Origin of the sequence: Autumnicola lenta (assembly GCF_031846515.1) — a bacterium.
GTDB classification, from domain to species: Bacteria; Bacteroidota; Bacteroidia; order Flavobacteriales; family Flavobacteriaceae; genus Autumnicola; species Autumnicola lenta.
On record NZ_JAVRHO010000011.1, the window covers coordinates 1 to 57,671 of the forward strand.

Genomic DNA, 57,671 nt, shown 5'->3' on the forward strand with positions numbered 1-57,671 from the left:
AAAACGGTTTAAAGAATTTTTTTAAGATCTTTAAAGAGCTGGTTGATGACTGGATGTTTATAGATAATTCTGGAGCTCCACATGAGGTAATTGCAGAAGGTGCGAAAACTGAAGAAGAAGTCGGAAATCCTGAAATATGGAAAAATTTATTAAAAAAATACAATGGATAGAGAAGCAATTATTACTGAAAGAAGGAAAAAAATTATAGAAGGACTGGAAATATCTTACCAAAAACTGGTTGAATTCAAACGTTATAAGAACAGTCCTTTAATTATTGGTAAAGATGAAGAAGTAATAGAAGTCCCGCCGGAGAAAATCTTACCAACAACACGATATATTCGAAGGATGGATTCGAAGCTTAAAAAGTGATTTCCTGAATGTTTTCTTATGCAAAAAAGAAATCATTGTACATCTGTCTAGCCAGGGAATCGATCTTTTAGAAATCAAAAGAACAGTACAATTGCTTATCTTTACAGGATGCGCTTTTTTCTATTCATAATCCTTTTTCTTTGTACCAATTTCTCACTGTTTGCACAGTCGGAACAATTGGCCAGGAATTTTTTTGATCAGGGGGAATATGAAAAGGCTCTTAAGACTTACCAGCAGCTCTTAAAACAAAATCCTGCTAATCCCATGCTTTTCGAGGGGGTGGTATCCTCTTATCAGCAACTGGAGAATTTTGAGGCAGCAGAACAGCTTTTGTATGAGAAGCTTAATAACTCAGCCAATAATCCAAATATTTTAATAGAACTGGGGCATAATTTTGAGCTGAAGGAAAACAACGCCAGGGCCAAACAGTTTTATGAAGAAGCCCTGGATGCAATTGAAGGCAGGCCAAATTATGCCTATTCTATAGCCCGTGGATTCGAAAAATATAACCTGCTGGATTTTGCTTCCCAGGCTTATGAGAGAGCTATGGAGCTTAGTGCAGATATGAATTTTAGTCTCCAGCTTGCCCGTATTTACGGGGAGCAGGGAAAGACTGAAGAGATGTTTCAGAATTACCTGGACCTTATCGATGCCGATCCTAAATTCTTTCCGATTGCCAACAGGGAATTTAATCGCTATATTTCTGAAGATGCTTCTTCAGAAGCTAATATGATCTTTAGAAAGTTAGTGCTGAAGAAGCTTCAGGAGAATCCGGCTTTAATTTATAATAAGATCCTTAGCTGGCTGTTTGTTCAGCAAAAACAATATGATCGTGCTTTTCTTCAGGAAAAGGCCATGTACCGCCGCGGAGAATCCGGTTTACAGGGTGTGATAAATTTGGCAATTATCGCCCGTGATAATAAAGATCTGGAGACGGCGAAGGAGATTATTGAATATGTAATAGAAGAGTCGCCTTCAGAGAATATAGTTCTGCAAGGAAGTCAGCTGTTATTAGCCTTAAAACAGGAAAGCGCGAACCCGGAGGAATATGATTCCCTGGATAAGGAATTTCAGCAGTTGTTATCACAATATGGCTATGGTATAAATACGCTTTCACTTCAGATCGATTATGCTACATTTTTGGCTTTTAAAAGAAATAAAACTACAGAAGCCGTAGACTTACTAAAAAATCTGTCTGAAAACGTGACCAGTAACTTTGACAAAGCTCAGGTGAAACTAACACTTGCCGATGTTCTCGTTTTAGAAGAAAAATTTAATGAAGCATTGATTTATTATTCCCAGGTGCAGAAACTGGTGAAAAATGATGAATTTTCTCAGAATGCGCGCTTCAAAGTGGCAAAAACCAGTTACTATAAAGGTGATTTCGATTGGGCCAAAAACCAGCTGGATGTCTTAAAATCTTCAACTTCACAGCTAATTGCCAACGATGCCATGGAACTGAGTCTGCTTATCGAGGACAATTCCATTGAAGATTCTACGCAGGCTGCATTAAAGCAATATGCGAGAGCAGATTTACTGGCCTTTCAGCAAAAAGATTCCGAAGCTATAAGTGTTCTGGATAGTGTTCTGGAGTTTCATAAAGGGGAAAAAATTGAAGACGAGGCGCTGCTGAAGCAGGCAGGATTGTATGAGAAGAGTGCAGAATATAAAAAGGCGGAAGCTAATTATCTTCAGATTATAGAGCTTTACAACGAAGATATTTTGGCCGATAATGCCAATTTTTACCTGGCGGAGTTATATGCCAATCATCTTAATGAGCCGGAAAAGGCAATGACTTTTTATGAAAATATAATTTTTAATTTTGCCGACAGTATCTTTTTTGTGGAAGCCAGGAAAAATTTCCGCACTTTACGGGGAGATCAAATTGAATAGTCCGTTTCTATACTTCAAAAAAAATTTTTATGTACATATATAATGTCACTGTTAATGTCCAGGAAGAAATTCATGTTAAATGGGTAGCCTGGATGAAAAAAGAACATATTCCGGATATGTTAAAAACAGGAAAGTTCTCAAAGGCTTTAATGACCAAAGTGATGGTTGAGGAGCCAATGGGAGGAATTACTTATTCTGTTCAATACACCGCTGAAAGCAAGGAGTTACTTCAAAAATATTACGATGAAAATGCAGAGGAACTTAGAGCAAAGACAAAACCTTTTGAAGGAAAATTTGTGGCTTTTAGAACAGAACTCGAAGTAATTTCTGAACAATAATCTTTCCCGGACTGCCATAAAGGAGCAGATAAAACCACAGTTATGAAAAAGCAGAAAAAATTTAAAGCCTCCTTTGGGGCTGGGGAAGATAACGGAGCTGTAAGGGCAAAAAAGCATCTTGGCCAGCATTTCCTAAAAGATGAAACTATAGCAGAAAATATTGCTGATACCTTAAGTTATTCCGGATACACGAAAGTGCTGGAAATTGGTCCGGGAATGGGCGTTTTGACTAAGTATCTGCTTCAGAAAGATGCAGAAGTGCATGTAATAGAAATTGACACTGAAAGTGTTGCCTACCTTCATGAAAATTATCCGGCACTACACGGCAGGATACATGAGCAGGATTTTTTAAAATACGATCTGTCACAGGTTTTCCAGCAGGAGTCCTATGCTATAATTGGCAATTTTCCATATAATATTTCTACACAAATTGTTTTTAAAGTACTGGAGAACCGTGACCTGGTTCCGGAATTTTCAGGAATGTTTCAGAAGGAAGTGGCAAAGCGTATTTGTGAGAAAGAAGGTAATAAAACCTACGGAATTTTATCTGTACTTACGCAGGCTTTTTATGAAGCCGAGTATCTTTTTACCGTGCCGCCTTCAGTATTTAATCCGCCGCCGAAGGTAGACAGTGGTGTGCTGCGGTTAAGGCGTAAGGAAGATTATTCCCTTCCCTGCGACGAGCGATTGTTTTTCCGGGTGGTAAAAGCAGCATTTAATCAGCGTCGTAAAACGTTAAGGAATAGTTTAAAAAGCTTTGATCTGCCCGATAGTCTAAGGGAAGATACTATCTTTGGGCAGCGTCCGGAGCAGCTAAGTACAGAGGCTTTTATGGATCTGACTTTAAAAATTCAGCCCTATGCAATTTCAGGTTAGTGATGAACTTATAGAAAGAATAGAATTTCTCATCGAAAATCAAAAGGATGAGGAATTGCTGGATCTTCTGGAGGAAATCCATCACGCTGATATTGCAGAAATTATAACAGAGTTAGAACTCGAACAGGCCACGTACCTGGTTAAATTGCTGGATAGCCAGAAAACGGCCGAGGCTTTAATGGAGCTGGATATCGGGGTTAGGGAACGTATCCTGGAAACCCTTTCTTCAAAAGAAATTGCTGAAGAGCTGGAAGAAATGGATACCGATGATGCTGCAGATATCATTTCTGAGCTTTCTCTCGAGCGTCAGCAAACGGTAATCGCCGAAATTCAGGATGAACAGCATGCTGGTGATATTGTTGAACTTTTACGTTATGACGAGAATTCTGCCGGAGGTTTAATGGCAAAAGAGCTGGTAAAAGTAAACGAAAACTGGAGTGTAACAGGTTGTATGACCGAGATGCGTGCCCAGGCCGAAAATGTGACCCGGGTGCATTCCATTTATGTGGTAGATAACAAAGACAAACTAAAAGGACGACTTTCACTTAAAGATCTTCTTACGGCTTCCAGTAAAGCGAATATCAGCGATATTTATATTCCCACTGTAGATTATGTAAACGTACATACCGAGGGGGAAGAGGTTGCCAGGGTGATGCAGAAGTACGACCTGGAAGCAATTCCCGTGGTAGATGAAATGGGCCGGCTGGTTGGCCGTGTAACGATAGATGATATTGTTGATTTTATAAGGGAAGAGGCCGAAAGGGATTATCAAATGGCGGCCGGTATTTCTGAAGGTGTAGAAGCAGATGCCAGTATCTGGAAGTTAACGCGGGCACGTTTGCCATGGTTGATTCTTGCTCTTTTTGGCGGATTTGTTAGTGTTACGGTGCTTGGAACATTTGATGCCGCCATGCAGGAGCACGCTGCACTCTTTTTCTTTGTGCCGCTTATTGCCGCTATGGCGGGTAACGTGGGGGTGCAATCTTCAGCAATTGTTTTGCAGGGTCTGGCGAATCAGAGCTTAAGGGGTTCGCTTTTGCAAAGGCTAATTAAAGAGGTGTTATTGAGCCTTTTAAACGGAGTTGTATTGGCAACGCTGCTGCTTGTAGGCGGAATTCTTCTTTTAGGTTTTGATTTTCTTTTTGGTCTCACAATTGGGATTTCTCTTATTTCGGTAATCATTATAGCTTCTCTTATAGGAACCTTTGTGCCAATCATCCTGGATAAATTCGGAATAGATCCAGCCATGGCGACAGGACCTTTTATAACCACCAGTAATGATATTTTCGGGATTATTATCTTCTTTTCCATTGCCAAGTCTATATTGGAATTTTAAGAGACTCCTGAAAAATGCCAATTATCGACCTATAGTTTTTTCATTAATGCTGAAGCTGTTCCAGTCGTCTTCAAAATGTCAGGTTGAGCCTGTCGAAACCTATTTTTTTGAAACTTTTTAAAACTATCTCTAAAACTATCTCTAAAACTTCTCCTGAAGGCGACACCTCGAAAAGGACAATTATCGGCTATCATCAATTGAGAATTCATAGTAAAATTTGAAGTGAGGCCGGATTTCTTTTTCATCTAAGGAAAAAGAAAGAGCCTTTTCGGAGTCACACAGAGCCTGTCGAAGTCAAACAGAGCCTGTCGAAGTCACACAGAGCCTGTCGAAGTCACACAGAGCCTGTCGAAGTGTGAACGAAGTTCTTCTAAACAAATTCCGGAAATTGTTTTTTTGCTCTGGCCCATTTTTATTCCGAAGAAAAAACGAGGGACACTTCAAAAACGGCAATTATCGGCTTTTAGAGTCGCAAAAGTTTCTCCGTACTACTTGCAGAATCTTCAGCGCTTTTGATCGAAAATTTTTTTGATCTGCTTATCTCTGATTTTCTTAATTAAAATCATTCTTTACCTTTGTAAGTTATGATCTGAAAACGGGAAATCGTTTCATTTCAGGTTATAAACCAGTTAACCAATAGATTAAATCGAAAACTACTACAAATGATTATTCTACACTCCGATACCAATCATCCAATCTTACTCAAGAAACTTGCTGAAGCAGGACATCACAATGTCGAAGCATATGATCAAAGCCGGGAAGAAACCCTGCAAAATCAGCATTTATATGACGGGATTGTAATAAGGAGCCGGTATACGATAGATAAAGAATTTATAGACGCCGCACCAAATTTGAAATTCATTGCAAGAGTAGGCGCCGGACTAGAGAATATTGACGTTCCCTATGCTGAAGAAAACGGAATAACGCTTTTTTCTGCACCCGAAGGTAATATGAATGCAGTGGGAGAGCATACGCTGGGAATGCTACTTTCCCTCTTTAATAAATTAAATAAGGCCGATAAAGAAGTAAAAGAAGGGCTATGGCACCGGGAGGAAAACCGCGGGATAGAACTGGATGGTAGAACAGTGGGGATTATAGGTTACGGAAATATGGGAAAGGCCTTTGCCAAAAAACTGCGCGGGTTTGATGCTGAGGTGCTTTGCTATGATATTAAAAAAGATGTGGGCGATAAAAATGTGCGGCAGGTAGATCTTGATGAATTTTATGAAAAGGTAGATGTAGTAAGCCTGCATACACCCTGGACAGAAGAAACCCACCAAATGGTTAACAATGAATTTATTGGGAAATTTAAAAAGCCTTTTTGGTTTATTAATACTGCGAGGGGAAAAAATGTGGTGACTGAAGATTTGGTGGCCGCTATAAAAGATGGCCGCGTTCTTGGTGCCGGCCTGGATGTGCTGGAATATGAAAAAGCATCTTTTGAAAGTCTTTTTGCCAATAAAAAGAACGTTGCGATAAGCGCGGCAGAACCATTACCGGAAGCCATGCGCGAATTAATGTTTCTTCCTAACGTGATCCTTAGTCCGCATGTGGCCGGATGGACGGTGGAATCCCACAAACGACTGGCTAGTGTAATTGCCTCTAAAATTACTTCTAAATTCGGACTGGGGGATGAGCAGAAGGAGGCTCCTCTTCGCACAGATTTTTAAAAGGTTCATATGAAAAACAGGGTTACAGGAATAGGTGGTGTGTTCTTTAAATCTAAAGATCCCAATGCAATAAAGGATTGGTATAATAAACATCTTGGCCTAAATACAGATCAATGGGGATGTACTTTTTGGTGGAAAGATGCTGAAGGTAACGACTGTTCTACACAGTGGAGCCCTTTTAAAGAAGATACAAGTCATTTTAAACCTTCGGAAAAGGATTTTATGATGAACTACCGGGTAGAAAACCTGGAAGAGCTGTTGAAGGTGCTAAAAGAAGAGGGAGTTGAGGTATTTGATAAGATTGAGAATGCCGAAGAAGGAAAATTCGGCTGGATTATGGATCCTGAAGGAAATAAAATTGAGCTTTGGGAGCCTAACGATAAAGCTTTTCTTTAATTGAAGAAAGTTGCCCGAAAATTGCCATTTTCGGCATTGGAGCTGAAGCTGGCCAAACTTTTATGTAAACAAAAAGCTGCCTCAATCTATTAAGTTGAGACAGCTTCCTCTCTAACAAAAAACACCTTTTTTTAATTAGTACCAAAGCTTTCTTTAAGCCGGTCGGCGGCAAATTTTTGTGCTTCTACAGCCTGTTCCAATATGGCTGCCATTCCGAAGAATTCATGTGTTACTCCCTGGTAAACTTCACGTTCTACGTCTATACCGGCTTGGTCCATTTTTTCAGCAAGTTCGCCTCCTTCATGCTCCAAAGGATCAAGTTGTGCATTTATAATAGTAGTTGTTGGTAGTCCCGCTAAATCGGCGTCAATAAGGCTTATAAGAGGATCGCTTTTTGATTCCTGATTAGGAGAATATTTTTTGAAAAACCACTCCATAAAAGGTCGGTTAAGGGGTGAAGCATTTTCATATTCATCATAAGATGGAGATTGTACGTCGCCGTCTGCAATGGGATAAACCGATAAAATATGGACGGGTAATTTAACATTTTGTTCTCTAGCCATAATAGGAATGGCCACCGCCAAATTTCCTCCCGCGCTTTCTCCGGCAGTTGCGATATTATTTTCATCTCCTCCAATTTCCGAAGTATTTTCCACTACCCATTTATAGGCAGCAAAAGCATCATCATGAGCAGTTGGGAATGTAAATTGAGGTGCCTGTCTGTAGGCCACAGAAACTACGATAGCACCGGCCTTTGCAGCAAGGGCTTTTGCAGATGGTTCGTAGGTGTCAAGATCGGCTATCACCCAGCCACCACCGTGATAATATACAATTACGGGTAGTTCTTCTCCGGGATTCATTTCCACCGGCTTATAGATGCGTACTAGTATACCTTCTTCCGGGCCAACATTAAGAATTTTGTGGGAAATATCAACTTTAGGTTCCTTGGCAGGTATTCCTGACTTAGCGAGAAGAGCCATGACAGCTTCTGCCGGTAGCTTTGCATTTCTAAGTTGAAATGCACTCATTTCAACAGGTTTCGGCATCTCAAAAGCTTTAAACTGCTCTATTACGGCCAACATTTGCGGATCAATGTTTGGAGCCCAGTCCGGAGCCTCTCCCTTTGGCATAATTTCCATAGGATTTGATGTAGTCACTTCAGGTCCTGTCATCATTTTCTCCTGTGCTGTTAATCCTGTAAAATTCAGGAGTACAACTGGCAATAAAAAACTCATTGAGGTTCTTAAAATGTTTTTTTGAAGAGCAATAGGTAACAATCTTTTCATTTTTCAAATAATTTAGTTTTACAATTTTTATTTAATGTACAACTAAATGTAAATGAGTGATATACGCTTAACAGAGTTTATGAGGATTGTAACTTTTTTTAAGGAAAAAGAAAATGTGTGCTTCTTTGCTTCAAGAACCTTATAAATATTGGTGTAGATAAAAAAGAAGGCTGCCCACTTGAGCAGCCTTAAATTATAAATTTAGGATATTTTTATCCTAGTTTGCTCAATTCAATCATTGCAGATTTAATAGATTCCTGCCCTTCAATGGCTTCAAAAGACATATTTTTCATCAAAGGATCTGCAAGGCTCATTACCAGTAAAAAAGCGACATCATCCCGGGAAATCTCTCCCTGCTCATTAAGCTTTTCAGCAAGTTTTACTTTTGCAAGGCCCATGTCATCTGTAAGCGCTCCCGGCTGAACAATAGTAAAGGGAATTCCGCTTTCCCTTAAATGATCATCTGCGGTTTTTTTTGCTTTCAGATAATGTTCCAGGTCTCCAAATTTTTCAGGAGTATCAGTGCCCATCGCGCTTAGCATGATAAACTTCTTAACGTTGGCGTTTTTGGCGGCATCAATAAGTTTTATTGCTCCATTTTGGTCTACTGCCGTGGTTTTATCTGGACCTGTATGTCCACCAGATCCTGCGGCAAAGATCACTTTGTCTATTCCCTGCATGGTGTGGTCTACATCTCCTTCAAGATCTGCAAGTATACTTTCTACTTCCATATCTTCAAAAATCTGCTTTTGTTCCTCTTTTCTAATTAATGCCACAGGGGAAAAATTCTCTGTATTATTAAGAATTTCCACAACTCTTTTTCCTGTTTGGCCGTTAGCTCCGGCTATAAGTATATTCTCCATTTTTGTTTAAATTTTTGTGTCTGTTAAGGTAATAATGAAAAAGGGGCTCTCCTAAGTAGAAGCTTAGAATAACATGAAATTAACAAGCATGGAGTTGCTACCTCTTATTTCAATTTTTTCCCTGTTCCCGGGATCCTGAAGTTACCCAGCCGGGGGAAGTGCCGGGAATCTGAAATTTTTCGAAGCTCATAACCGTGGCCACTCCTTTTAAGTTTACAACCTTCATATCAAGGCGAATTACTTCGCTAAATATAAACCTTTTAGATGCCCTCTTCTATTCTGCAGTAACAAGCTGTACCGTGTTCTGAGCCACCTGCTTTAAAAGCACTTTCTTATCTTTTTCCAGGGTTTTTACGGCAGCGTCTGTAAAATGCCGAATGGTGTACAGGGAAACGCCGGTAGTAAAATTAACTTTATACCGGGCCTTTAAATGCTGAATAAGTTTTTCCAGGTTATTGAATTTATTATCAACACAAACCGAAAAACTAATAGCAGAATTCTGAATAAGATCTACTTTAATCTGATATTGGTGAAAAAGCCTGAAGATTTCGCTGATGTTTTCTTCTACCATAAATGAAAAATCCAGCGAAGAAAGGGAGATCAACACCTGATTTTTCTTTACTATAAAGCATGGGATAGACGGGATTATATGTTGCCCTTTGCTTACCGCAGTTCCCGGATCATCCGGATTTAAAAAGGATTTTACATACAGCGGAATTTCCTTTCGCTGTAGCGGCTGTAAGGTTTTTGGATGAATTACCGAAGCGCCGTAAAACGCCAATTCAATAGCTTCTTCATAAGAAATTTGTTCCAGCAACTGCGTTTTTTTAAAAATCCTTGGATCGCCATTTAAAACTCCCGGGACATCTTTCCAAATTGTAACACTCTCGGCATTTAAGCAATAGGCGAAAATGGCAGCAGTATAATCGCTTCCTTCCCTTCCTAAAGTAGTGGTGAAATTGTTGGGATCTGAAGCTATAAAGCCTTGCGTTAAATTAAGCTCATCTCTCTTTATTTTCTTCGGAATTTCCTCCTGCGTTTCTTCCCAGTTTACCTGTGCGTCCCGGTAAGTAGCATCGGTTTTTATTAGGTTGCGGGCATCCAGCCAGTTATTCGCAAGTCCTGAAAGTTTTAAAAATTCACTTACAATCTTGGTAGAAATCAATTCCCCATAACTCACCACCTGGTCGTAAACAAAATCGTATTTGGTAGATTTATTATGGGCCAGGAAGTTTTCCAGATCGGTAAAAAAAGTTTCAATTTTATCAAATACCGAAGCAGTTGGATTCTGAAATAGTTCACTTAAGATTTGCTGGTGGTATTCCTTAACAACAGACAATGGAGCACGAAAATTGCCATTTTTGAGGTATGCGGCTACCACCTCTTCCAGGGAATTTGTTGTTTTTCCCATTGCAGAAATTACCACAAGTTGGTTTTTACTTCCTGATTTTTGCAGGACCCGGAGTACGTTTTTAACCCCTTCAGCATCTTTTACAGAAGCGCCGCCAAACTTGAAGACCTTCATCTTCTCTTTTTGAGGTTTTTCTTTATTGCGGTTTCCCCCATATGCACGGTATACCAGTTTTTCTTGATGTCGGCACCTGTATTTTCGTAGAATTCTATAGCGTTGCGATTACCTTCAGAAACCACCCATTCTACTCTTTTTACACCATTTTCGTGACCATATTCTACCACTTTTTGATAAAGTGCACCACCAAGTCCGGTTCCTCTCATAGATTCCCGTACGATAAGATCTTCCAGATGAACTGTTCTGCCCTTCCAGGTAGAAAATCTGAAATAGACCAATGCCATTCCTTCAATTTTTCCATCTACATCTGCGACAAAACATTTGAAATTGCCTTCTTCAAACCCTTCCTTTTCAAGATCCTCTATCTCTATTTCTACTTCACCTGAAGAATTTTCGTAAGCGGCAAGTTCCTTAATTAATTCAAGAACGGCTGCCATATCTTCTTTTCGTGCTTCGCGTATTTTATAATCCATAGTATTGGCGGTTTTATACAAAAATAGGAATAGATTTTTACAGAAGACAGATATTGAGCTTAGTTTCCGGTGGTTTTACTCAAAAACTTCTTCATTCCGCCTTCATCCATTTGCACGGTCCACCAATCCCGAAAAACAGTCGCCCCGCTGCGTTCATAAAAATCCACGGCATTTTTGTTCCAGTCCAGCACCACCCATTCAGTACGTTTCACACCTTCTTCTTGCGCAAAAGCAATTACTTTACTGTAAAGGGCACTTCCCAGTCCTTTACCGCGATATTCTTCCCTCACAATAAGGTCTTCCAGATGAACCGTCTTCCCTTTCCAGGTAGAATATCTAAAATAGAGGAGTGCCATTCCTTCAACTTTACCTTTCACTTCGGCAACAAAACAGGTAAATAAAGGATTTTTACCAAAGCCATCGCGTTTAAGATCTTCAACATCTATAACTACAGCTTCGGGTTCTTTTTCGAAAACTGCCAGTTCGTTTATTAACTCCAGCACTTGTGGCATATCTTCTTCGGTGGCCTCACGGACTAACAATTCCATAAAATATTATTTTGAACAATATAACAAAGTCTGATGAGAGTTTACTGAACCAGACGATTTCACCTCCTGCAAGTTTTTAAAAACCTTGTGGAGTTGTTTGAACAGCAGGTCGAAAATTGCCGTTTTTCAGGCATGACTGTTTTTTCTTTAAGAGGTGATATTTTCTGAAAGGCAAAAGAAGTTCTGTCCTCTCCTTCTTCGGAAGAAAAAGATGATAAAAAGCTAAATTCAGCTGAAATTGATACGTTTTACTTCTTATTCAATAGATAGCGGTAGTCGTCAAAGTCTAATTGCCCGCTAAAAATCTGGATGGATCTTTTTATTATCCCTTCAGAATCTTCGCTCGAAAATCCTAGTCCAATGGCGTACTTTTTTATTAAAATAGTTTCCTCTTCATCCATTTCGTGGTCTGCGTAGATAATCTTGAAGAGATCATGCAGCCGCTCCAGCCTTTTCTCCACACTGTTGTAGCCATTTATAGGGAAAGAAGTAGGGTTTTCTATCACTTTCTCATATTCATTAGGTGCGATATCCAGTTTTCTGGCGAAACGTTTCAGCATAGTTTCTTCTTCCTGGTTAATTTCTCCGTCGCTGGCCGCTAAATTCACAATAGCTGCGAAATGACTTAAGTTACGTAAATGCTCTCCCGAGCCGAACAAATCTGAAAATGACATCTGTAAGTTTTTAAGCAAATATAACCAAAGACATAATTCTTTTACCTCAAAATACTTTAAAAGCCGCCTGGAACATTCGCTAATGTTTTCTTAATCGCTTTTTTTAAGATTTCAATTTAATTAATTTCATCTGTAACCCATGGGAAATTCAGCTACACCTCTACTTGCGTTCAACAAAAAAGGAATTTACTGCGCCGCGGCAGATGTTTATTTGGATCCCTGGAAACCGGTGGATAAAGCAATTATTTCCCACGGCCATGCAGACCATTCCCGCTGGGGCCACAAAAAATACATTACCCATCACACCAATGTGCCAATTATTAAGCATCGGCTGGGAGATATAGAAGTTTTAGGTAAAGATTGGAACGAGACATTTACAATAAATAATGTAAAATTTTCCCTGCACCCGGCAGGGCATATCATTGGCTCTTCCCAGATAAGGGTAGAGCATAAAGGGGAAATTTGGGTTTTTACGGGGGATTATAAAGTAGAAGATGACGGCGTTGCAGTTCCTTATGAATTGGTGAAATGTGACACTTTTATTACCGAATGCACTTTTGGATTGCCTGCTTTTAAATGGCAGCCACAGCAGGAAGTTTTTGAAGAAATCAACAGTTGGTGGGAGCAGAATCGTAGTGAAGGCAGAACCTCGGTTTTATTCGGATATTCCCTCGGAAAAGCTCAAAGGCTACTGAAACATCTTAATCCCGAAATTGGTAAAATTTACACCCACGGCGCGATAGAGAATATGACTGAAGTAGTGCGCCCCCTTTGCGATTTTCCTGAAACTACCAGGATTACCCGCGAGATCAAAAAAGAAGAAATTAAAGGAAGTATGGTCCTTGCCCCACCCAGCGCTCATGGTTCCCCCTGGATTAAAAAAATGGTTCCCTACGTTACAGGATCGGCCAGTGGCTGGATGACCTTTAGAGGTGCGCGCAGGAGAAGAGCAATAGATAAAGGCTTTGTATTATCAGATCATTGCGACTGGCAGGGTTTGCTGTCTTCTATTGAAGCAACAGGATGTGAGAAAGTGATTTGCACACACGGGTACACCGATATTTTTTCCCGCTATCTCAGGGAAAAAGGTTATGATGCGAGGACCGAAGAAACGCAGTACGAAGGCGAAGCGGGAGAACAGGAAGCTAAAAAAGAACAGGAAGATTAAGTCTGGAGAACAACAATGAAATTATTTGCTGAACTTATAAAAAAGCTGGATAGCACCAATAAAACCAGTCTCAAGGTCGCAGCGTTAGCAGATTATCTTAAGGCGGCCCCAGATAAAGACAAGGTTTGGGCAATCGCTATTTTATCCCATCGCCGTCCGCCACGGCCGGTGAATACTACACTTATGCGCAATTGGGCATCAGAATTGGCAAATATCCCGCTCTGGCTTTTCGAGGAGTCCTATCATATTGTAGGGGACCTGGCAGAAACTATTGCCCTTGTGATTCCTCCGGCAGAGGCATCTTCAGAAAAAAGTCTGAATCAATATCTACAGGAAATTATAGATTTAAAACCAAAGTCTGAGATTGAAAAAAAGGAATATCTTTTTACAAATTGGCTCGCTCTCAATTATTACGAACGCTTTGTTTTTACCAAGTTAATAACTGGCAGTTTCAGGATTGGAGTAAGCCAGAAGCTGATGACGCGGGCGTTATCCAAAGCCACAGAAATTGATGAAGATATTCTCGCCTATAAATTAATGGGGAATTGGGAACCGGCCAATATCTCTTTTACAAAATTAATTCTTGAAGAAAATGAGGAAGATTACCTTTCAAAACCTTATCCGTTTTACCTAGCTTATGCCATAGAAGGCGAGCCTGGGGATTTGGGCGATGTCTCACAATGGAGTGCAGAGCATAAATGGGATGGCATCCGTTCTCAGGCCATTGTTAGAAATGGGGAATTGTTTGTTTGGAGCCGGGGCGAAGAATTGGTTACCGATAAGTACCCGGAATTTCAGGCATTGGTAGGAAAAATTCCGGATGGAACTGTTATAGATGCTGAAATTCTACCTTATCCTGAAGGTGACATCGGAACTTTTAATGATCTGCAAACCCGAATTGGCCGAAAGACTGTTTCCAAAAATCTGCTGAAGAAGACTCCGGTGATCCTGAAGGCTTACGATATTTTGGAGTGGGAGGGAAAAGATATACGAAAATTGCCATTTTCGGCACGTCGCCTTATTTTAGAAAAACTCTATGCTGAAGTTGCTGCGGAAGATTTCCCGTTGCATTTATCAAAAACTATAAACTTTAATACCTGGAAAGAAGCCGCGGCCGAAAGGGAAAGGGCCCGGGAAGAAAAATCTGAAGGATTAATGCTGAAGCGACTCGATTCTCCCTATTTGGTGGGCAGAAAAAAAGGAGATTGGTGGAAATGGAAGGTCGATCCACTTACGATAGATGCCGTGCTTACTTACGCCATGCGTGGTCACGGCCGCAGGAGCAATCTTTTTACAGATTATACTTTTGCTCTTTGGGATAGTGAAAAGGAAGAACTGGTAACTTTTGCAAAAGCATATTCCGGGTTAACAGACGCCGAATTCAGAAAACTGGATGCGTGGATTAAGAAAAACACGCTGGAGCGTTTTGGGCCGGTGCGAAGTGTTACTCCGCATCATGTTTTCGAAATTGCTTTTGAAGGGATAGCAGAATCCAAAAGACATAAAAGCGGAGTTGCAACCAGATTCCCAAGAATGCTGAGATGGCGAACCGATAAAAAGATTGAAGAAGCGAATACTTTGGAAGATCTAAAAGCTTTAATTCCGAATTAACCACCCCGGCCTTCGGCCACCCCTCCTTTTTAAGGAGGGGAGCTGAAAAAAGCTGCTTCTTTTTGAAGGTAAAGTAGAATTATCAGCTAAAAGCTGATTTAGAAAAACAATCAATAAAAGCTCCTTCCCTTCAAGAAGGGAAAATGGACTGATTAGCTGATTGCCAATTTAGAAAAACAACCAAAAAAAGTTCCTTCCCTTTTTTCAAGGGAAGGTGGCTTAATCAGCGGGAGCAGATTAAGACGGAAGGGTTAAAACCAGAATTATGAAACAACCAATTCACAACAAAAAGCACCTCGAAAATTTCAGAAAAGATTTGAGAAATAACTCAACTCCTGCTGAGTCATTCTTGTGGAAGCAGTTACAAAACAGGAAGCTGGATGGCAGAAAATTCCGGAGGCAACACAGTATTCAGAATTTTATTGTTGATTTTTACTGTGCAGAAGAAAAATTAATAATTGAATTGGATGGAGAAATTCATAATAACGCCGCTGCAGAAGAAAAGGACATAAAAAGAACCGAAGTTTTAGAAAGTCTGGGATTTATTGTCATTCGGTTTGAAAATAAGATGGTGTTTGATTTTCTGCCTTCGGTATTGCAGGAGATAAAAGATAATTTTAGAAAAAAATAAAGACCACCCCGACCTTCGGTCACCCCTCCTTAAAAAGGAGGGGAGCTTTTAAAAGGTTCTTCCTGTTTTTCAAGGGAAGTTAAAACTATCTGAAAGCTGATTTGAATGGAAGATTTTGAAGAAAATTCTGAAAAGAAATAACTATCACCTATTTTCGGTCACTCTCCTTTAAAAGGAGGGGAGCTTTTACAGGGTGCTCAAAAACTTAATTTTGAAATAAAATTTTATGTAAATCAAAACAAATTGCTCCTTCCATTTTTTAAGGGTAAAGTGGAATTATCAGCGGATAGCTAATTAGGAAAACAACCAAAAAAAACTCCTTCCCTTATTTTAAGGGAAGGTGGATTAATCAGCGGGAGCTGATTAAGACGGAAGGGTAAAAAACATGAATAAAACTCAACTCATAAAATTAGCAGAATCATGGTTCTCTAAGCAGAACTGGAAAGCCTTTCCATTTCAGAAGCAAATTTGGAATGCATATCTCAAGGGCGAAAATGGCCTTTTAAATGCACCCACCGGGAGCGGAAAAACTTATGCGCTCTGGATCCCTATAGTTCTTGAATACATCAAAAACAATCCCGACTATAAAGAGAAGCACAAAAAAGGGCTAAAAGCGATCTGGATAACTCCGCTACGTGCCCTTTCTGTAGAAATAGAGCAGTCGGCGCTGCGTTTTGCTGAAGAAATGGGGACAAATTTTACCGTGGGGATAAGAACCGGTGATACTCCTCAAAAGATTAGGGCAGCCCAGAAAAGGTCGATGCCAGATTTGCTCATTACAACGCCTGAGAGTTTGCAGTTGCTCCTTTCCTCCAAAAATTATGGCAAAACTTTTAAAAATTTAAATGCCGTAGTCGTAGACGAGTGGCACGAGTTACTCGGCACAAAAAGAGGCGTGCAGGTAGAGTTGGCCTTGTCACGCTTAAAAACAATTTCAGGGAAACTTAAGATTTGGGGTATTTCAGCGACTATAGGAAACCTTCAGCAGGCAAGAGAAGTTTTTTTGGGACCGGAATCTGAGGCTTTTAAAAATTCAGTATTAATAAAAGCGAACCTGGATAAAAAGATAACAGTACGATCTGTAATTCCGGAGGAAATGGAAAAATTTCCGTGGCGCGGGCACCTGGGACTGCATCTAATTGATGAGGTTGTGCCGATCATAAAAAACTCACGTACCACGCTGCTTTTTACAAATACCCGGTCGCAATGTGAGATATGGTTTCAGAAATTAATCAATAAATATCCGGAATTTGCCGGCGATGTGGCCATGCACCATGGAAGTATTAACAGGGAAACCAGGTTGTGGGTCGAGCAGGCGATTAGAAACGAAAGTTTAAAGGCTGTGGTTTGTACTTCCAGCCTGGATTTGGGAGTAGATTTTGCGCCGGTGGAGACCATCATTCAAATTGGTGGACCCAAGGGAGTGGCAAGGTTCCTGCAAAGGGCGGGAAGGAGTGGCCACCAGCCGGGAAAGGAGAGCGTGATTTACTTTTTGCCTACACATGCGATAGAACTTATTGAAGCTTCTGCTTTGCAAAAGGCAGCAAAGAAAACCGCGGTAGAAGACCGTATCCCGTACCTGCTTAGTTTTGATGTGCTGGTGCAGTACCTTACCACCCTGGCCGTTTCTGATGGATTTTTTCCGAAGGAAATTTATCCGGAAATAAAATCAACTTTTTGCTTTAACTCCATAACAGAAGACGAATGGCGCTGGATCCTCAATTTTGTTACCAAAGGAAGTCAGAGCCTGCAGGCTTATGATGAGTACAAAAAAATTGAAATTGAAGAGGATGGGAAGTTTAAAGTAAACGATCGCGGCGTCGCAATGCGGCATCGTTTGCAAATTGGGACCATAGTTAGCGACGCAATGTTGAGCGTGAAATACGTGACGGGTGGTTATATAGGAACGATTGAAGAATATTTTATTTCTAAACTCAATCCCGGAGATGTTTTTACGTTTGCTGGGAGAAACCTGGAACTGGTGCGTATTAAAAGCATGCAGGTACAGGTGAAGAGGTCCAGCAAGAAAACTTCAAAAGTTCCGAGTTGGATGGGCGGCAGGATGACATTTTCTGCACAAATGAGTGAATTGCTCAGGCAGGAAATGTATGAAGCCGCGGCTTCAGTTTCAAAAGGGACAGATTCTGCAGAGCTTAAGGCATTAAAACCCATTTTGAAAAGGCAGCAAAAAGAATCTATTGTGCCCGATAATAGCCAATTTTTAATAGAGACTTTTAAAACGAGAGAGGGTTATCACGCCATTTTTTATCCATTTGAAGGGCGGTTTGTTCATGAAGCACTTGCCAGCCTGCTGGCGTACAGGATAAGCCTTCTCTCCCCCATTTCCTTTTCTATTGCTTATAATGATTACGGGTTTGAGCTTCTTTCAGATCAGGAAATAAACATGCAGCAGGTACTGGATAACAATCTCTTTTCTGCGGAATATCTTATGGATGATCTTTATAAAAGTTTAAATGCTACTGAAATGGCACGAAGAAAATTCCGTGACATTGCTGTGATTGCAGGCTTGGTATTTACCGGTTATCCTAATAAGATGATCAAAAACAAGCATCTTCAGTCAAGTTCCCAGCTTTTATTTAGTGTTTTCAGAGATTATGAGGATGATAATTTACTTTATCAGCAGTCATTTAGAGAAACTTTTGAACATCAATTGGAAGAAGGCAGGTTAAGAATAGCTTTGGAGCGGATTGCTTCCCAGGAAATTATCTGGAAAAATTGTGAAAAACCCACTCCGTTCTCATTTCCTATTATTACCGACAGGCTTCGGGAGAAATTGTCTTCAGAAAAAGTAGAAGACAGGATAAAAAAAATGTTGAAGCAGCTGGAGAAATAATTACTCCTTAAGTCTTCGGTTTACATAATCTCTAACCAATTCTGTAGTTACACCGAACATTACATATGCAAAAAGTTCATTCATCTGTAAACCAATAGGGATGTCTTTAGGACTTTCCTTCAGGCCCATTAAGGGGAGGGAAGTCTCGTGCGTAGATGCCCAGGTAGAGCTTCCTAAAATAACCCCGTCCCTGAAATTCAGTTTATCCTTCTTCTTTTTTCCATAACCGTAAGCCGCACCAATGCTTATTCCCACAGGGAAATTCACCAGTTGTTCTGCCAAAGCTTCGTTATGTACACTTATTGGACTTCCTGTAATTTTTGTGGAAAGATCATCCAAAATTTTTATTTGCGCAGATCGCTGCTCAACCTTCCTTACCTTGAGAAATTTTTCGACGAGGCTTTTTACTGCTGTTCCTGCAAGCCCTCCAACGGCCCCTGCTATAAGGCTGCGGCTCGTGCTGGAAGTGAAGGTGTCTCTTTGAAAAAATGAAGTAACGTCTTGACTGGATTTCATAAGCTGAGGTTTTTTAGACAAATAAAGCTATTTAATAGCATGCTTCTTTGCAATGATTTAACAACGAATTGGGAGCAATTTTTTAAAATTTAATAACTTTACGTATGGCTCAAAATCTAAACATAGCAATGCTTCAGGTTAATTTAAATTGGGAGCATCCGGAAAATAATCGTAGTCTCTTCAGTAAAGAAATCAAGGCACTTTCAGGAAATGTTGACCTGGTGATCCTGCCGGAAATGTTTACTACGGGATTTAGCATGAATGCTGAAAAGCTTGCTGAAGAAACAAAGGGGCCAACTTTGCTTTGGATGCAGGAAATGGCTGAACGGCAAAACCTGGCCATAACCGGGAGTGTGATAATCACCGAAAATGGCAATTTTTACAACAGGTTATTCTTTGTATATCCCGATGGCTCATATAAAGTATACGACAAGAGGCACACCTTTACCTTGGCGAAGGAGGATAAAACGTATACTGCAGGGGAAGAGCGGCTTATAGTAGAATATAAAGGCTGGAAAATTTGTCCGCTGGTGTGTTATGATCTAAGATTTCCGGTTTTTTCGAGGAATACTGTAGATTACGATTTGTTGATTTATGTAGCCAACTGGCCGGAAAAACGGGTAGCAGCATGGGATGCACTCTTAAAGGCACGTGCTATAGAAAACATGAGTTTTTGTATAGGTTTAAACAGGACCGGAATTGATGGTGAAGGTCACCGGTACAATGGTCACAGCACTGTTTATGATTGCCTTGGACAAAACCTTACGGAGCTGGACGTGGAAGAACCATTCTCTAAAGAGGTTGAGTTGGATTATAATCATCTTACCAAAACAAGAGAAAAGATGAGATTTTTGCTCGACAGGGATGAATTTATTCTAACCTGAAACTATAAGGCTGATCCCAGTTTGCCCTTACCTCTAAAGTGTCAGAAAAATATTCGATACGTTCCGGCTGGCGTTTTTTGAGATAATTGCCGGTATCCCATTTGTGGTTTTTATTGCTGTCAAAAACCAGGCGCATAAAAAATAGCCCGGGTTCCAAATTTCCAAAATCAATCACATTTTCTCCTTCGGAATATTTTTCAACCTGCACTTCGCCTTTCAGGTTGGTAAGTTGGGCAATAACGGGAAACTGTTGTACATTTTGCAGCCTGAAGGTGAGCGTTCCATATTCTGAAAGTGATTTTGTGGACACACGTTGAGTCAATGTATCGTTTGTAGCTTCAAACATGTCTACTACTGTTCCAGGTAAAACTTGTATAGAATACTGGCTGCTTTCCTCTTTTTCAAATGAAATACGCAGTTCGTTTTCCAGTAATCTTAATTCCGTAGAAAAAGGAATAAAGATCGAATCCTGATTCATAATAGAAATGAGGCTGTCATTACTTTCTACAAGAGGTGTATTTGCCCTTAGAAACACTTCCTGGTCAAAACCAATATTTCCGTTAGGTGTAACGCTTACGTTCAGGGAATCCCGTTCCATCTCTGTAATCCTGGCAACGAGCGTGTCCCGGCGTTCGGGGCTAAAAACTTCAAAGGTGAGACTATCTGTCTCCAGCGTGGGCCTGTACCAGTAATAGAGAGAATCTGTTTCCCTGTCTTGCACAATGCGGGAAGTGAAACCTTCCGGCTTTGGATTAAGCAGCTCTATGCTTACACTATCCAGATCTGTAACGCCCTCGTATCCAAACAAAATTTGCTGTCCTTTTAGTTGCTTTGGGCGCTGTATTTCAAACTCCAGCTCTTCCTGGAACAGTGTAATTTCATATGTAGAATCGGTAGGAATGGTAATAAAATCCTCTACAAATCCAATTTTTTCGTTCCTGGGATTAAAAAGATAATTATCATTTTCGTCCATTATGGCGATCATCTGATAAGTGCCGGCTTTTAAGTTTTCAAGCTGAAAAATATTTGTGCTATCCCGAGTATAGGTCACATAGCGCGGAGTTTGTTGGTAAACCACAGAGTCTGAAAAGGTAGAATCTACCTCATACAGAAAAACGGAAATGAAATCTGCAGGTTTTTTCAGGTAAGCATCTTCCACTGTTCCACCAACTTCAAGTGAATCAATGTAATCCCCGGTGGAAAAAACGTATTTAAAATAGTTTAAAGGATTACTTTCATTGTTGTCTATAATACTCTTTCCGAAGTTAATGGTATAGGTGGTGTTTTCCTGCAGTGTGTCAAAAATTTCTATCTGGACATCCCTTCTTGCCGTGCCCAGAGGTAAGATGGATGGCCTGGGACTCATAGGCGGAGAGATGATGACCTGTTGCTGCGGATTTTTTAGCTTAACATATTCATCAAAAAATATTCTTATTTCCTCTTTGCTAAAATTCGTTGTATAATTCTCTGGATTTGCTCTTATAAACTCGGGTGGCTCCTCATCTCTAGGGCCACCTTCAGGCATTCCTTTTTTTGCACATTGCACCAGTGTTAAAAGGAGAACAATAACAATTAAAAAGCCCGGAATTCTATTTCTCATTTATTGGAAGCTAATTTTAAAGCAAAGAAACAATTATTTTAAGTTTTAACGCAAAATTCAATTTGTAATTGCCATTGTGGCGATACTCACCTTTACGCCTTCAATTTGCTGAATTTTTTCTATACAAGCTTCCAGTGTTGCACCTGTTGTAATTATATCATCCACAAGCAGTACGTGTTTGTTCCTGATTTTAGCTGAATTTTCTAAAAGAAATGTACCTTCCATATTGCCCCACCTCGAGAGTCTGTTCCGAAGCGCTTGCGTTTGACCCGCAGACTTTTTAACCAGCACATCGTCTACGTATCGCGCATCTAATTTTTCAGCAATTTCCCTGGCAAAACCTTCAACCTGGTTAAAGCCCCGCGCTTTAAGTTTGTTTTTGTGCAGGGGCACAGGAATAACAAAATCGACGCTCTGATAATTTTCAAGTTCAGATAATTCTGTGCCTATCCATTCTCCAAGGAAAGTACTTATTTCTTCATGACCCCGATATTTGAGATTATGGATTAAAGTTTGAACTATCCCTTTTTTTCTGAAGAAAAGAAGTGAAGTGGCATTTTCTATCTCTGCGCGCCCATGAAATACTTTTTTTGCAGGATTTTCGTTGTAAATGTGGTAATTTGTTACAGGTAACTCATGCAAACACGTAGTGCAAACGATTTTTTCATTTTTGGCCAATTCTATGTTGCAGCAATTACAGGCTCTGGGGTAGAAGAGGGAGACTAAATCGTGAAACATTTGTTAATGCATTGTGTTTTAATTTGTTAAAACATAAATTTACGAACTAAATTCATAAGTATGATGACCGAAAAGAAAAACAATACAGCATTAAAAATATTAACAGGGGTGCTGGCTGTGGCCTTAATCGCGTTGAGCATTTACACTATTAAATTTTATAATGAAGAGAAGGAGAATAAAGAAATCCTTCAGAATGAAAAGGCTGTTATAGAAAATGAACTTAATGACCTAATCATTAAGTATGATGAAGCCATTGAAGAAAATGAAATAATGGACCAGAATATGGTGGAAGCGCGGGAACGAATAAACAGGTTACTGGATTCTGTTCAAGACAACGAAGCGAATCTTGCCCTTATTTCCCGATACAGGAGAGAAATTGGAAACTTAAGAGCTGAAAAGGACAGGCTTTTCAGAGTGGTGGACAGTTTAAGTTCCCAAAATCAGCGCTTAACTACTGCAATGGATAGTACAAATATAGTGCTTCAGGAGCGCACCAGGTTATCTGATTCTTTGCAGGACACCAATCAAAACCTTTCTTCTAAAGTTGACCGTGCATCGAGATTGCAAATCACGGGATTAACAGGAGAGGGTGTAATTGTGAGAAATAGCGGTAAGATTGTGGAGAACGACAGGACAAGGAGAATAGACCAGATAAGAACCTGCTTTACAATTTCTTCTAACGAACTGGCTGAAGCGGGAGAGAAAACCATAAATGTGCAGGTTTATAATCCCGAAAATGAACTTGTGGGAGATCAAATTGCTGTTCAGCATGAGGGCGGAGTAATGGTCTACAGCGCGAATTCCAAGGTGTATTACGAGAATGAAGAACTTGATGTTTGCGTTTTGGCTAATGCCAGTGAAGAAAGGCTAATCGAAGGAGAATATAAAGTCTATGTGTATTCTGATGCTTACCTGATTGGGACTTCTACTTTTAGCCTGAGATAATTTAAAACAAAAAAGAGACCGTCTTGGTGTATATCAGGGCGGTTTTTTTATTTTTGTTCCATGGCAAAAAACGAAGATTTATTCAAGAATGTAATATCCCATGCTAAAGAGTATGGGTATATTTTTGCATCTAGCGAAATATATGATGGTCTAAGCGCTGTTTATGACTACGGTCAAAATGGTGCCGAATTAAAGAAAAACATCAAGGAGTACTGGTGGAAAAGCATGGTGCAGATGCACCAGAACATAGTGGGAATAGACGCTGCAATTTTAATGCATCCCACGACCTGGAAGGCTTCTGGGCACGTAGATGCCTTTAATGATCCCTTAATTGATAATAAAGATTCTAAGCGTCGCTACCGTGCAGATGTACTTGTAGAAGATTACGCTGAAAAGCTACTGCAAAAGGCACAAAAAGAAATAGACAAGGCAAAGAAACGCTTTGGGGAAGAATTTGATGAAGAACAGTATAAAGCTACCAATCCGCGCGTAAAGAGATACTTAGGTGATCGCAAAGAGATTCTGGAGCGTCTGGGGAGATCTTTAACAAATGAAGACCTTGCCGACGTAAAGTCGTTAATAGAAGAGCTTGAAATTGCAGATCCTGAAACCGGTTCTAAAAACTGGACAGATGTGAGGCAGTTTAACCTGATGTTTGGGACCAAACTGGGAGCTTCAGCAGATTCTGCAACACAATTATACCTTCGGCCGGAGACTGCTCAGGGTATTTTTGTAAACTTTTCCAATGTGCAGAAAACCGGAAGGATGAAAATTCCTTTTGGAATTGCACAGATAGGAAAAGCTTTCAGAAATGAAATTGTTGCGAGACAATTCATTTTTAGAATGCGGGAATTTGAACAAATGGAGATGCAGTTCTTTGTGCGCCCGGGAGAAGAATTAAAATGGTATGAGCACTGGAAAGAGGTGCGGTTAAAATGGCATTTATCGCTTGGTCTGGGTGAGAAGAATTATCGTTTTCACGATCACGACAAACTTGCACATTACGCCAATGCAGCGGCAGATATAGAATTTGATTTTCCATTTGGCTTTAAGGAACTGGAAGGTGTTCATTCCAGAACCGACTTCGATTTAAAAGCTCACGAAGAACATTCTGGTAAAAAACTACGGTTTTATGATCCGGAACTTAAGGAAAATTACGTGCCTTACGTAATTGAAACTTCTATTGGTCTGGACAGGATGTTCCTTTCTGTGCTTGCAGCCTCTCTAAAAGAAGAAGAGCTGGAAGATGGGAGTAGCAGGACAGTTTTAAAACTTCCGGCGGTGCTTGCACCTACAAAAGCAGCAATTTTGCCTTTAGTGAAGAAGGATGGATTGCCTGAACTTGCCCAGGAAATTTTTAATGAGTTAAAATGGGATTATAATATTCAGTTTGACGAAAAAGATGCGATTGGCCGTAGATACCGGCGCCAGGATGCTGCAGGAACGCCTCTTTGTATTACTATAGATCACGATTCCCTTGAAGATAAAATGGTGACAGTCAGGTTTAGGGATACCATGGAACAGAAGAGGGTCGAAATTTCACAATTATCGGCAATTATAAAAGAAGAAACTAATTTTAGAAGCTGGATGGAAAGCTGATATGCTTTTTAGCCTGCATCGGTACAATTTAAACCGATGATTTAAAGCCTTAGCCGTTTTAGGAGTTTCTGGTAGAAGGGAATAAGAAGTGAGCAGGAAATTTCAGGATTATATTATTAACTTTAGAGCTTTTTCTTTCGTTTGAAACGGTACACTATTATCTATTTTTGAAGAAGCTATATTACTTATCATGAAAAACCTTCTATACCTTTTATTATTTGCTGTATTTCTTTTTCATTTTGATGCAGAAGCACAAACCAATGAAACTTCCGGTCCTGTTTACGTAGATTCGGCCCTTGCTGTGCCTTCAGGGGCACTTTCAAAAGGTAAACTGGTTGCTCCTTCTTCAGAATTTAAAATTTACAATCCGCGTAACCGGGGTATTAATAAGGTGGTGCCGGGAAAAGGGCTGCCAAAAACCACAGATCCTGCATTGCAGAGTAAAATGGGAGAGGTACCTTCAAAAGCACCAATATTGTCCTATGAGGCTGTAAGTTCTCGCTCGACACCTACAGATCCTACGGGTTTTGTGGGTCCGAATCACTATATAAACGCCTGGAATTCGGCATTTTCAATTTGGGATAAGGAAGGAAATCAATTAATGCCACCCGCTTCTTTGGCGAGCATAGGAGGGGAATTTACCGGCGAAAACCTTGGTGATCCTATTGTAGTTTACGATGAGTTTGCAGATCGTTATTTAATAAGTCAGTTTAGTGATACCCCTGAAAGTTTTCTTATAGCCGTTTCACGTGGTCCGGATCCGTTAAACGATGGTTGGTTTACATACAGGTTTACCACAAATGGAGTGTTGCCCGATTACCCGAAGATTTCTGTTTGGGGTGATGGTTATTATATTACTACTAACAAAAACGCGAATACTGCAGGTCAAAGCCAGGTGATTTACGTAGTGGAGCGGGATAAAATGCTTCAGGGAGAAACAGCCGGAATTTTGGCTTTTCCTTTACCTGGAATCCGGACTAACGGATTTTACAGCCCTGCAGGATTTCATGCAATAGGGGATATTGCACCTCCCCGGGGTAATTCTCCAATTGTTTTTATGCAGGATGATGCCTGGGCAGGTGTTATAGAGGATCATTTAAAGATTTGGCTGATAAATGTCGATTGGAACAACCCTGCTTCCTCGGTTATTTCAGAATCACAGCGACTTGGGCAGGCAGATGGAGTTTCACCCTTTATGGCGACTTTTGATGGTGGTTCCTTCAGCAACCTTTCGCAGCCAGGTGATGCGCCGGAAATTGATGCCCTCCAGGCGACGATGATGTATATGACGCAGTATCGGCGCTTCGAAACCCACAATTCTGTTGTAATGAATTTTGTTGTAGATGTAGATCCTACTGCTGCAGAGCATGCCGGTATAAGGTGGTATGAGCTTAGGCAAATGGCTAATCAGGAATCATGGACAGTTTATCAGGAAGGAACTTATGCACCGGATAAAAGTGACAGGTTTAGCGGAAGTATAGGTATAGACAACCAGGGAAATATTGGTCTGGGATTTACGATTTTAGATGATAGCCCTGAGACGCCAATTTTCCCATCAATAAGATACACAGGAAGGTATGCAGGTGATGATTTAGGAATAATGACTTTTGAGGAGCAGACGATAGTAGAAGGAGAAGATCCCGACCCTAACAGCAGGTATGGAGATTATGCCCATCTTTCTGTAGATCCGGCAGATGATCTCACGTTTTGGCATAATGCTGAATATTTTGAAGGATTAAATCGTAAAAACAGGGTAGGTGTTTTTAGAATAGCAGCCGATAATGAGAATGATGTAGGCGCCATTGCACGTGTAACACCACAGGATGCCACGTTGGGTACTGCTGAAGAAATTACGGTAAGGATAAGGAATTTTGGTTCTAATGCACAATCTGGCTTTCCTGTTAGTTATACAGTAAATGGAGGGGAAACAGTTACCGAAATTTTTACTGAAAGTATACCTGCAACCCAGTCTGTCAATTTCACCTTCTCGCAGCCTGCAGATTTCTCTGAAATAGGAGAGACCTATGAAGTGGTTTTTACCACCGGGCTTAATAATGATCAGAATTCAGAAAATGACACTTTTGTTGCTCAAATTAAAAACCTGCCGCCCCGGGATGTGGGTGTGACGTCTATAGACGTTCCTGTGACAGGGCAAAATTTAACACCTACAGAAGTTGTTACCGTTACAATTGAGAATTTTGGTGGTGAGCCACAATCCAACTTTCCTGTTTCCTACCAGGTTGGTGATAATTTTATTGTGAGAGAAACTTTTTCTGGAACTGTGGGAGTTGGAGAAAATACAGTTTATACTTTTAGTCGAAGAGCAGATCTTAGCCCTTCGGGAAGTTATAGGGTGACCGCAAGAACTCATCTTGAGGAAGATTTTAACCCTACCAATGATTCTACGGTGAAATCTATTGCAAATCTGAATTGTATTCCTGAAGGTTCAGATTGTTCTTTTGGTGACGGAATTTTTTACTTTGAGCTGGAAGAAATTTTAAATGAACGCATACCTTGTGGAGATGGCTACATAGACTTTATTGGTTCCTCTGCCACTCTGGATAGATCCAGGGGTACTTTTACGGTAACCGTAAAATCTGTATTTGCAGAGGAAGAAAAGGAACAGTTCTCCATGTGGATAGACCTGGATGATGATGCAGTATTTGATAATGACGAGCGGTTTGTAAGTTCACAAGTAATCCCGAGTCCCAATACACCTGTTTCTGTAGATTTTACCATACCTGACGATGCACCACTAGGTCAGCACCTTTTAAGGATAAGAGCAGGGGACACAAGTTTTGAAGGAGAATTGAACGATCCCTGTGATGTGATGGATTATGGGACCACGCACGATTATTCTGTAAGCGTAACCGACAGTTCACTTAACATTGAAGACTTTATACTTAATGAAGCTGAATTAATGATTATAAGTGAAAGACCAAAAGAAGAAGATAGCAAAATCTACAGGGCTCGTCTTTTATCTAATATAGAAGCACCCCTGCGCATTACTGTTCATGATATGCTTGGCCAGAAACTGCTTGAGAATAAAATGAATTTTAATGGAGAGGCATATACTTATACTTTTGATATGTCTTATGCCGCAAGAGGTGTTTACCTTGTAAGAGTGGGAACAAGGGAGTTCGGAAAAGTAAAGCGCTTTATAGTTAAGTAGAGGAAAGTAGCAATGTGCTTTTTTATGGCCAGATTTTGGAGAAATCCAAATTAAGTGCTGCTTCGAAACGACAAATCTGGAATATGTAGATATTTCAGATGGATCTAATTTAAAAAATCACAACAACATAAATGCGAATAATTTCTTATAATGTTAATGGTATCAGGGCGGCAATTAGGAAAGGATTTCTGGAATGGCTGCAGCAGGCTAATCCAGATGTTGTTTGTCTTCAGGAAATAAAAGCCTCTCCGGATCAATTAAATTTGCAGGATTTTGAAGAGGCGGGTTATCCTTATCACTATTGGTATCCTGCGCAAAAAAAGGGCTATAGCGGAGTAGCTGTCATTAGTAAAATAAAACCGATTCATGTAGAATATGGGACGGGTGTGGATTATATGGATTTTGAAGGGCGCAACCTTCGGGTTGACTTTGAAGATTTTTCAGTAATGAGTCTTTACCTCCCTTCGGGAACAAATATTAAGAGGCTTGAGCATAAATTTCAGTATATGGAAGATTTTCAGCAGTATGTAGACAAGCTAAAGCTGGAAATACCAAACCTTATTATTTGCGGTGATTATAATATTTGCCATGAAGCCATAGATATCCATGATCCTGTTCGATTAAAGAATGTTTCAGGATTTCTTCCGGAAGAAAGGGAATGGATCAACAATTTTATGAAAAGCGGGTTCATCGATTCTTTCCGGTACTTTAACGAAGAAGGAGATAATTATTCCTGGTGGAGTTATCGTGCAAATGCCAGGAACAACAACAAAGGCTGGCGTATAGATTATAATCTTGTTTCAAAATCCTTACAAGAAAAAATGAAACGTGCCGTTATATTACCAGAGGCATATCACAGCGATCACTGCCCGGTTTTAATTGAATTGGAATAAATTTCTATAGAAATGATAAGGAAAATTTTCTTTTTTGCAGCTGTAATGGCTTTAACTTTAAGCTCGTGCGTTTCTTCTAAAAAATATGGAGAACTGGAAAACCAGCATGCCGACCTAAAACGTGAAAACCGTGAAATGTCTGCTGACCTGGAGTGGTATAGAAAAATGGAAGCAGAATATAATGCACTGCAGGAGGCGCATGAAAATTTAACAGCAGAGCGCAATAATTTAGCTGAAAATCTCTCCTCACTCCAATCGAAGTACGAAAACTTGAAAAATTCGTATGACGCTTTGGAGCAGAACAGTTCTGCTGCTATAGCCGAAAATTCGAGGCAAAACCGAGAATTACTGGCCCAGCTGGAAGAAAAAGAAAACGCCCTGGCAGCAGAACAGATACGTCTGGAAAAGCTTCAGAAGGATTTGGAGGCAAGGTCTAATCGCATAAATGAACTGGAAGGTCTAATTGCTGCAAAAGATGCCAAAATGAATGCTTTAAAGGAAGCTATTTCCAAGGCCCTCACCAATTTTGAAGGAAAGGGGCTTACCGTAGAGCAGCGCGATGGAAAAGTCTATGTTTCTATGGAAAATAAGTTACTTTTTGGTTCCGGAAGTTGGGCAGTAAACTCTGAAGGAAGAAAAGCTGTACAACAATTGGGAGAAGTACTGGCTCAAAATCCTGATATTGCCGTGCTAATAGAAGGACATACCGATAATGTGCCCTATGGGGGCAGCGGTCCTTTAACCGACAACTGGGATCTTTCTACCAAGCGTGCAACGTCTATTGTGCAGATCTTGAAGGAGAATAGTAATATTGATCCGCAAAACCTAACCGCGGCCGGAAGGGGAGAATATGCGCCGGTTGCGAGCAATGATACTGCTGAAGGAAGGGCTAAAAACCGCAGGATTGAAGTTATCCTTACTCCTAAACTGGATGAGGTAACACGTTTGCTAAATGAAACTGAATAAGGAAACTCCTTAAGAAAAAGAATAATTGAAAATCCGTTATAATTTTTTCTGAAGCAGCAAAACTTCCGAAGAAATTAGAGCTGTACAGCTGGATTTAAAATATCTGGGGTACAGAGTAAATCATTTTCAGAAAAATAATCAATGAAATATACAATCTTACCAAATACTGATATTAAAGTCAGTAAAATATGCCTGGGCACTATGACCTGGGGAGAGCAGAATACAGAAGCTGAAGGCCACGAACAAATAGAGTATGCCTTGGGGAAGGGAGTAAATTTTCTTGATGCTGCAGAAATGTATCCGGTTCCTGCAAATTCTGAAACCCAGGGGAGAACTGAAGAAATTATTGGAAGCTGGCTTAAAGAGTCCGGTAGGAGAGAGGATGTAGTGCTTACTTCAAAAGTAGCGGGCCCTGCTGAAATGGTTGCTCATATCCGTCCCAAATTAGGTTACCACAAGGAAGCTGTGGAAGAGGCGGTGAATAAAAGTCTACAACGATTGCAGACAGATTATATAGACCTCTATCAGTTACACTGGCCGGAACGGCAATCTAATTTTTTCGGGAAGAAGGGTTATACGCATGAAGAGGAGGAGTGGGAGGATAATTTTCGGGAAGTCCTGGAAATTCTGGATAGTATGATCAAAGCCGGAAAAATCAGGCATATTGGGCTGTCCAATGAGACGCCCTTCGGATTGATGCGATTTTTGGAGGAAAGCAAAAGTGGTTTACCAAAGATGGTGAGTGTCCAAAACCCTTATAATCTTCTGAACCGGAAGGATGAAATTGGACTTACCGAAATTCTTCATCGCGAAAATGTTGGATACCTGCCTTACTCTCCATTGGGAATGGGGGTGCTGTCTGGAAAGCATCTTGGCGGAATTAAAGAAAACACAAGGCTAAGCCTGTTTCCGCAGTACAAGAGGTACACCGGGGAAGAGGCGGTAAAAGCTACAGGCGCGTATAGTGATATCGCTAAAAGGCACAATATCAGCCTTACGCATTTAGCTTTGGCATTCATCAATCAGCAGCCGTTTGTTACCAGTAATATTATTGGTGCGACAACTCTAGATCAGTTAAATGAAAATATAGAAAGTATCAACGTAAACCTTTCAGAAGAAATCCTAAAGGAGATAGAAGAGGTTCATAAAACGATACCAAATCCTGCACCTTAAATTAAATAGGTTTCACAAGACTTTGATGAATAAAGGAAGCCTTATTTTCTCGTGTTCTTATGTGGTACCAGTCTCTTGACTTTCCTAAAATCTGAAGGGTGTCCTGAGCTTTAGAAGAACCTATAATCTTTGAACCCGAAGTTGTTGGTTTGTTTCTAAGGTTTGCCGTAACTGCTTTAGTAAGTATTTTATGCGGAATATCGTCCTCCACATCGTCCAGGTTTAATGGCTCTGGCATAAATACGAAATTCAGAGGGTTTATAGCACCCTGAAAATTCTTATAAATTCCGAAATGGAGGTGTGGGGGAGTAGTTCTCGCATTTCCGGTATTTCCTACAAATCCTAAAGTGTCTCCCACATTTACCCTTCCGGAAACAGGATTAATACTATCAAGATGTGCATAATATAGAGACTGACCCCTGCGGCTGTCCCTTAACCAAACCTGTTTTCCGCCAAGGCCTTTTTCTCCGGTATAAGTAATGCGACCAGAAGTGGCTGCCACAACAGGAGTTCCTCGTTCTGCAAAGATATCAATCCCTTCATGACTTCTTGCGCCTCCATCCCGCTGGGCTCCCCAGAAGCTTTGTACAGCTGAGTTATTATATGATGCGACGGGGAAAAGGTAAACCGGACTCTTTATCATCTTCAGTAAAAAAGGAGAATTTCCCTCGATAGCGGGTTGAATTACAACTTTATATTTCCCTTCTTTTTCAGCTTCAAAAGTAAAGTGTTTTGCGCCAAATTCTGCACTTTCAACTTTGGTGAAGGGATTTAAAGAATCTTCGGTTCTCTTGAAAACATCGATAAAAACCAGTTCCTTTAGAGAATCGGTTTCAATTTCAAGATTAAAAAGCTCCCCTGGATTTAATTCTATTTCATAGGAGTACACAGGAAAAGTACGAGGCAGAAATTTGCCTTTTTCGGCATATGGCAGTTCTACCTGGATACTATCATTTAAGGCGATTTCCACCTGATTTTTCCATTTAGTAAAAAGACTATCAGAAAGATTAAAATCCCTCTTGTATACCTCTTTTGCTGTAGGATTTGTGATGTAATCTGAAGCTTTATTCAGCTGAGAGCAGCCTGAAAGAATTACTGCCGATAATATTAATAATAACCTTGTTATTCGCATATAATTATTTTTCAGCAGCTTAACTTCATTAACTGTGCCATTTTTATTCAAATAAATGACTTACAACATCTTCAATTTTTGCTAATTTAATAATTTGAATATTATAATTATTCTTTGGAACCTTACTTTGTTTCGAAATTAAGATTTTTCCAAATCCTAATTTTTCGGCTTCTGTTATTCTCTGTTCAATGCGGGTTACCGGCCGTATTTCTCCTGCCAGCCCTACTTCTGCAGCAAAACAGACATCTTTTTCCACAGGAATATCTTCATTGGAAGATAATATAGCTGCCACCACAGCAAGATCTATGGCAGGATCATCCACGGAAATTCCTCCGGTAATATTTAAGAATACATCTTTGGCACCCAGTTTAAATCCTGCACGTTTTTCCAGTACTGCAAGGATCATATTGAGTCTTTTGGCATTATAACCCGTAGTAGAACGTTGGGGCGTTCCATAAACGGCGGTGCTCACCAGCGCCTGAATTTCTATCATTAAAGGTCGCATTCCCTCGAGAGTTGCGGCAATGGCGGTACCGCTAAGATCCTCGTCATTTTTAGAAATAAGTATTTCCGATGGATTGCTTACTTCTCTTAGTCCGCTGCCCTGCATTTCATAAATGCCGAGCTCGTGCGTAGAGCCAAACCGGTTTTTATGCGCCCTTAAAATTCTGTAAACATGATTGCGATCTCCTTCAAACTGAAGGACCGTATCTACCATATGCTCCAGTACTTTTGGACCGGCAATACTTCCTTCTTTGGTAATATGACCAATTAAAATAACCGGAACTCCGCTTTCCTTGGCAAATTTAATAAGTTCAGCAGTGCATTCCCTAATTTGAGAAATACTGCCGGGAGAACTTTCAATGTAATCACTGTGAAGGGTTTGTATAGAGTCAATAATAACCACTTCAGGAGATATAGCTTCGATTTGCCGGAATATGTTCTGCGTTTTAGTCTCGGTAAGAATGTAGCAGTTGGCAGGATTTGGATCTATACGTTCTGCCCGCATTTTTATTTGCTGCTGACTTTCTTCTCCGGAAACGTATAACACTTTATACTTTAACTGAAGCGATATTTGCAATAAGAGCGTACTCTTTCCAATCCCGGGCTCGCCTCCCAAAAGTGTAAGTGATCCGGGAACAAGACCGCCGCCCAATACCCGGTCCAGCTCATTATTTCCCGTTTTCCACCTGTTTTGAGGAGCGTTTTCTATTTCGGCAATTTTTAAAGGCCTGGAAATTCTCTTTGCCTCCTTTGAAGCAGGGGATTTCCAGTCTTTAGGATCGGGTTTCTGAACAACTTCTTCTACAATAGTGTTCCATTCGTTGCACGCGGTACATCTGCCCTGCCACTTAGAATATTGTGCTCCACAATTCTGGCAATAGAATGTGGTCTTTACTTTTGCCATTTATATATTTCTGATTTATTTCTAATAACCGAAATCTCTTTTAATTGCATTAGCTTTTTCCAGCATAAAATCAACATCTAAAAAAGCGATTTTCTCCTGCCCATAAGCATTTTGATAAGCTTTCATTGCTTTCTTTGGATTACCGGTTTCTTCGTGGTATCGTGCTTCAAAATAGGTGCTAAGCATTGTCTTCGGGAAATGATCGTTGGCAAGTTTGCTGAGTTCCTCATATTCATCCCATCTCCTGGTTTTCTCTATAGCCTGATGAATGGCAAGGAAATCGTTTAGCCTTATTCGTTTCTCAATTCCATACAGATTGTCGATCGATTCATACTTTTCAATAAGATATTCGGTTGGGGATATAGAAGTCTGTAGTAAGACTTCATTGTACTCTTTTGGGGAAATAGGACTGTAAACTTCAAACATACTTTCTATTGCAACAGGAAGAGCTCTTCCTACAAGAGAGTAATGACTGGCATTATCAAAGTTATTAAAGGTGTAGGAAACCAGGTCGTTATCAAGACCTTTTAATTGATTGTCCAGAGCCAAAATATTTTCTTTTAACTGGCTGATGTCGTCACTTCCTGTTGCTAAGTAATACCATTTTTTCTTTTCGCTTCTGGATAGTGCACTCGTTATTCTATTTGCCATTTCAGGGGCAAGATCAGGGCTAAGATTCACATATCCCTCAAAAATCTGCTCAGGTTTAAGTAAGTAATAGTTCAGGAAATTTGCAGTGAGATCGTGGCCGACAATAATTTGAAAAGGTGCTGTCCTGTATTTTTGATCAACACTGTTTAAAAGCTCCATTCCCAGGAATTCGAAAAATTCAGCCCCTTGATCTGAGGGTAGAAAACGCTGGTTGTCGTAATTCACGTCCTTACTTCGTGATCTGGACTGATTAATGCCCACCACAATCATTTCAGGAATATCTTCCCAGTATGAATAATAATCCACAATTCCAGCTACAGGTTCAAAAAGGTAATCACCATCCAGAACCAGAACTACCGGATAATGTTTCTCCTTGTTCTCATCATAATTACGGGGTAGCTGAATTTTGATTTCACGCGTTTCCTTCAATTTTGCAGAGGAAACCGTTTCATAAATAATTTGTGCGGAACTGATCATGGGGCATATCAGTACCACTAGCATAAGTAGTTTTTTCATCATAGGTTGTAGATAGATTACACTGGCAAGATAAGTATTATTTCTTTCGGTTTATAACCGGTAACAGAATGAAAGACAGGCCGCCAAAGACAAGTACCATTAAGGTCTGAGAGCCCCATAGGATCCAGCCAAAAGCTTCACCACTTTGTTTGCTTATTCCGTAAAGCATAAGAATAGCACCAATTGCAACAGGGTAAACTCCTATTCCCCCATTAGTCGCAGAAATGGCAAAAGAACCTACTACAAAAGCAGCCATTATTGCTCCTATACTTGCGCTGGCAGTTTCCGGTACGGTAAAAACGATCACGTAAAACATTAGCACATACATAGTCCAGATAAAGATAGTATGGAAGAGAAACTCCCATTTTTTCTTCATCTTCAGGATGCTTATCATTCCTTCGAGAAGACCTTTTGCTAACTTTTTCACTTTTATAGCAATAGACCACTGAGATCTTTTGATAAACTGTAAAACGAGAACGCCTATGAAAATCAAAGTAATAAAAATCCCGATGCTTACCAGCGGATTTATATTATTGGCTTCAAAATAGGTGAGAAGGTTATCTGTTTGTAGTGCAACAGTAACAGCTACGATTAGTAAGAGGATGATCAAGTCTGCTATTCTTTCAGAAATAATGGTTCCAAAACCTTTTTCGAAAGGTATTTTTTCATAAGAAGAAAGAGTGACTGCACGTAAAACCTCACCCGATCGCGGTATACCAAAATTGGCGAGGTAACCTACCATAACAGCCATGAAACTGTTCGCGAGACGGGGAGAATAGCCTAAGGGTTCAAGAAGATATTTCCATCTATATGCTCTGGAAAGGTGGGACAAAGCTCCCAATGCAATGGAAAGAAAAATCCAGAAAGGGTTTGCAGTTAAAACATTATCCAGCAATTCCTCGCGCTCCAGAGGAGTTGCAGTTTGAAGAGAATACCAAATTAAAAAAATCCCCAGCGCCAGGGGGATTGTAATTTTTAATAATTTGATAGTCTTTTTTTTCAAAAATCAGGATAATAGATTGGTGTCTTCATTTGGAAATACAAGAGAAGGTTTAAAGTTTTTGGCTTCTTCAAAATCCATTATTGCATAAGCAATAAGGATAAGAATATCGCCTTTTGCTACTTTTCTTGCCGCAGCGCCATTAAGAGTTATTTCTCCGGAATTTCGTGGACCCGGAATAACATAAGTCTCTAATCTTTCGCCATTATTATTGTTAACGATTTGTACTTTTTCGCCTTCAATTATATTCGCGGCTTCCATAAGATCTTCATCTATAGTAATGCTTCCAATATAGTTTAGATCGGCTCCGGTAACTTTAACCCGGTGAATTTTTGATTTTACTACGTGTACCTGCATTTTCAAAAGATTAATTATTTAAAGGCATGTTGTCTATTAACCGAATATCATCAGCATACGCTGCAATAAAAGCTCTGTATTGTGCTCCTTCCCGTTTCCGGTTAACTCTTTTTAAGTTCTGTATATCTGCAATTTCAAAATATTCAAGCTTTAGAAAAGGATAATTCTGAAATTCATTTTTTACCCACTCCGTCACATAATCTGCACTTTTTGTGCCAAAGAGCTGTTTTGACTTTATCAGCGTTTCATAAATAAAAGCCGCTTTTTCCCGGTGTAAACTGCTTAGTCGTTCGTTTCTGGAACTTCTTGCAAGTCCCGATTCTTCCCTTAAAATAGGACACCCTACAATCTCTACAGGTAGTTCGAGTATCTCGGTTAATTTTCTTATAATCTGAAGTTGCTGAAAATCTTTCTCGCCAAAGAAAGCTTTATCGGGTTTAATAATTGTAAAAAACAGCTTAATTACGGTGCCCACTCCGTCAAAATGGGCGTTTCTGTATTTGCCTTCCATAACCTTCTCCAGTCCCTGAAAATCAAAATGTTCAGAAGCCACTTTTTTGCCATATAGTTCATTGGCATTAGGAGCAAAAACAATGATATCATCCTGTGCTTGCTTTAACAATTCGATATCCTGATCCAATGTCCTGGGGTACATTTCCAGGTCTTTTGGGTTGTCAAATTGGGTAGGATTAACAAAGATGCTTACCACTACTCTGTCGCACTCCTGCAAAGCCTGTTGTACAAGTGATAGGTGCCCGTCATGGAGGGCTCCCATTGTAGGAACCAGACCAACAATTTCCCCTGCGGATTTATAGCTCAGAAGCGTGTCGATTAGCGGTTGTTTTTCTTTAAATATCTGCACTTTATTAAAAATTAACAGCGTGCAAACTTAATATATTACTAGCAATCTGCATAAATTTTTGTAATTTTGCGTGTTTTTTATTCGCAATCGCAATTAAAGCAAAGATTTTATGAAAGATAAGAGAGTATTATACGTCTCCTCTGAAGTTATACCCTACCTGCCTGAAACAGACATTTCATCTACCTCTTTTGAAGCCGCTAAAATGGTAAATAACCAGGGTGGCCAAATTAGGATTTTCATGCCCAGGTTTGGGAATATCAATGAAAGGCGTCATCAGTTACATGAAGTAATACGACTTTCAGGAATCAACCTGGTTATAAATGACCTGGATATGCCATTGATCATTAAAGTAGCATCCATTCCCAAAGAGAGGATGCAGGTCTATTTTATAGATAACGAGGACTACTTTAAAAGAAAAGCAACCCTAACTGACGAAGAAGGAAATTTATTTGATGATAATGATGAGCGGGCTATCTTTTTTGCAAAAGGTGTGATTGAAACGGTAAAAAAATTAAACTGGTCTCCGGATATTATCCATGTCCATGGATGGTTGGCCTCGCTTCTTCCTTTGTATTTGCGGAATTATTATGGCAATGAGCCACTTTTTAGTAATGCAAGAATAGTTACTTCAGTATACAATCAAAGTTTCGATGAGACGTTAAATACAGAGATGCAGGAGAAAGTTCTCTTTGATGGAATGGAAGATGAGGATGTAAAGCATTTGGGGGAACCCAATTACGTAAACCTCATTAAAACTGCTGTGGATAATTCTGATGCTATCATCTTAAGTGGAGATAATGTGCCAGATGAGCTTAAAACTTATGTAAACAGATTAAACAAGCCTGTTCTTCCTTATAAAAACAGAGAGGAATTTACACAAGCTTACCAGGACTTTTATGCTACAAAGGTTCTGAAACAGTAAAAATCAGCGAATGAATTTTGATAGAGTGACTTTAAAAATAGCAACAGCCTTTGTTGTTATTTTTTCTTTTGTAGCCTGCGATGAGGACTATAGTGAAATCGGGGGTGAAGTAATCGGGAATCCAACAGATGTTGATCTGCGCGAAATAGACGTTACCGCCTGGTCGGAAAAGATAGAATCTGTTCAAACCAATAATTTACCAACACATCTTTTAGGTGCATATAACCATCCTGTATATGGTTTGACTGAAGCAAGTATTTTAACTCAGGTCTCCCTTTCTGGTGGAAATCCGACTTTTGGCGGTGAGCCGGTATTGGACAGTGTGGTGCTTAAAATGCCATTTTTCAGTAATATTGTAGAAGGTAGTGAAGGTAGTGACGGAGAATATGAGCTGGATTCTATTTATGGAAATTCTCCTTTCAAAATTTCTGTTTTTGAATCTGGATATTACCTGAATGATCTGGATCCTGCAAGTAATTTTGAACAAAGACAGAAATATTATTCAGATCAGCAGGAGTTATTTGAGCAGTATATAGAGGGAGATACATTGTACAAAAATGACAATTATCGTCCTTCAGCCCAAAAAATAGTTTCTTATGAGCCTGCTGCTACTGGAGTGTCTGATACAGTGGTTTCTTCCCCTGCTTTGAGGGTGAAACTGCCGGTTGAATTTTTTCAGCAAAAAATACTTGATAAAGAGGGGGATTCTGAACTTGCGAATAACGATAATTTCAGAAATTATCTTCGTGGTCTTTTTATAAAAGCTGAAGCTGTCAATAACGACGGTAGTATTGTGTTGCTTAATCTTGCACCTCAAAGTGGTGCTGGGATCACCCTTTACTATAAATACGACACTACTGATGAGGAGGGGGAATCGACAAGAGCAAGGCGAAGCTTTAAGCTGAATTTTGGAAGTAATGTTGTAAATACTTTTGAGGGAGAATATCCAGATGAAGTTATTCAGGATATACAGAACTCAGGGTCAGAAACTGGAGCCGGGAACCTTTATTTAAAAGGAGGGGAAGGTAGTATGGCAATTATCGAACTCTTTTCTAATGCTGCTGAACTTGAAGAATTAAAACAAAACAATTGGCTGGTTAATGAGGCAAATCTCAGTTTTTATGTCAATCAGGATTTGGCTGAAGGCGTAAATGAGCCGGAGCGGATTTATTTGTACGATCTGGATAATAACAGGACTCTTTTGGATTATACTTATGATACAGGAACAGATCAGCGTGATCCTTTAAATTCTTTAACAACTCATTCTTCACGTCTGCAAAAAGATGAAGAAGGTAACGGAGTAAGATATACACTGCGTATAACCCAGCATGTAAATAATCTCCTTAATAAGGATTCTACCAATGTACGCCTGGGACTGGTAGTTACACCAAATATAAATATTACAGCAAACGCTGCGGTGAAAGGTTTTGAAAACGATAACCCAAATATAAATAAAGTGCCATTGGCTTCAGTTTTGACTCCGCTTGGAACGGTCCTACACGGAAATAGGTCTGAAGATGAAGAAAAGAGACTGAAATTAAGAATTTATTATACTGAAACAAACGATTAAGAAATTATGTGTGGAATTGTTGGTTATATTGGCCACCGGGATGCTTATCCCATAGTTTTAAAAGGACTTCAGAGATTGGAATACCGCGGGTATGATAGTGCAGGAATTGCTCTGTTTGATGAAGGGGAACTTAAACTTTGTAAAACAAAGGGAAAAGTTTCAGACCTTAAAGAGAAGATGGAGAATTCTCTGGAATTATCTGGAAATGTTGGTATTGGTCATACACGCTGGGCTACTCATGGTGAGCCAAATGATGTAAATTCCCATCCACATTATTCAAATTCCGGAGATCTTGTAATTATCCATAACGGAATTATAGAAAATTACGATTCACTAAAAAAAGAGCTTAAAACACGTGGCTATACCTTTCAGAGTGAAACAGATACCGAGGTTCTTGTTAATCTTATCGAAGATGTAAAGCAAAAAGAAGGTGTGAAGCTGGGGAAAGCAGTGCAGATTGCGCTGAATCAGACCATTGGTGCCTATGCAATTGCGGTTTTTGATAGAAATAAACCAGATGAAATAGTTGTAGCAAGACTGGGTAGTCCCCTTGCGATAGGTGTTGGTGAAGACGAATTTTTTGTAGCGTCTGATGCTTCTCCTTTTATAGAATTTACTAATAACGCAATCTACCTGGAAGACGGTGAAATGGCTGTTGTTCGTCTTCATAAAGGGGTGAAAATTAGAAATATTAAAGATGATGCGCTTGTAGATCCCTATGTTCATGAACTTCAGATGAACCTGGAGCAAATAGAAAAAGGAGGTTACGACCATTTTATGCTGAAGGAGATATATGAGCAGCCAAGTGCCATAAGCGATACTTATCGTGGCAGGATGTTGCCAGATCAGGGTTTAATCCGAATGGCGGGTGTAGATGATAATATTGAACGTATAGCACATGCACGAAGAATTCTTATTGTAGCCTGCGGAACGTCCTGGCATGCAGGCCTTGTTGCAGAATATATATTTGAAGACCTGGCGAGGATACCTGTAGAGGTGGAATATGCATCAGAATTCAGGTACAGAAATCCAATTATTTCCGAAAATGACGTGGTTATTGCTATTTCCCAGAGTGGGGAAACTGCAGATACTATGGCGGCAATAAAATTGGCTAAAGAAAAAGGAGCTTTTGTTTTTGGAGTTTGTAATGTCGTTGGATCTTCTATTTCTCGCGAAACTCACGCAGGTGCTTATACCCATGCCGGTCCCGAAATTGGTGTGGCTTCAACAAAAGCTTTCACCACACAAATTACCGTTTTAACTTTAATGGCCTTAAAGCTTGCAAAACACAAAGGGACAATCTCCAATTCAGATTTTCGTTTTCATTTGCAGGAGCTGGAAAGAATTCCGGAGAAAGTAAAAGAAGCGCTTAATTCTGACGAGCACATTCGTGGAATTGCAGATATCTATAAAAATGCAACTAACTGTCTTTACCTGGGAAGAGGGTTTAATTTTCCCGTAGCGTTGGAAGGAGCTTTAAAGCTTAAAGAGATATCTTATATTCATGCTGAAGGGTATCCTGCGGCAGAGATGAAGCACGGTCCTATTGCTCTTATTGATGAGCAAATGCCGGTTGTGGTAATTGCTACTAAAAGAGGACATTACGAGAAAGTAGTAAGTAATATCCAGGAGATCAAATCCCGAAAAGGAAAAATTATAGCTGTGGTTACAGATGGCGATACCGAAGTTCGTGAACTTGCAGATCACGTAATAGAAGTACCGGAGACTATGGAGTCGCTTACGCCGCTTCTTACTACAATTCCCTTGCAATTGCTATCTTACCACATAGCAGTAATGCTTGGAAAGAATGTAGATCAACCAAGGAATCTGGCTAAATCTGTTACTGTAGAGTAAAAATAAATCTTAAATCATTGAAAATCCGTTTCTGAAGTCTTCAGAAATGGATTTTTTTGTTGAAGTAACTCTTTTTTTCTTTTCGCGTATCCAGGTATACAAATGAGTTAAAAACTTCTTTAGCGCGTTATATGAATTTATAAAGAAAAAACTATCTTTGCACCCTGAAATTTACCTCTTTCAGGTTTAGGGAATTATTAATCAGGCCTGTAGGTTTTTTCATATTTTAAAATATTAAAACAATAAAGAATTAGATAATGTCTAAAGTCACAGGTAAAGTTGCTCAAATTATTGGTCCTGTAGTTGATGTTGCGTTCGACTCAGAAAACGCTGAACTGCCAAGGATTTATGATTCTTTGGAAATTACAAGAAAAGACGGTTCCATTCTGGTACTGGAAGTTCAATCTCACATTGGGGAAGATACTGTAAGGACTGTTTCAATGGATTCTACCGATGGATTGAGTAGAGGAGTGGAAGTAGTTGCCACAGGATCAGCAATTCAAATGCCGGTTGGTAAGGATGTTTATGGCCGTTTATTCAATGTAATTGGAGATGCCATAGATGGTCTTGGAAACTTGCCAAAAGCAGGAAAAGACGGACTTCCAATTCACCGTGAAGCACCAAAATTTGAAGATTTATCTGTTTCGACTGAAGTTTTATTTACAGGTATAAAAGTGATAGACCTAATTGAACCTTATTCAAAAGGTGGTAAGATTGGTCTCTTTGGAGGTGCCGGTGTAGGTAAAACAGTACTTATTCAGGAACTTATTAATAACATTGCAAAAGGTCACGGCGGACTTTCTGTATTCGCAGGAGTTGGGGAAAGAACGAGAGAAGGAAACGACCTTTTACGGGAGATGCTTGAATCTGGTATTATCAAATACGGAGAAGATTTTATGCACTCTATGGAAGAAGGAGGATGGGATCTTCAAAAGGTGGATAAAGCCGCGATGAAGGATTCTAAAGCAACTTTCGTATTTGGACAAATGAATGAGCCACCGGGAGCACGTGCGCGAGTAGCACTTTCCGGATTAACAATAGCAGAATATTTTCGTGATGGAGCAGGGGAAGGACAGGGTAAAGATGTTTTATTCTTCGTAGATAACATTTTCCGTTTTACACAGGCGGGATCAGAGGTGTCTGCACTTCTTGGACGTATGCCTTCTGCGGTAGGTTATCAGCCAACTTTGGCAACAGAGATGGGTGCGATGCAGGAACGTATTACTTCAACTAAAAACGGATCTATTACATCTGTACAGGCGGTTTACGTACCTGCGGATGACCTTACTGACCCGGCGCCGGCAACGACCTTTGCCCACCTGGATGCAACTACGGTACTTTCGAGAAAAATTGCTGAACTTGGTATTTATCCTGCGGTAGATCCTTTGGATTCTACATCAAGAATTCTTACTCCCGATATTTTGGGAGCCGATCACTACAACTGTGCACAAAGGGTAAAAGAGCTTTTACAGCGTTACAAAGAGTTGCAGGATATTATTGCTATTCTTGGGATGGAAGAACTTTCTGAAGAAGATAAGCAGGCAGTATCACGTGCAAGAAGGGTGCAGCGTTTCCTTTCACAGCCTTTCCATGTAGCAGAACAGTTTACAGGATTAAAAGGAGTGCTAGTGGATATTAAAGAAACTATTAAAGGTTTTAATATGATTATGGATGGTGAGCTGGATCATCTTCCTGAGGCAGCTTTTAACCTTAAAGGTACTATTGAAGAGGCTATCGAAGCAGGAGAGAAAATGCTTGCTGAAGCATAATAGGTTGTACCGAAGCTAAAATAAGTTAATAAGATTCTCCCCTTTTTTAAGGGGAGATGCCCGCAGGGCAGAGGGGTCAGATCTTTACTCCCATTTTTAATAATAGCAATTATGTATTTAGAAATAGTTACTCCTGAAGCAGTTGTTTTTAGTGCTGAAGTGGAAGCGGTAAAAGTCCCTGGTCACGACGGTGAATTTCAAATGCTGAACAATCACGCGCCTATCGTTTCAACTCTTACAAAAGGAGAAGTGAAAATAAATCTTGTCGCCGGTACTTCACCGGAAAAGTTGCATAAGACTATTCGAAAGTCATCTTCAGACGCAAAAGAACTTTTCTATGAAATAGATGGAGGTGTTTTGGAATTAAAAGATAATAAAGCAATTATTTTAGCCGATTAAGGTTTAATAAGCTTAATAGTAAAAACCCTGTTGTAGTGTACAACAGGGTTTTGTTTTTCAATTCTTAAACGAATTGAGGTGCGAAAATTGCCATTTTATACCCTCACCTGGATCTAATTGGCTTAGGTGAAAAATCTTGTGGCTTTTCGTCTATTTTTGATTCTTTTTTGAATTCTTTATATTGAAGCCTCCACGTTTCTGCAATTTTTGCTCAAAAATTAAGTTCCTAAAATGGAGATTGCTATTTTTAGTGCTTTTTGTGAGCTAAAACCGTTACTTTCTGCTTCTGGAATAATAACGCTGCCATTGGATTTGGTTGTATGTCTAAAATGGCAATTATTAAATACTATTTTAGGTAGTTAGCTGCTCCTGCACATCTGAAGAATTGACCGGCTGCAACTTCATTAATATGTAGTAAAAGTCATAGAATTAAGTATAAATCGACATTATATTTGCTTTTCACGATGGATAACCGCTAGATAATAGATTTGATTTGTTGAATTTAACGGTTTTTAAGAAAGCCAGTGATAAAAAATCAAAAGAAAAGAAGATATTTTGCCATCTATATAATGCATATTTTTAGAGGATGAAGTACTTCCAGAAAATGGAAAAACTTAAATAATACTGCTATATTTGTCTGAACACGGAATTTTTTTGAAAATATGCTAACAGCAATACTCTTAGGATTTTTATTTGCTCTTTTTCTGGTTTTTTCAGGAAAATTATTTAAAGGAAAATTTTCTGTTCTTGCCTCGCTGGTTCCGCTCGGTTTATTTGCTTATTTCTGCAGCTTTATACCCCTAATTTCGAACGGTGAAGTAGTCAGAAAGTCATATGAATGGGTGCCATCGTTTGGTGTAAACTTTAGTTTTACACTGGATGGGCTTTCATTGCTATTCTCATTAATGATTACGGGAATTGGGTTTCTCGTGTTTGCCTATACTTCAGCTTACCTTAAGAATCACGAATATCTGGATAGATTTTACGGCTATTTAAGTGCTTTCATGGGCGCCATGCTGGGGCTGGTGCTTTCAGACAATGTTATTTCATTATTTACTTTTTGGGAGCTAACTAGTATAAGTTCCTTTTTCCTGATTGGTTTTAATAACACCAATCCGGCATCACGAAAATCAGCATTAACAGCATTGGGAATTACTGGAATTGGTGGTTTGTTCCTGCTGCTGGCCGGTCTTGTCTTGGGGAATATTTCAGGAACATATTCCATTTCTGAAATGCTGTCCATGAAGGAGGCTATATCGGGACATGAATATTATGCTCTTGCCGTAATTTTTATTTTTGTTGCAGCTTTTACAAAATCGGCACAGTTTCCTTTTCATTTTTGGCTTCCGGGAGCGATGAAGGCTCCCACGCCAGTATCTACCTACCTGCATTCTGCGACTATGGTAAAGGCGGGAATTTACCTTTTAATGAGATTTACTCCGGTTTTGGGAGATCAGGAAATTTGGAATACCACGCTTATTATAGTGGGAGCTGTAACCATGGTATATTCTGCTATACATACACTTTTTAGAACAGATTTAAAAGGTATACTGGCTTACTCCACCATTTCAGCATTAGGAATACTTGTATTTCTTGTAGGTATGGGAACCCGAGATACACTGTTGGCTGCAGCGGTTTTTATTATTGTTCACGCACTATACAAGGCTACTTTATTTCTTGTAACAGGTATAATCGATCATGAAACTGGGACAAGGGATGTAACTGCCCTGTCTGGGCTACGGAAGGTGCTAATGCCGGTAGCTATTGCCGGATTCCTGGCAGCTGTCTCCAGTGCGGGAATTCCGCCAAGTATTGGTTTTTTAGGAAAAGAACTTACATATGAAGGTACTCTTCATTCTATAACGTTTAATTACATCTTAATTGGTGCTATTGTATTAACTAAAATTTTACTCTTTTATGCAGGTTTTGTTGCAGGGCTTAAACCCTTTACGGGAAAACTTCCGGAACGATTTTCCAGCCTGCATATGCCAAGCCCCTTAATGTGGGTACCACCGGTATTTCTGTCTGTTTTGGGAATGGCTTTCGGAATTTTTCCTGCACTTATCCAGGATTCCATCATAAAACCGGCAGTGACTGCTTTGGGGGCTAACGCCGGGGATGTTCATCTTGCGCTCTGGCATGGCTTCAATACAGCATTTATCCTGAGCCTGGTGACCATCGTGGTGGGAGCGATTATGTATTTTGTACTAAAACCTTCAGCTAAACTTGAGTCCTTTATTGGCAAATTTGAAACTTTTTCCCCAAAAAGTATTCTGGAAAAGCTTAGCGGAATCTTTGTGCTTTTTTCAGGATACTGGACCAGAATTTTTCAAAATGGTTATTTGCGTAACTACGTTTCTACCATTATTTTTTTCCTTGTAGTTTTGGTTGGTTACACAATGATAGGAAATACTGAGCTCAAGCTGGACTACGCGTCTCTTTCAGAAATTACCATTTATGAAATGGCCATTGCTATACTTCTTATTTGCGGTGTTATCTATACGGTTTTTACAAAATCCCGGCTAGCGGCTGTAGCTGCGATGGGAGTGGTAGGATTGGCGATCTGCCTTATATTTGTTTTTTACAGTGCGCCAGATCTCGCCATGACCCAATTTTCTATTGATACTTTAACGGTCATCCTGTTTGTATTGGTGCTCTACAAGTTGCCGAGATACCTGGAGTTGGCAGATTATAAAACTAGACTTAAAGATGGCTTGCTATCTCTTGCGTTTGGTGCTATAGTAGCAATTTTAGCTCTGGAAGTATTGTCTGAACCTGTTAATAATGAGATTGGAGACTTCTATGCAAAGAATGCCTACATTATGGCACATGGGAAAAACGTGGTAAATGTGATTCTGGTGGATTTTAGGGGATCTGATACTATGGTAGAAATTTCGGTACTGGCTATTGCTGCGATTGGGGTATTTGGTTTATTGAAATTGCGTTTAAAAAGCTCAGATCGTATTAAGTAAATTACATAGAATAGCTATTTCAAAATTTAAAGAATGAAAACTGTAATATTAAGAACAGCATCAAATTATCTTTTACCGATATTACTGCTGTTTTCTATTTTTATACTATTGAGAGGGCATTATCTTCCGGGAGGTGGTTTTGTGGGTGGTCTAATAGCTGCAATCGCTTTCGTACTTCACTCTTTTGCCAACGGATTAAAAAACACTAAAGACCTTCTAAGAATTCATCCGGGTTTCCTTATGCCGGTTGGTCTTGGATTATCATTTTTAAGTGGAATGTCGCCGGTTCTTTTTGCAGATATGCCGTTTATGACCGGTCTCTGGATGGAAGGACATGTTCCTGTTCTGGGGTCTATTGGTTCTGCTTTATTCTTTGATATAGGGGTCTACCTGGTAGTTGTGGGTGTTACACTTACAATAATTTTTACAATATCAGAATCTGCATAAATGGAAATACTTTTAGCAATAATGATAGGGGTACTTTACGCTTCAGGAATTTACATGATCCTGCGCCGTAGCCTGGTAAAACTTATCATTGGAATAATACTTTTTGGAAATGGGGCTAACCTGCTTATTTTTCTTTTGGGGAGAATTACCAAAGGAGCACCACCAATAATTCCTGGCGAGTCCGAGGTATTTTTGGAAGCCTATGCAGATCCTGTGCCCCAGGCATTAATATTAACCGCGATTGTTATAAGCTTTGGTCTTCAATCCTTTGCCATCATCCTGGTAAGGAGGGCGCACAAAGTGGTTAAAACCGATGATTTAGATGAAATGAACGCAACCGACGAAGATTCATGACACAACAATTAATTATATATCCTTTATTTCTACAAATTCTGCTTGCGATTTTGCTGATGTTCTTTTGGAACAGGATTAATTCTCAGCGAATCATTAGTATTTTGGGGAGTACAGTAAATCTGGGAATTTCCATTTGGTTGTTTACTGCAATTTGGGAACATGGAACTACCACTGTACAGGCGGGAAACTGGGAAGCTCCGTTCGGAATCACCTTTGTCGCCGATATGTTTTCGGCTACACTCGTACTTTTAACCGCTATTTCAGGATTAGCAGTCTCCATCTTTTCTTCGGGCTCCATTATACCGGACAGGTTACGCTTTGGGTATTTCCCCATTTTCCACTTTTTATTATTGGGATTAAATGGCGCATTCTTAACCGGAGATATATTTAACCTGTATGTATGGTTTGAAATTATAATTATCAGCTCATTTGTGCTAATAACTATCGGGGGAGAGAAGGCACAGCTGGAAGGCGCTGTGAAGTATTTTACCATGAACATTATTGCTTCGATGATTTTCCTTACTGCCATTGCTGTGCTATACGGTTTAACCGGAAGCCTTAATATGGCAGATCTTGCAGGTAAGGTTGCTGCAATAGAAAATCGCGGTCTGGTAGAAGTTACTGCAATCTTGTTTCTCATAGGCTTCGGAATAAAAGCGGCGGTTTTTCCATTGTATTTCTGGTTACCGGCGTCATACCATACTCCTCCTTCTGCAGTTTCAGCTATTTTTGGCGGATTACTTACAAAAGTAGGTGTATATGCATTAATCCGTGTTTTTACACTCATTTTTGTAGGAGATGCATTTCTTGATCAGATCCTTATGGGAATAGCTATTCTTACGCTTTTTAGCGGAGGTGTTGGAGCGCTTGTACAGAATAACGTCCGGAAAGTTTTTTCTTATCTTATAATTTGCCATATTGGATATATGATTGTAGGGCTTGGGATGTTTACTGAAGTAGCTATAGCCGGAACAATTTTTTATCTTATCCATGACATCGTGGTAAAGACCAATTTATTTATGCTAAGCGGCCTGATCTATAAAATTAAAGGATCTAATAGTATGCGGGTTTTGGGAGGATTTTATGGGAAATATCCAAAATTGAGTTTGCTCATCTTCATTCCGCTGTTTTCACTTGTAGGTATACCACCACTATCGGGATTCTGGCCTAAAATTTCCCTTATTAATGCCGGCTTTACCACTGGAAGCTATTGGACTATTGGAGCTATAATTTTTGCAAGTTTTATTACTTTGGTAATTATCGCGAAACTTTGGGCAGAGGTTTTTTGGAAAACACCCGAAGATCGGCCGCGACATGCCAGCTTCGAATACTTTAGCGATATAAGTAAAATAAGGAAAATTCAGTTTATAGGTCCAATCGTGTTCCTTAGCCTGGTTTCTCTGTATATTGGTTTTGGAGCAGAACACATACAGTTGCTTTCTTCAAGAATTGCAGAAGAATTGATAAATAACGATCAATATATAGATGCTGTCCTTAATAATGGTTCTCAAATGCTTGAAAAATGAAAAACCGGTTTGTATCTAACTTATTGCTTAGCCTTGTATGGATTGCCTTAACCGGAACTTTTACTGTGGCCAATCACGTGTTTGGATTTATTCTTAGCTTTATCATTCTAAGAGTAATAACAAAAGGATCCGGCACTGGAAGATATTTCACTATTGTTCCTAAGATTATAATTTTTATGTTTTATTTCCTGTACGAGTTAATTAAAGCGAACCTGCAGGTAGCATACGAGGTAATTACCCCTAACTTTCAAATGAAGCCCGGAATAGTTAAAATTCCGCTGGATGTCAAATCTAATATAGGAATAACACTTCTGGCGAATTTAATATCACTTACTCCGGGAACTTTGAGCCTGGACGTTTCCAATGATCGTAAGGTTTTGTATGTACATGCCATGTATGTAACAGACCGGGAGGAGTTTATAGCCAGCATAAAAAATGGTTTTGAAAAGCGCATACTTGAAATTTTGACATGACATTAGAAGACTATCTATATTATATAATTTTACCCATCTTAATGTTGGCGATAATCCTTATTTTTTATCGTTTCCTTAAAGGTCCCAGTATTGCAGATAAAATTATTGCACTGGATCTTCTAATTACAACCGGGATAGGCGTAATAAGCATTTATACCATAGTTACCACCAAATCTACATTGCTGGATGTAGCCATGATACTTGCATTAATTGCCTTTTTAAGTACAGTCGCATTGTCTTATTATTTGGAAAAAAGAAATAGAAAATGACATCAACCATAGTCGCAATACTGGCCACCCTTGGTGCCCTGTTCGTCCTTTTGGCCGCAGTGGGCATAGTAAGAATGCCAGATACGTATTTACGTATTTCTGTAACAACAAAAGCCGCCACCTTGGGGGTAGGTTTATTGTTGCTGGCTGTAGCTATTTATTTTCAGGAGCTTTCCACTACCACAAGAGCTATGATTATCTTGGTGTTTTTATTTATGACCGCTCCCGTGAGTGCCCATTTAATAGGAAGAGCATCCTATTTTATTGGAATAAGACTATGGAAAAATTCTGTAATGGACGACTTAGAAGGCAAATATCAGAGAAATTCCCACGTTCTTAAAAGTGAAACAGACGATACTCCAGAAGATAATGTGCGTCATCGTGATAATGAGGATGATTTTCTTTAAGCAATTATTTCCTCTCCTTATTAAAAGTATTGTTTGCTAAATATTGAAGCCACAGAGCCTGCAATTGTAGAGCGCGATCATTCCTGTTCTCTATGCAAATTCCTGCCATTTTGTAGTTACAAACTTTCCTGAAGTTGTAATTTTGTTTTATGTCTGGTTACCCAAAAAATTTAGAAAGAAGACTTGAGAATAGAAAGAAGGACAAAGCCTTTCGTGCTTTGGGTGAAGAGAATAATGTTATCGATTTTTCTTCAAACGATTACCTCGGATTCTCTTCTTCTGAAAAAATTTTTGATGCTGCGGAAGAAATTCTGAACGATCATAATCTTCGGAAAAACGGGGCTACAGGGTCAAGGCTATTGTCTGGAAATCACAAATTATATGCTGTTGCTGAAGATTATCTGAAGAATTTCCATAATACTGAAGCTGCACTTATTTTCAATTCTGGATATGATGCCAATATTGGCCTTTTTTCATCAGTGCCTCAGCGGGGAGATTTTGTATTTTATGATGAGCTTGTGCATGCTTCCATTCGCGATGGGATAAAAATGAGCAATGCCAAATCTTACAGTTTTCGGCATAATGACCTGGAAGATCTTAAAAAGAAAATCAGCAGGCTTAAAATGGCAAATTCTGATGTTTTTGTAGTTACTGAATCTGTTTTTTCTATGGATGGCGATATTCCGGACTTAAAATCGCTTGCGAATTATGCTTCAGAAAATAATTTCTTCCTGATTGTAGATGAAGCGCATGCTACAGGTGTTTTTGGGCAAAAAGGAGAAGATATGGTTCAGGAATTGGGGCTGGAGGAAGAAGTTTTTGCCCGGATAGTTACTTTTGGAAAAGGAATGGGCTGTCATGGCGCTGCAATTTTAGGTAGTGATATGCTGAAGGATTATCTTATCAATTTTTCCCGGAGTTTTATTTTTACCACGGCTTTGCCGCCGCATGCTGTAGCCACTATTTTAAGCGCCTATCAAAATTTGGCAATTATCGGCCTGCAGAATCTTCAGCGGTTAAAAAGTAATATTGAATATTTTAAGGATCAGCTGAAAACTCAAGGTCTGGATTCACGTTTTATTGCCAGCGATTCAGCAATTCAGTGTTGTATCATACCGGGTAATACAGAAGTTAAATCTGCTGCTGAAAATCTTCAGAAGAACGGATTTTCAGTAAAACCAATTTTATCACCAACCGTCCCCAAAGGAAAGGAAAGATTACGATTTTGCCTGCATTCTTTTAATTCCGAAGAAGAGATTCAAAAAGTTTTAAAATCACTTTCAGAAATAATATGAAACATAAATATTTTGTTACCGGAATTGGAACCGAGGTAGGTAAAACCATTGCTTCAGCGATTGTGACCGAAGCTTTGGAAGCTGATTACTGGAAACCAATACAAGCGGGAGATCTGGAAAATTCCGATACCCATAAAGTTGAAAAACTAATCAGCAACGCCAAAACTGAATTTCATCCAAATTCCTTTGAACTTAAGACGCCAATGAGTCCGCATGCTGCGGCAGCAATTGATAAGGTTAAAATCACTTCAGAAAAAATTAACGAGCCGCGAACTGACAATCACCTGGTAATTGAAGGTGCCGGCGGCCTTCTGGTGCCTATCAACGGTCATCAAACCATTGCAGACCTTATTAAATCCGATTACAGAATAATACTGGTTTCCCGCCATTATCTTGGAAGTATTAATCACACACTTTTAAGCCTGGAGCTTCTTAAAAGCCGCGGACTTGAATGCTTCGGAATAATTTTTAGCGGAGAAGAGCATCCAACTTCCGAAGAAATTATACAGAAGATGGGAAAGGTGCCGATAATTGGAAGAATTGAGCAGGAACCTTATTTTGACCGGAATGTAGTAAAGGAGTATGCGGAAAGTTTTAGATGTAAATTGTAGAGTTTTACCGATAGACCCCACAGGTTTTTAAAACCTGCGGGGTCTGAAAAAATGAGAGCCGGAATAAAAACATATTTTATAACTTTGATATATATAAAGTATATATCATGGAGAAGGTTAGAAAACTTATAGATCTTGAGGAAGATGTGCTCATTATTTTGGAGCAGGAAGCGAAAAAACAGAAACGTTCTTTAAAAAATCTGTTAGAATACATTATTGAGGAAACTGCGCGAAAGCTGGAATCGCCTTCTGCAGAATATCAAGCCATGATGGACGATATGCTGCAGCGTCTGGAAAAAGATGAAGTGAATTTTAGTCCTATGAGGAAATTAAAATGAAATATGACTTATAAGGTCTTTATTTCCAAAGAAGCCGAAATAGAACTTGCCACTGCAGAATATTATTTTAAAGCGAGAAATCCCCACCGGGATTTTTTAAATGATTTTAACCGGCAACTTGAGTTTCTTGAAAATACACCGGAATCTTTTCAGAAAAATTATAAGGAGATAAGAATGCTAAATTTTAATCAGTTTAATTATTCTATCCATTATGTAATTTCTGGTGACAAAGTTCTGCTTCTGCGCATTTTGAATCAGCGACAAAATTTTTAAATAAAACTTTACCGAAAGACCTCACAGGTTTTTAAAACCTGGGAGGTCTCAAACCATACAAAAATATGCCAGTTTTAGACTACGAATCAAAAGAACAAAACCTTTCAGAAAGAGACAAAAAATACCTTTGGCATCCTTTAACGCAGCACAAAATTTCCCCGGAAATGCTGGCCATAGAAACAGCAAAAGGTGCAAAATTGTATGATGAAGCGGGTAAGGAATATATTGATGGCATTGCCTCCTGGTACACCTGTATGTACGGGCATTGTAACGAATATATCACTTCCCGTGTGGCGGCGCAAATGCAAAAGCTGGATCAGGTGGTTTTTAGCGGATTTACACACCGGCCCGCGGTAGAACTTTCTGAAGCCTTGATGAAAATTTTACCTGCAAATCAGCAGAAAATATTTTTCAACGATAACGGTTCTACAGCGACAGAAATTGGGATAAAAATGGCGCTGCAGTACCATCACAACCAGGGCAACGACCGCAAGGTGATGCTGGCTTTTGAAGATGGTTTTCATGGTGATACTTTTGGCGCGATGTCGGTTTCAGGGCTTTCGGTTTACAACGGTGCTTTTGTAGATCATTTTATTGAGGTGGTACGCATTCCCACGCCAGACGGCACCAATAATTCTGCAGTTATCGACAAACTAAAAAAGTTGATTTCAGAAAATAAGCTTGCCGGATTTATTTATGAGCCTTTGGTGCAGGGGGCTGCGGCCATGAAAATGCATGACGCAGAAGGTTTGGAAGAAATCCTGGACATCTGTAAACAGCATGAAATTATTTGCGTTGCAGACGAGGTAATGACCGGTTTTGGAAAGACAGGAAAATATTTTGCTTCAGATTACCTCAAGACGCAACCGGATATCGTATGTATGTCCAAAGCACTTACCGCGGGGCTTTTGCCGATGGGGCTTACTTCCTGCACCCAGGCAGTTTATGATGCGTTTTATTCAGATGAGCTTGCGAAGGGGCTTTTTCACGGTCATACGTATTCGGCTAATCCGCTCGCTTGTACCGCAGCTTTGGCGGGAATAGAATTACTTACTTCTAAAGATATTCAAAAAGATATCTCCAGAGTAATAAAGTCGCATCAGGATTTTAATGCAAGGATAAAAGATCATCCAAAAGTCACCAATACGAGGCAGCTCGGAGTGATTTACGCTTTTGATCTGGATGTGAAAATGGAGCGCTACGGAAATCTTCGGAATCAATTATTTAAACACTTTATGGACAGCGGGATCTTTCTTCGGCCTCTTGGAAATACCATTTATATTCTCGCGCCATACATTATTTCTAATGATGAATTGAACAAAATTTATACTTCTATAGAAGCAGTGCTGCAGAAATTCGGAAACTGAATTTTAACATTTTCCGTGCAAAAATTTTTAGATTCGTATTCTTTTATTCGTTTAATTTATAAGAACGAATTCTGAAAATTATGATGCACCCGGATACGGAAGTCCGTTTTATCAGCGCCGAAATCGGCTACGGCGTAGTAGCTAAAAAATTGATTCCGAAAGGAACAATAACCTGGGTGCAGGATGAGCTGGATCATGTTTACAACCCCGAAGACGTGGAGACTATGAGCTCTTTTGCGCGGGAAATGCTCGACAAATATACGTTTAGAAATAGTAAGGGAAATTTTGTTTTATGCTGGGACATTTCCAAATATGTGAACCATAGCTTTCGGTCAAACTGTCTTTCTACGGCTTACGATTTTGAAATTGCCATTCGTGATATTCAAAAAGATGAAGAGCTTACTGATGATTATGGATATTTGAATGTAACGGAAGAATTCAAGGCTAAGGATGAAGGAACTTCCCGTACAACTGTGTATCCGGACGATCTTCTTAATTTTCATGAGGACTGGGACCGGCATTTGCAGGAAGCTTTTCTACAGCTAAATAAAATTCCTCAACCCCTTAAAATTTTAATTTCTGCGGAAGTTCAGCAGGAAATAAAGCAGGTGTTGGATGGGGAAAGGAAAATGAAATCTATACTGAACTGTTATTATTCAGAAAAGTAGCATTTCCCCGGTAAAATTTAAGGCTTAAAAGTTAGCAGAAGAATCCTGAGGTGTTATTTTTACTGAAAATTCAGGTTTTGAAAAAAGCGGTTTCAATTACTTCAATGGCTTCAGTTTCACCACTGGGAAAAACTTCAGAAGAAATCTGGGAAAATTATTTAAATCCGAAGCATCACCTTTCAAAAGGAAATTTCCAGGAAAATGAAGCTTTTGCAGGTTTTCTTCCGAAGAAACTCGCTTCAGAGGTAGAAAAGTTACGTGCTGAAAATGTCAATTATCGGCATGTAGATAAGTCAGTGCTCTTTGCTATTCTGGCTGCAAGGGAAGCAACAAGAAAAGCAGGTTGGGAGAACGGAAAAAATATCGGGATCAATATTGGGAGTTCCAGGGGTGCTACCGAACTTTTTGAAAAATATCATAAATCCTTTCTGGAAAACGGAAAGGCAGAAACACTTGCCTCTCCGACTACCACACTTGGGAACATATCTTCCTGGGTGGGACAGGACCTGGAAACCACCGGCCCGGAATTTTCTCATAGTGTTACTTGTTCCACCGGCCTGCACGCGGTGCTGAATGGGATTGCGTGGATGCAGGCAGGATTATCTGATAAATTTCTGGTGGGAGGTAGCGAAGCAGCTTTAACTCCGTTTACAATGGGGCAAATGAAGGCGATGAAGATTTATGCTTCTGAAGATCTGGACTATCCCTGCCAGGCGCTAAATATGAGCAAAACCCGAAATTCCATGGTGCTTGGCGAAGGTGCAGGGATGTTTTGTCTGGAAGCCGGTAATGCTGAAAATGCCATTGCCAAAATAACCGGAATGGGATATGCAACCGAAAAACTCAAGCACAGCGTTTCAATTTCGTCGAATGGAGAATGTATGCAGAAATCGATGAAAATGGCCATGGGAGATAAAGCTCCTTCAGAAATTGATGTCGTGGTGACGCATACTCCGGGAACCATTAAAGGCGATTTGGCCGAAACTAATGCCATCAAGGAGGTTTTTGGACAAGAACTGCCGGCCATTACCTGTAACAAATGGAAAATAGGGCATACTTTTGCGGCATCTGGAAACCTTAGCCTGGAAATGGCAATTTTGATGCTTCAGCACGAGCAATTTATAACTGTTCCTTTTTCAGAATTTGATAAATTTCCGGAGAAACTGGAGAATATCATGATAAATGCAGTGGGCTTCGGGGGTAATGCCGTTTCAATATTGATTAGTAAATAACTGGCGGCAAATCCGGAAAGTGATTGGAAAGCTTAAAGATATTCCAAACTGGAACCGGAATGCTTTAAATCTCACTTAATGAGTAAATCCTGAAAATCTTTGGCAGAGGACGGCTAATAAACTTCAGTTTTAGTTATTTTTGAATACAAATTACTTTTTCATGGCTACAAAACACGATTGGACGAAGGAAGAAATCCTGGAAATATATAATAAACCTTTGATGGAGCTTCTTTATGAAGCGGCTACCATACACAGGCAAAATCATGATCCCAATACGGTGCAAGTTTCGACACTATTGTCTATAAAAACAGGGGGTTGCCCCGAAGATTGCGGATATTGTCCCCAGGCAGCAAGATATCATACAGATTTGGAAGGAAACGACCTAATGAGTGTGAATCAGGTGAAAGCGCAGGCGCTAAGGGCTAAAGCAGCCGGGAGTTCCCGTGTTTGTATGGGTGCAGCCTGGAGAAACGTAAAAGACGGGGAAGAATTTGACGATGTGCTGGAAATGGTGCGAACCATTAACAAACTGGAAATGGAAGTTTGCTGTACGTTGGGAATGCTTACCGAAAACCAGGCGCAGCGACTTGCAGAAGCCGGACTTTATGCTTATAACCACAATTTAGACACTTCAGAAGACTATTATAAAGAGGTGATTTCTACCAGAGGTTTCGACGACAGGCTAAAAACGATCGATAATGTAAGAAAAACGAACGTGACTGTTTGTAGCGGCGGGATTATTGGAATGGGAGAAAGTGCAGAGGACCGTGCAGGAATGCTGGTGGCGCTTTCTACTTTAAATCCGCAACCGGAATCTGTCCCGATTAATGCTCTTGTACCCGTTGAAGGAACACCAATGGAGGAGCAGGAGCCGGTTTCAATATGGGAAATGGTGCGAATGGTGGCCACCGCAAGAATTGTAATGCCAGAAACTCAGGTAAGATTATCTGCAGGAAGAACTCAGATGAGCAGGGAAGGTCAGGCGATGTGCTTTTTTGCCGGGGCAAATTCAATTTTTGCCGGCGATAAACTATTAACCACTCCAAATCCCGATGTAAATGAAGATATGGAGATGTTTAAAGCATTGGGATTAAATCCGCAGAAGGCATTTGAGAAAAAAGAGCAGCCAAAAAGTGTTGATGCTGAACATTCGCAATTCCAGAACCTTGGAGAAAAGCCAAAATGGTCAAGACCCGGACATAAAATTGAAAGAAACCTCCAGGCGCAGGAGAAGCGAAAAACTAAAGCGTGATAATTGCCATTTTCAGGCATGTACCACCTTTTCTCTGTTGTTGACGAATAATTGAAGGGGGAATTTCTTAAATTTTCCCTCTTTTTTTCTTCAGATCTTGCGGAATTTGGCCTTCTTTTTCTAACAATTAACCTCCTTTTATAAAAAAGTACAAGTTTATCCTTAAATTTGTATGCACTTCCGGAGACATATAAAATACTTCTTTTTTTGTCGTAAGAGAGCATTAGAAGAGGTGAAAGCGGAACAATACAACTATAACAAAGACGCATAAGTATAGAAATTGACTGATGATGACCGATGGCCTACAACTTGCGGAAATCCCAAGGGAAAAGCGAATTTCTAAAGCTGATTTCCTTAAAAAATATGTGCGCCCTCAAAAGCCGGTAGTTATAGAACAGCTTATTGAGGACTGGCCGGCTTATGAAAAATGGAATCTGGAATATATAGACCAGGTCGCGGGTGATAAGGTTGTGCCGCTATACGACGACAGGCCCATTTCTTCAAAATATAAGTTTAATGAGCCGCACACTAAAATGAAAATGTCGGAGTACATCGAACTGTTGAAATCGGGACCTACAAATTACCGGATTTTCTTATATCATCTGCTTAAAGAAGTGCCGTCACTTCAGAAGGATTTTTCCTTTCCTGATCTTGGCCTTCGGTTTTTAAAGCAGCTTCCTACGTTATTCTTTGGAGGGGAAAATTCGAAGGTTTTTATGCATTACGACATAGATTTTGCCAATATTC

At 39.8% G+C, this 57,671-nt stretch carries 54 protein-coding genes (1 of these 54 running past the window's edge); 39 read left to right on the forward strand and 15 right to left on the reverse strand.

The genetic code is table 11. From position 1 onward, the window contains the following. Window positions 1–162 precede the first annotated feature (162 nt). From RM545_RS09030 to RM545_RS09060, 7 genes are all read left to right on the forward strand, one after another. Window positions 163–369, forward strand: coding sequence for a hypothetical protein (locus tag RM545_RS09030; RefSeq protein WP_311494998.1), 207 nt, complete (start codon window positions 163–165; stop codon window positions 367–369). 177 nt (window positions 370–546) lie between these two features. After that, window positions 547–2,262: a tetratricopeptide repeat protein gene (locus RM545_RS09035; RefSeq protein WP_311494999.1), complete on the forward strand. Its 1,716-nt coding sequence runs from the start codon at window positions 547–549 to the stop codon at window positions 2,260–2,262. A gap of 29 nt (window positions 2,263–2,291) precedes the next feature. Beyond that, the gene (locus RM545_RS09040) at window positions 2,292–2,600 is read left to right on the forward strand and encodes a DUF4286 family protein (protein ID WP_311495000.1); all 309 of its coding nucleotides are present in this window, start codon (window positions 2,292–2,294) and stop codon (window positions 2,598–2,600) included. A 42-nt stretch (window positions 2,601–2,642) separates the two neighbouring features. After that, window positions 2,643–3,476 carry a 16S rRNA (adenine(1518)-N(6)/adenine(1519)-N(6))-dimethyltransferase RsmA gene (rsmA, locus tag RM545_RS09045; RefSeq protein WP_311495001.1) on the forward strand — a complete coding sequence of 278 codons (834 nt, stop codon included), beginning with the start codon at window positions 2,643–2,645 and terminating at the stop codon, window positions 3,474–3,476. Continuing rightward, a complete protein-coding gene (gene mgtE, locus RM545_RS09050; RefSeq protein WP_311495002.1) occupies window positions 3,460–4,812 on the forward strand; it encodes a magnesium transporter in 1,353 nt (450 codons plus the stop codon). Before rsmA ends, mgtE begins: the two co-directional genes overlap by 17 nt. Before the next feature lie 662 nt (window positions 4,813–5,474). After that, window positions 5,475–6,482 carry a 2-hydroxyacid dehydrogenase gene (locus RM545_RS09055; protein WP_311495003.1) on the forward strand — a complete coding sequence of 336 codons (1,008 nt, stop codon included), beginning with the start codon at window positions 5,475–5,477 and terminating at the stop codon, window positions 6,480–6,482. A 9-nt stretch (window positions 6,483–6,491) separates the two neighbouring features. Further along, complete coding sequence (locus tag RM545_RS09060) at window positions 6,492–6,878, forward strand: VOC family protein (protein ID WP_311495004.1); 387 nt, start codon at window positions 6,492–6,494, stop codon at window positions 6,876–6,878. 131 nt (window positions 6,879–7,009) lie between these two features. Here RM545_RS09060 and RM545_RS09065 read toward each other — a convergent pair whose 3' ends face one another. The 6 genes from RM545_RS09065 to RM545_RS09090 all read right to left on the reverse strand — a co-directional run bounded on the left by RM545_RS09065 (window position 7,010) and on the right by RM545_RS09090 (window position 12,250). Beyond that, entirely contained in the window at window positions 7,010–8,164 is a 1,155-nt protein-coding gene (locus tag RM545_RS09065; RefSeq protein ID WP_311495005.1) for an alpha/beta hydrolase, read from the reverse strand. A 212-nt stretch (window positions 8,165–8,376) separates the two neighbouring features. Then, window positions 8,377–9,027, reverse strand: a complete 651-nt coding sequence (locus RM545_RS09070; RefSeq protein ID WP_311495006.1) for an SDR family oxidoreductase — start codon at window positions 9,025–9,027, stop codon at window positions 8,377–8,379. A 274-nt stretch (window positions 9,028–9,301) separates the two neighbouring features. Then, window positions 9,302–10,552, reverse strand: coding sequence for an aspartate kinase (locus RM545_RS09075; RefSeq protein WP_311495007.1), 1,251 nt, complete (start codon window positions 10,550–10,552; stop codon window positions 9,302–9,304). After that, window positions 10,549–11,028, reverse strand: a complete 480-nt coding sequence (locus RM545_RS09080; protein ID WP_311495008.1) for a GNAT family N-acetyltransferase — start codon at window positions 11,026–11,028, stop codon at window positions 10,549–10,551. Before RM545_RS09080 ends, RM545_RS09075 begins: the two co-directional genes overlap by 4 nt. Window positions 11,029–11,087: 59 nt before the next feature. Continuing rightward, window positions 11,088–11,576 carry a GNAT family N-acetyltransferase gene (locus RM545_RS09085; protein WP_311495009.1) on the reverse strand — a complete coding sequence of 163 codons (489 nt, stop codon included), beginning with the start codon at window positions 11,574–11,576 and terminating at the stop codon, window positions 11,088–11,090. A 248-nt stretch (window positions 11,577–11,824) separates the two neighbouring features. Further along, the gene (locus RM545_RS09090) at window positions 11,825–12,250 is read right to left on the reverse strand and encodes a TerB family tellurite resistance protein (protein ID WP_311485277.1); all 426 of its coding nucleotides are present in this window, start codon (window positions 12,248–12,250) and stop codon (window positions 11,825–11,827) included. 139 nt (window positions 12,251–12,389) lie between these two features. On the opposite strand from RM545_RS09090, the gene RM545_RS09095 reads away from it, so the two are divergent. The 4 genes from RM545_RS09095 to RM545_RS09110 all read left to right on the forward strand — a co-directional run bounded on the left by RM545_RS09095 (window position 12,390) and on the right by RM545_RS09110 (window position 18,514). Then, window positions 12,390–13,418, forward strand: a complete 1,029-nt coding sequence (locus RM545_RS09095; RefSeq protein ID WP_311495010.1) for a ligase-associated DNA damage response exonuclease — start codon at window positions 12,390–12,392, stop codon at window positions 13,416–13,418. Window positions 13,419–13,433: 15 nt separating this feature from the next. Then, the gene (locus RM545_RS09100) at window positions 13,434–15,029 is read left to right on the forward strand and encodes an ATP-dependent DNA ligase (protein ID WP_311495011.1); all 1,596 of its coding nucleotides are present in this window, start codon (window positions 13,434–13,436) and stop codon (window positions 15,027–15,029) included. A gap of 265 nt (window positions 15,030–15,294) precedes the next feature. Beyond that, window positions 15,295–15,660 (forward strand): endonuclease domain-containing protein, encoded by a 366-nt coding sequence (locus tag RM545_RS09105; protein WP_311495012.1) that lies wholly within the window; start codon window positions 15,295–15,297, stop codon window positions 15,658–15,660. A 385-nt stretch (window positions 15,661–16,045) separates the two neighbouring features. Beyond that, entirely contained in the window at window positions 16,046–18,514 is a 2,469-nt protein-coding gene (locus RM545_RS09110; protein ID WP_311495013.1) for a ligase-associated DNA damage response DEXH box helicase, read from the forward strand. On the opposite strand, the gene RM545_RS09115 is transcribed toward RM545_RS09110, so the two are convergent. Next, window positions 18,515–19,030 (reverse strand): DUF1440 domain-containing protein, encoded by a 516-nt coding sequence (locus RM545_RS09115; protein ID WP_311495014.1) that lies wholly within the window; start codon window positions 19,028–19,030, stop codon window positions 18,515–18,517. Between the two features lie 104 nt (window positions 19,031–19,134). Here RM545_RS09115 and RM545_RS09120 point away from each other — a divergent pair, with 104 nt between their 5' ends. Beyond that, complete coding sequence (locus RM545_RS09120; RefSeq protein WP_311495015.1) at window positions 19,135–19,914, forward strand: amidohydrolase; 780 nt, start codon at window positions 19,135–19,137, stop codon at window positions 19,912–19,914. Here the strand turns inward: RM545_RS09120 and RM545_RS09125 are convergent. Both RM545_RS09125 and RM545_RS09130 read right to left on the reverse strand, forming a co-directional pair. Beyond that, complete coding sequence (locus RM545_RS09125; RefSeq protein WP_311495016.1) at window positions 19,901–21,514, reverse strand: Ig-like domain-containing domain; 1,614 nt, start codon at window positions 21,512–21,514, stop codon at window positions 19,901–19,903. The two genes, RM545_RS09120 and RM545_RS09125, sit on opposite strands and share 14 nt — an antisense overlap. 57 nt (window positions 21,515–21,571) lie before the next feature. After that, window positions 21,572–22,252, reverse strand: coding sequence for a ComF family protein (locus RM545_RS09130; RefSeq protein ID WP_311495017.1), 681 nt, complete (start codon window positions 22,250–22,252; stop codon window positions 21,572–21,574). A gap of 60 nt (window positions 22,253–22,312) precedes the next feature. On the opposite strand from RM545_RS09130, the gene RM545_RS09135 reads away from it, so the two are divergent. The 6 genes from RM545_RS09135 to RM545_RS09160 all read left to right on the forward strand — a co-directional run bounded on the left by RM545_RS09135 (window position 22,313) and on the right by RM545_RS09160 (window position 31,000). Then, complete coding sequence (locus RM545_RS09135) at window positions 22,313–23,197, forward strand: DUF8428 domain-containing protein (protein WP_311495018.1); 885 nt, start codon at window positions 22,313–22,315, stop codon at window positions 23,195–23,197. Window positions 23,198–23,257: 60 nt separating this feature from the next. Further along, window positions 23,258–24,796 carry a glycine--tRNA ligase gene (locus RM545_RS09140; protein WP_311495019.1) on the forward strand — a complete coding sequence of 513 codons (1,539 nt, stop codon included), beginning with the start codon at window positions 23,258–23,260 and terminating at the stop codon, window positions 24,794–24,796. A gap of 190 nt (window positions 24,797–24,986) precedes the next feature. Next, a complete protein-coding gene (locus RM545_RS09145) occupies window positions 24,987–27,968 on the forward strand; it encodes a GEVED domain-containing protein (RefSeq protein WP_311495020.1) in 2,982 nt (993 codons plus the stop codon). 131 nt (window positions 27,969–28,099) lie between these two features. Beyond that, window positions 28,100–28,861, forward strand: a complete 762-nt coding sequence (locus RM545_RS09150; protein ID WP_311495021.1) for an exodeoxyribonuclease III — start codon at window positions 28,100–28,102, stop codon at window positions 28,859–28,861. 12 nt (window positions 28,862–28,873) lie between these two features. Continuing rightward, window positions 28,874–29,827, forward strand: a complete 954-nt coding sequence (locus RM545_RS09155; RefSeq protein ID WP_311495022.1) for an OmpA/MotB family protein — start codon at window positions 28,874–28,876, stop codon at window positions 29,825–29,827. Between the two features lie 141 nt (window positions 29,828–29,968). Then, the gene (locus tag RM545_RS09160; RefSeq protein ID WP_311495023.1) at window positions 29,969–31,000 is read left to right on the forward strand and encodes an aldo/keto reductase; all 1,032 of its coding nucleotides are present in this window, start codon (window positions 29,969–29,971) and stop codon (window positions 30,998–31,000) included. Between the two features lies 1 nt (window position 31,001). On the opposite strand, the gene RM545_RS09165 is transcribed toward RM545_RS09160, so the two are convergent. The 6 genes from RM545_RS09165 to panC are packed head-to-tail and all read right to left on the reverse strand — an operon-like array spanning window position 31,002 to window position 36,926. Further along, on the reverse strand, window positions 31,002–32,132 hold the full coding sequence (locus RM545_RS09165) for a peptidoglycan DD-metalloendopeptidase family protein (RefSeq protein ID WP_311495024.1): 1,131 nt from the start codon (window positions 32,130–32,132) through the stop codon (window positions 31,002–31,004). A gap of 43 nt (window positions 32,133–32,175) precedes the next feature. Beyond that, window positions 32,176–33,540, reverse strand: coding sequence for a DNA repair protein RadA (gene radA / locus RM545_RS09170; protein WP_311495025.1), 1,365 nt, complete (start codon window positions 33,538–33,540; stop codon window positions 32,176–32,178). A gap of 21 nt (window positions 33,541–33,561) precedes the next feature. After that, window positions 33,562–34,692, reverse strand: coding sequence for an alpha/beta hydrolase (locus RM545_RS09175; RefSeq protein ID WP_311495026.1), 1,131 nt, complete (start codon window positions 34,690–34,692; stop codon window positions 33,562–33,564). A gap of 52 nt (window positions 34,693–34,744) precedes the next feature. Continuing rightward, window positions 34,745–35,710, reverse strand: coding sequence for a lysylphosphatidylglycerol synthase transmembrane domain-containing protein (locus RM545_RS09180; protein WP_311495027.1), 966 nt, complete (start codon window positions 35,708–35,710; stop codon window positions 34,745–34,747). A 3-nt stretch (window positions 35,711–35,713) separates the two neighbouring features. Then, window positions 35,714–36,064, reverse strand: a complete 351-nt coding sequence (gene panD / locus RM545_RS09185; protein ID WP_311495028.1) for an aspartate 1-decarboxylase — start codon at window positions 36,062–36,064, stop codon at window positions 35,714–35,716. A 10-nt stretch (window positions 36,065–36,074) separates the two neighbouring features. Continuing rightward, complete coding sequence (gene panC / locus RM545_RS09190) at window positions 36,075–36,926, reverse strand: pantoate--beta-alanine ligase (protein ID WP_311495029.1); 852 nt, start codon at window positions 36,924–36,926, stop codon at window positions 36,075–36,077. 109 nt (window positions 36,927–37,035) lie between these two features. Here panC and RM545_RS09195 point away from each other — a divergent pair, with 109 nt between their 5' ends. The 21 genes from RM545_RS09195 to RM545_RS09295 all read left to right on the forward strand — a co-directional run. Next, entirely contained in the window at window positions 37,036–37,848 is an 813-nt protein-coding gene (locus RM545_RS09195) for a glycogen/starch synthase (protein WP_311495030.1), read from the forward strand. A gap of 10 nt (window positions 37,849–37,858) precedes the next feature. Then, entirely contained in the window at window positions 37,859–39,418 is a 1,560-nt protein-coding gene (gene bamH, locus RM545_RS09200) for a BamH family beta-barrel-assembly machinery protein (protein ID WP_311495031.1), read from the forward strand. Window positions 39,419–39,424: 6 nt separating this feature from the next. After that, complete coding sequence (glmS, locus tag RM545_RS09205; protein ID WP_311495032.1) at window positions 39,425–41,272, forward strand: glutamine--fructose-6-phosphate transaminase (isomerizing); 1,848 nt, start codon at window positions 39,425–39,427, stop codon at window positions 41,270–41,272. Window positions 41,273–41,529: 257 nt separating this feature from the next. After that, complete coding sequence (gene atpD / locus RM545_RS09210; RefSeq protein WP_311495033.1) at window positions 41,530–43,041, forward strand: F0F1 ATP synthase subunit beta; 1,512 nt, start codon at window positions 41,530–41,532, stop codon at window positions 43,039–43,041. A 111-nt stretch (window positions 43,042–43,152) separates the two neighbouring features. Beyond that, window positions 43,153–43,440: a hypothetical protein gene (locus RM545_RS09215; RefSeq protein WP_311495034.1), complete on the forward strand. Its 288-nt coding sequence runs from the start codon at window positions 43,153–43,155 to the stop codon at window positions 43,438–43,440. 662 nt (window positions 43,441–44,102) lie between these two features. Continuing rightward, window positions 44,103–46,412 (forward strand): putative monovalent cation/H+ antiporter subunit A, encoded by a 2,310-nt coding sequence (locus tag RM545_RS09220; RefSeq protein WP_311495035.1) that lies wholly within the window; start codon window positions 44,103–44,105, stop codon window positions 46,410–46,412. Window positions 46,413–46,445: 33 nt separating this feature from the next. Next, the gene (locus RM545_RS09225) at window positions 46,446–46,859 is read left to right on the forward strand and encodes a Na+/H+ antiporter subunit B (RefSeq protein ID WP_311495036.1); all 414 of its coding nucleotides are present in this window, start codon (window positions 46,446–46,448) and stop codon (window positions 46,857–46,859) included. Next, window positions 46,860–47,213, forward strand: a complete 354-nt coding sequence (locus RM545_RS09230) for a Na+/H+ antiporter subunit C (RefSeq protein WP_311495037.1) — start codon at window positions 46,860–46,862, stop codon at window positions 47,211–47,213. Continuing rightward, entirely contained in the window at window positions 47,210–48,739 is a 1,530-nt protein-coding gene (locus tag RM545_RS09235) for a proton-conducting transporter transmembrane domain-containing protein (protein ID WP_311495038.1), read from the forward strand. Before RM545_RS09230 ends, RM545_RS09235 begins: the two co-directional genes overlap by 4 nt. After that, window positions 48,736–49,212 (forward strand): Na+/H+ antiporter subunit E, encoded by a 477-nt coding sequence (locus RM545_RS09240; RefSeq protein WP_311495039.1) that lies wholly within the window; start codon window positions 48,736–48,738, stop codon window positions 49,210–49,212. The genes RM545_RS09235 and RM545_RS09240 overlap by 4 nt, the downstream gene beginning before the upstream one ends. Next, the gene (locus tag RM545_RS09245) at window positions 49,209–49,481 is read left to right on the forward strand and encodes a monovalent cation/H+ antiporter complex subunit F (protein WP_311495040.1); all 273 of its coding nucleotides are present in this window, start codon (window positions 49,209–49,211) and stop codon (window positions 49,479–49,481) included. Before RM545_RS09240 ends, RM545_RS09245 begins: the two co-directional genes overlap by 4 nt. Next, on the forward strand, window positions 49,478–49,888 hold the full coding sequence (gene mnhG, locus RM545_RS09250) for a monovalent cation/H(+) antiporter subunit G (RefSeq protein WP_311495041.1): 411 nt from the start codon (window positions 49,478–49,480) through the stop codon (window positions 49,886–49,888). Before RM545_RS09245 ends, mnhG begins: the two co-directional genes overlap by 4 nt. Window positions 49,889–50,037: 149 nt before the next feature. Further along, the gene (locus tag RM545_RS09255) at window positions 50,038–51,183 is read left to right on the forward strand and encodes an aminotransferase class I/II-fold pyridoxal phosphate-dependent enzyme (protein ID WP_311495042.1); all 1,146 of its coding nucleotides are present in this window, start codon (window positions 50,038–50,040) and stop codon (window positions 51,181–51,183) included. After that, window positions 51,180–51,794, forward strand: coding sequence for a dethiobiotin synthase (bioD, locus tag RM545_RS09260; RefSeq protein WP_311495043.1), 615 nt, complete (start codon window positions 51,180–51,182; stop codon window positions 51,792–51,794). The genes RM545_RS09255 and bioD overlap by 4 nt, the downstream gene beginning before the upstream one ends. A 107-nt stretch (window positions 51,795–51,901) precedes the next feature. Continuing rightward, a complete protein-coding gene (locus tag RM545_RS09265; RefSeq protein ID WP_311495044.1) occupies window positions 51,902–52,132 on the forward strand; it encodes a hypothetical protein in 231 nt (76 codons plus the stop codon). Window positions 52,133–52,135: 3 nt separating this feature from the next. Next, window positions 52,136–52,405, forward strand: coding sequence for a type II toxin-antitoxin system RelE/ParE family toxin (locus RM545_RS09270; protein WP_311495045.1), 270 nt, complete (start codon window positions 52,136–52,138; stop codon window positions 52,403–52,405). A gap of 65 nt (window positions 52,406–52,470) precedes the next feature. Next, window positions 52,471–53,772, forward strand: coding sequence for an adenosylmethionine--8-amino-7-oxononanoate transaminase (gene bioA / locus RM545_RS09275; RefSeq protein ID WP_311495046.1), 1,302 nt, complete (start codon window positions 52,471–52,473; stop codon window positions 53,770–53,772). An 80-nt stretch (window positions 53,773–53,852) separates the two neighbouring features. Continuing rightward, window positions 53,853–54,440, forward strand: coding sequence for an SET domain-containing protein (locus tag RM545_RS09280; RefSeq protein ID WP_311495047.1), 588 nt, complete (start codon window positions 53,853–53,855; stop codon window positions 54,438–54,440). Window positions 54,441–54,517: 77 nt separating this feature from the next. Further along, window positions 54,518–55,672 (forward strand): beta-ketoacyl synthase N-terminal-like domain-containing protein, encoded by a 1,155-nt coding sequence (locus RM545_RS09285; RefSeq protein ID WP_311495048.1) that lies wholly within the window; start codon window positions 54,518–54,520, stop codon window positions 55,670–55,672. Between the two features lie 160 nt (window positions 55,673–55,832). Continuing rightward, window positions 55,833–56,924 carry a biotin synthase BioB gene (gene bioB / locus RM545_RS09290; RefSeq protein WP_311495049.1) on the forward strand — a complete coding sequence of 364 codons (1,092 nt, stop codon included), beginning with the start codon at window positions 55,833–55,835 and terminating at the stop codon, window positions 56,922–56,924. Between the two features lie 287 nt (window positions 56,925–57,211). Further along, window positions 57,212–57,671, forward strand: the 5' portion of a protein-coding gene (locus tag RM545_RS09295) for a cupin-like domain-containing protein (protein WP_311495050.1). 422 nt of this gene lie beyond the right edge of the window; the window shows 460 of its 882 coding nt (coding positions 1–460); its start codon is at window positions 57,212–57,214; its stop codon lies beyond the right edge, outside the window.

Excerpts from the sequence above, each read along its gene's own strand:
- RM545_RS09030 (WP_311494998.1), top strand. The coding sequence starts at position 163 with ATGGATAGAGAAGCAATTATTACTGAAAGAAGGAAAAAAATTATAGAA.
- RM545_RS09040 (WP_311495000.1), top strand. The coding sequence starts at position 2,292 with ATGTACATATATAATGTCACTGTTAATGTCCAGGAAGAAATTCATGTT.
- rsmA (WP_311495001.1), top strand. The coding sequence starts at position 2,643 with ATGAAAAAGCAGAAAAAATTTAAAGCCTCCTTTGGGGCTGGGGAAGAT.
- mgtE (WP_311495002.1), top strand. The coding sequence starts at position 3,460 with ATGCAATTTCAGGTTAGTGATGAACTTATAGAAAGAATAGAATTTCTC.
- RM545_RS09055 (WP_311495003.1), top strand. The coding sequence starts at position 5,475 with ATGATTATTCTACACTCCGATACCAATCATCCAATCTTACTCAAGAAA.
- RM545_RS09060 (WP_311495004.1), top strand. The coding sequence starts at position 6,492 with ATGAAAAACAGGGTTACAGGAATAGGTGGTGTGTTCTTTAAATCTAAA.
- RM545_RS09065 (WP_311495005.1), bottom strand. The coding sequence starts at position 8,164 with ATGAAAAGATTGTTACCTATTGCTCTTCAAAAAAACATTTTAAGAACC.
- RM545_RS09070 (WP_311495006.1), bottom strand. The coding sequence starts at position 9,027 with ATGGAGAATATACTTATAGCCGGAGCTAACGGCCAAACAGGAAAAAGA.
- RM545_RS09075 (WP_311495007.1), bottom strand. The coding sequence starts at position 10,552 with ATGAAGGTCTTCAAGTTTGGCGGCGCTTCTGTAAAAGATGCTGAAGGG.
- RM545_RS09080 (WP_311495008.1), bottom strand. The coding sequence starts at position 11,028 with ATGGATTATAAAATACGCGAAGCACGAAAAGAAGATATGGCAGCCGTT.
- RM545_RS09085 (WP_311495009.1), bottom strand. The coding sequence starts at position 11,576 with ATGGAATTGTTAGTCCGTGAGGCCACCGAAGAAGATATGCCACAAGTG.
- RM545_RS09090 (WP_311485277.1), bottom strand. The coding sequence starts at position 12,250 with ATGTCATTTTCAGATTTGTTCGGCTCGGGAGAGCATTTACGTAACTTA.
- RM545_RS09095 (WP_311495010.1), top strand. The coding sequence starts at position 12,390 with ATGGGAAATTCAGCTACACCTCTACTTGCGTTCAACAAAAAAGGAATT.
- RM545_RS09100 (WP_311495011.1), top strand. The coding sequence starts at position 13,434 with ATGAAATTATTTGCTGAACTTATAAAAAAGCTGGATAGCACCAATAAA.
- RM545_RS09105 (WP_311495012.1), top strand. The coding sequence starts at position 15,295 with ATGAAACAACCAATTCACAACAAAAAGCACCTCGAAAATTTCAGAAAA.
- RM545_RS09110 (WP_311495013.1), top strand. The coding sequence starts at position 16,046 with ATGAATAAAACTCAACTCATAAAATTAGCAGAATCATGGTTCTCTAAG.
- RM545_RS09115 (WP_311495014.1), bottom strand. The coding sequence starts at position 19,030 with ATGAAATCCAGTCAAGACGTTACTTCATTTTTTCAAAGAGACACCTTC.
- RM545_RS09120 (WP_311495015.1), top strand. The coding sequence starts at position 19,135 with ATGGCTCAAAATCTAAACATAGCAATGCTTCAGGTTAATTTAAATTGG.
- RM545_RS09125 (WP_311495016.1), bottom strand. The coding sequence starts at position 21,514 with ATGAGAAATAGAATTCCGGGCTTTTTAATTGTTATTGTTCTCCTTTTA.
- RM545_RS09130 (WP_311495017.1), bottom strand. The coding sequence starts at position 22,252 with ATGTTTCACGATTTAGTCTCCCTCTTCTACCCCAGAGCCTGTAATTGC.
- RM545_RS09135 (WP_311495018.1), top strand. The coding sequence starts at position 22,313 with ATGATGACCGAAAAGAAAAACAATACAGCATTAAAAATATTAACAGGG.
- RM545_RS09140 (WP_311495019.1), top strand. The coding sequence starts at position 23,258 with ATGGCAAAAAACGAAGATTTATTCAAGAATGTAATATCCCATGCTAAA.
- RM545_RS09145 (WP_311495020.1), top strand. The coding sequence starts at position 24,987 with ATGAAAAACCTTCTATACCTTTTATTATTTGCTGTATTTCTTTTTCAT.
- RM545_RS09150 (WP_311495021.1), top strand. The coding sequence starts at position 28,100 with ATGCGAATAATTTCTTATAATGTTAATGGTATCAGGGCGGCAATTAGG.
- RM545_RS09155 (WP_311495022.1), top strand. The coding sequence starts at position 28,874 with ATGATAAGGAAAATTTTCTTTTTTGCAGCTGTAATGGCTTTAACTTTA.
- RM545_RS09160 (WP_311495023.1), top strand. The coding sequence starts at position 29,969 with ATGAAATATACAATCTTACCAAATACTGATATTAAAGTCAGTAAAATA.
- RM545_RS09165 (WP_311495024.1), bottom strand. The coding sequence starts at position 32,132 with ATGCGAATAACAAGGTTATTATTAATATTATCGGCAGTAATTCTTTCA.
- radA (WP_311495025.1), bottom strand. The coding sequence starts at position 33,540 with ATGGCAAAAGTAAAGACCACATTCTATTGCCAGAATTGTGGAGCACAA.
- RM545_RS09175 (WP_311495026.1), bottom strand. The coding sequence starts at position 34,692 with ATGCTAGTGGTACTGATATGCCCCATGATCAGTTCCGCACAAATTATT.
- panD (WP_311495028.1), bottom strand. The coding sequence starts at position 36,064 with ATGCAGGTACACGTAGTAAAATCAAAAATTCACCGGGTTAAAGTTACC.
- RM545_RS09195 (WP_311495030.1), top strand. The coding sequence starts at position 37,036 with ATGAAAGATAAGAGAGTATTATACGTCTCCTCTGAAGTTATACCCTAC.
- bamH (WP_311495031.1), top strand. The coding sequence starts at position 37,859 with ATGAATTTTGATAGAGTGACTTTAAAAATAGCAACAGCCTTTGTTGTT.
- glmS (WP_311495032.1), top strand. The coding sequence starts at position 39,425 with ATGTGTGGAATTGTTGGTTATATTGGCCACCGGGATGCTTATCCCATA.
- atpD (WP_311495033.1), top strand. The coding sequence starts at position 41,530 with ATGTCTAAAGTCACAGGTAAAGTTGCTCAAATTATTGGTCCTGTAGTT.
- RM545_RS09215 (WP_311495034.1), top strand. The coding sequence starts at position 43,153 with ATGTATTTAGAAATAGTTACTCCTGAAGCAGTTGTTTTTAGTGCTGAA.
- RM545_RS09220 (WP_311495035.1), top strand. The coding sequence starts at position 44,103 with ATGCTAACAGCAATACTCTTAGGATTTTTATTTGCTCTTTTTCTGGTT.
- RM545_RS09225 (WP_311495036.1), top strand. The coding sequence starts at position 46,446 with ATGAAAACTGTAATATTAAGAACAGCATCAAATTATCTTTTACCGATA.
- RM545_RS09230 (WP_311495037.1), top strand. The coding sequence starts at position 46,860 with ATGGAAATACTTTTAGCAATAATGATAGGGGTACTTTACGCTTCAGGA.
- RM545_RS09235 (WP_311495038.1), top strand. The coding sequence starts at position 47,210 with ATGACACAACAATTAATTATATATCCTTTATTTCTACAAATTCTGCTT.
- RM545_RS09240 (WP_311495039.1), top strand. The coding sequence starts at position 48,736 with ATGAAAAACCGGTTTGTATCTAACTTATTGCTTAGCCTTGTATGGATT.
- RM545_RS09245 (WP_311495040.1), top strand. The coding sequence starts at position 49,209 with ATGACATTAGAAGACTATCTATATTATATAATTTTACCCATCTTAATG.
- mnhG (WP_311495041.1), top strand. The coding sequence starts at position 49,478 with ATGACATCAACCATAGTCGCAATACTGGCCACCCTTGGTGCCCTGTTC.
- RM545_RS09255 (WP_311495042.1), top strand. The coding sequence starts at position 50,038 with ATGTCTGGTTACCCAAAAAATTTAGAAAGAAGACTTGAGAATAGAAAG.
- bioD (WP_311495043.1), top strand. The coding sequence starts at position 51,180 with ATGAAACATAAATATTTTGTTACCGGAATTGGAACCGAGGTAGGTAAA.
- RM545_RS09265 (WP_311495044.1), top strand. The coding sequence starts at position 51,902 with ATGGAGAAGGTTAGAAAACTTATAGATCTTGAGGAAGATGTGCTCATT.
- RM545_RS09270 (WP_311495045.1), top strand. The coding sequence starts at position 52,136 with ATGACTTATAAGGTCTTTATTTCCAAAGAAGCCGAAATAGAACTTGCC.
- bioA (WP_311495046.1), top strand. The coding sequence starts at position 52,471 with ATGCCAGTTTTAGACTACGAATCAAAAGAACAAAACCTTTCAGAAAGA.
- RM545_RS09280 (WP_311495047.1), top strand. The coding sequence starts at position 53,853 with ATGATGCACCCGGATACGGAAGTCCGTTTTATCAGCGCCGAAATCGGC.
- bioB (WP_311495049.1), top strand. The coding sequence starts at position 55,833 with ATGGCTACAAAACACGATTGGACGAAGGAAGAAATCCTGGAAATATAT.